This is a genomic window from Cupriavidus sp. 05T42 (assembly GCF_056396345.1).
Window position 1 is genome coordinate 173015 of record NZ_JBFTLH010000009.1, and the last position, 56827, is coordinate 229841.

At 66.5% G+C, this 56827-nt stretch carries 57 protein-coding genes and 1 pseudogene (2 of these 58 cut by a window edge); 33 read left to right on the plus strand and 25 right to left on the minus strand.

The window, feature by feature from the left end; genetic code table 11:
- The 3 genes from AC1EJR_RS14860 to purL all read left to right on the plus strand — a co-directional run.
- Positions 1 to 96, plus strand: partial view of a copper resistance protein B gene (locus AC1EJR_RS14860; RefSeq protein WP_477113009.1) — the end only. It extends 741 nt beyond the left edge of the window; 96 of the gene's 837 nt are visible here — the last part of the coding sequence; its start codon lies off the left edge, out of view; it ends in the stop codon at positions 94 to 96.
- A 98-nt stretch (positions 97 to 194) separates the two neighbouring features.
- Entirely contained in the window at positions 195 to 782 is a 588-nt protein-coding gene (locus tag AC1EJR_RS14865) for a winged helix DNA-binding protein (RefSeq protein WP_092293110.1), read from the plus strand.
- A gap of 228 nt (positions 783 to 1010) precedes the next feature.
- A complete protein-coding gene (gene purL, locus AC1EJR_RS14870) occupies positions 1011 to 5057 on the plus strand; it encodes a phosphoribosylformylglycinamidine synthase (protein WP_477147280.1) in 4047 nt (1348 codons plus the stop codon).
- A gap of 65 nt (positions 5058 to 5122) precedes the next feature.
- Here purL and AC1EJR_RS14875 read toward each other — a convergent pair.
- From AC1EJR_RS14875 to AC1EJR_RS14905, 7 genes and pseudogenes are all read right to left on the minus strand, one after another.
- Positions 5123 to 5380: pseudogene (locus AC1EJR_RS14875) on the minus strand (aspartate/glutamate racemase family protein); the annotation flags it as partial.
- Positions 5381 to 5451: 71 nt separating this feature from the next.
- Entirely contained in the window at positions 5452 to 5772 is a 321-nt protein-coding gene (locus AC1EJR_RS14880; RefSeq protein WP_092293114.1) for a hypothetical protein, read from the minus strand.
- Between the two features lie 186 nt (positions 5773 to 5958).
- Entirely contained in the window at positions 5959 to 6753 is a 795-nt protein-coding gene (locus AC1EJR_RS14885) for a peptidylprolyl isomerase (RefSeq protein WP_092293117.1), read from the minus strand.
- A 4-nt stretch (positions 6754 to 6757) separates the two neighbouring features.
- On the minus strand, positions 6758 to 7072 hold the full coding sequence (locus AC1EJR_RS14890; RefSeq protein ID WP_092293119.1) for a BolA family protein: 315 nt from the start codon (positions 7070 to 7072) through the stop codon (positions 6758 to 6760).
- Between the two features lie 28 nt (positions 7073 to 7100).
- Positions 7101 to 7640 carry a septation protein A gene (locus AC1EJR_RS14895; protein ID WP_477147281.1) on the minus strand — a complete coding sequence of 180 codons (540 nt, stop codon included), beginning with the start codon at positions 7638 to 7640 and terminating at the stop codon, positions 7101 to 7103.
- A 115-nt stretch (positions 7641 to 7755) separates the two neighbouring features.
- On the minus strand, positions 7756 to 8163 hold the full coding sequence (msrB, locus tag AC1EJR_RS14900) for a peptide-methionine (R)-S-oxide reductase MsrB (protein ID WP_092293123.1): 408 nt from the start codon (positions 8161 to 8163) through the stop codon (positions 7756 to 7758).
- Between the two features lie 101 nt (positions 8164 to 8264).
- On the minus strand, positions 8265 to 9821 hold the full coding sequence (locus AC1EJR_RS14905; protein ID WP_477147282.1) for a protein adenylyltransferase SelO: 1557 nt from the start codon (positions 9819 to 9821) through the stop codon (positions 8265 to 8267).
- A gap of 293 nt (positions 9822 to 10114) precedes the next feature.
- Between AC1EJR_RS14905 and AC1EJR_RS14910 the strand changes: the two genes are divergently transcribed.
- The 6 genes from AC1EJR_RS14910 (at position 10115) to AC1EJR_RS14935 (ending at position 17002) form a co-directional block, all read left to right on the plus strand.
- Complete coding sequence (locus tag AC1EJR_RS14910) at positions 10115 to 11740, plus strand: 3-(methylthio)propionyl-CoA ligase (RefSeq protein ID WP_477147283.1); 1626 nt, start codon at positions 10115 to 10117, stop codon at positions 11738 to 11740.
- 123 nt (positions 11741 to 11863) lie between these two features.
- Positions 11864 to 13114, plus strand: coding sequence for a branched-chain amino acid ABC transporter substrate-binding protein (locus tag AC1EJR_RS14915; RefSeq protein WP_092293129.1), 1251 nt, complete (start codon positions 11864 to 11866; stop codon positions 13112 to 13114).
- Between the two features lie 116 nt (positions 13115 to 13230).
- A complete protein-coding gene (locus tag AC1EJR_RS14920) occupies positions 13231 to 14178 on the plus strand; it encodes a branched-chain amino acid ABC transporter permease (RefSeq protein WP_477147284.1) in 948 nt (315 codons plus the stop codon).
- A 3-nt stretch (positions 14179 to 14181) separates the two neighbouring features.
- Positions 14182 to 15495 (plus strand): branched-chain amino acid ABC transporter permease, encoded by a 1314-nt coding sequence (locus AC1EJR_RS14925; RefSeq protein WP_441591046.1) that lies wholly within the window; start codon positions 14182 to 14184, stop codon positions 15493 to 15495.
- Positions 15492 to 16289, plus strand: a complete 798-nt coding sequence (locus AC1EJR_RS14930) for an ABC transporter ATP-binding protein (protein ID WP_477147285.1) — start codon at positions 15492 to 15494, stop codon at positions 16287 to 16289. The genes AC1EJR_RS14925 and AC1EJR_RS14930 overlap by 4 nt, the downstream gene beginning before the upstream one ends.
- Positions 16289 to 17002, plus strand: coding sequence for an ABC transporter ATP-binding protein (locus AC1EJR_RS14935; protein WP_092293134.1), 714 nt, complete (start codon positions 16289 to 16291; stop codon positions 17000 to 17002). Before AC1EJR_RS14930 ends, AC1EJR_RS14935 begins: the two co-directional genes overlap by 1 nt.
- Before the next feature lie 3 nt (positions 17003 to 17005).
- On the opposite strand, the gene AC1EJR_RS14940 is transcribed toward AC1EJR_RS14935, so the two are convergent.
- Positions 17006 to 17245, minus strand: coding sequence for a hypothetical protein (locus AC1EJR_RS14940; protein ID WP_092293136.1), 240 nt, complete (start codon positions 17243 to 17245; stop codon positions 17006 to 17008).
- 252 nt (positions 17246 to 17497) lie between these two features.
- Between AC1EJR_RS14940 and AC1EJR_RS14945 the strand changes: the two genes are divergently transcribed.
- Positions 17498 to 17944, plus strand: coding sequence for a DUF3597 domain-containing protein (locus tag AC1EJR_RS14945; protein WP_477112936.1), 447 nt, complete (start codon positions 17498 to 17500; stop codon positions 17942 to 17944).
- A gap of 75 nt (positions 17945 to 18019) precedes the next feature.
- Here AC1EJR_RS14945 and AC1EJR_RS14950 read toward each other — a convergent pair whose 3' ends face one another.
- From AC1EJR_RS14950 to AC1EJR_RS14965, 4 genes are all read right to left on the minus strand, one after another.
- Positions 18020 to 18358 carry a hypothetical protein gene (locus AC1EJR_RS14950; RefSeq protein WP_092293140.1) on the minus strand — a complete coding sequence of 113 codons (339 nt, stop codon included), beginning with the start codon at positions 18356 to 18358 and terminating at the stop codon, positions 18020 to 18022.
- A gap of 1 nt (position 18359) precedes the next feature.
- The gene (locus tag AC1EJR_RS14955) at positions 18360 to 18677 is read right to left on the minus strand and encodes a hypothetical protein (protein WP_477147286.1); all 318 of its coding nucleotides are present in this window, start codon (positions 18675 to 18677) and stop codon (positions 18360 to 18362) included.
- Complete coding sequence (locus AC1EJR_RS14960) at positions 18658 to 19290, minus strand: hypothetical protein (protein ID WP_441591042.1); 633 nt, start codon at positions 19288 to 19290, stop codon at positions 18658 to 18660. Before AC1EJR_RS14960 ends, AC1EJR_RS14955 begins: the two co-directional genes overlap by 20 nt.
- 101 nt (positions 19291 to 19391) lie before the next feature.
- Positions 19392 to 20891, minus strand: coding sequence for an amino acid permease (locus tag AC1EJR_RS14965; RefSeq protein ID WP_477147287.1), 1500 nt, complete (start codon positions 20889 to 20891; stop codon positions 19392 to 19394).
- Positions 20892 to 21393: 502 nt separating this feature from the next.
- Between AC1EJR_RS14965 and AC1EJR_RS14970 the strand changes: the two genes are divergently transcribed.
- From AC1EJR_RS14970 to AC1EJR_RS15020, 11 genes are all read left to right on the plus strand, one after another.
- The gene (locus AC1EJR_RS14970) at positions 21394 to 23475 is read left to right on the plus strand and encodes a 3-hydroxyacyl-CoA dehydrogenase NAD-binding domain-containing protein (RefSeq protein ID WP_092293149.1); all 2082 of its coding nucleotides are present in this window, start codon (positions 21394 to 21396) and stop codon (positions 23473 to 23475) included.
- Between the two features lie 48 nt (positions 23476 to 23523).
- Positions 23524 to 24174 carry a bifunctional nicotinamidase/pyrazinamidase gene (gene pncA, locus AC1EJR_RS14975; RefSeq protein WP_441591041.1) on the plus strand — a complete coding sequence of 217 codons (651 nt, stop codon included), beginning with the start codon at positions 23524 to 23526 and terminating at the stop codon, positions 24172 to 24174.
- 48 nt (positions 24175 to 24222) lie between these two features.
- A complete protein-coding gene (locus AC1EJR_RS14980) occupies positions 24223 to 25401 on the plus strand; it encodes an acetyl-CoA C-acyltransferase (RefSeq protein WP_092293153.1) in 1179 nt (392 codons plus the stop codon).
- A 180-nt stretch (positions 25402 to 25581) separates the two neighbouring features.
- A complete protein-coding gene (locus AC1EJR_RS14985) occupies positions 25582 to 27441 on the plus strand; it encodes an acyl-CoA dehydrogenase (protein ID WP_477147288.1) in 1860 nt (619 codons plus the stop codon).
- A 42-nt stretch (positions 27442 to 27483) separates the two neighbouring features.
- On the plus strand, positions 27484 to 28266 hold the full coding sequence (locus tag AC1EJR_RS14990; RefSeq protein ID WP_092293158.1) for an SDR family oxidoreductase: 783 nt from the start codon (positions 27484 to 27486) through the stop codon (positions 28264 to 28266).
- Between the two features lie 25 nt (positions 28267 to 28291).
- A complete protein-coding gene (locus tag AC1EJR_RS14995) occupies positions 28292 to 28732 on the plus strand; it encodes a PaaI family thioesterase (RefSeq protein ID WP_092293161.1) in 441 nt (146 codons plus the stop codon).
- Positions 28733 to 28796: 64 nt separating this feature from the next.
- Positions 28797 to 29810 (plus strand): NADP-dependent oxidoreductase, encoded by a 1014-nt coding sequence (locus AC1EJR_RS15000; RefSeq protein WP_477112932.1) that lies wholly within the window; start codon positions 28797 to 28799, stop codon positions 29808 to 29810.
- Between the two features lie 33 nt (positions 29811 to 29843).
- Positions 29844 to 30686, plus strand: a complete 843-nt coding sequence (locus AC1EJR_RS15005; RefSeq protein ID WP_092293167.1) for a class II aldolase/adducin family protein — start codon at positions 29844 to 29846, stop codon at positions 30684 to 30686.
- A gap of 42 nt (positions 30687 to 30728) precedes the next feature.
- Positions 30729 to 31664: a glutathione S-transferase family protein gene (locus tag AC1EJR_RS15010; protein WP_092293169.1), complete on the plus strand. Its 936-nt coding sequence runs from the start codon at positions 30729 to 30731 to the stop codon at positions 31662 to 31664.
- Between the two features lie 38 nt (positions 31665 to 31702).
- Positions 31703 to 32605, plus strand: coding sequence for an SDR family oxidoreductase (locus AC1EJR_RS15015; protein WP_092293172.1), 903 nt, complete (start codon positions 31703 to 31705; stop codon positions 32603 to 32605).
- Positions 32606 to 32635: 30 nt separating this feature from the next.
- Positions 32636 to 33568 carry an alpha/beta fold hydrolase gene (locus tag AC1EJR_RS15020; protein ID WP_454757031.1) on the plus strand — a complete coding sequence of 311 codons (933 nt, stop codon included), beginning with the start codon at positions 32636 to 32638 and terminating at the stop codon, positions 33566 to 33568.
- A 27-nt stretch (positions 33569 to 33595) separates the two neighbouring features.
- Here the strand turns inward: AC1EJR_RS15020 and AC1EJR_RS15025 are convergent, their stop codons facing one another.
- Positions 33596 to 34117, minus strand: coding sequence for an O-acetyl-ADP-ribose deacetylase (locus AC1EJR_RS15025; protein WP_092293176.1), 522 nt, complete (start codon positions 34115 to 34117; stop codon positions 33596 to 33598).
- A gap of 196 nt (positions 34118 to 34313) precedes the next feature.
- On the opposite strand from AC1EJR_RS15025, the gene AC1EJR_RS15030 reads away from it, so the two are divergent.
- The 3 genes from AC1EJR_RS15030 to AC1EJR_RS15040 all read left to right on the plus strand — a co-directional run bounded on the left by AC1EJR_RS15030 (position 34314) and on the right by AC1EJR_RS15040 (position 36865).
- Positions 34314 to 35330, plus strand: a complete 1017-nt coding sequence (locus AC1EJR_RS15030) for an alpha/beta hydrolase (RefSeq protein WP_092293178.1) — start codon at positions 34314 to 34316, stop codon at positions 35328 to 35330.
- Positions 35331 to 35376: 46 nt separating this feature from the next.
- The gene (locus tag AC1EJR_RS15035) at positions 35377 to 36360 is read left to right on the plus strand and encodes a tripartite tricarboxylate transporter substrate binding protein (protein WP_441644188.1); all 984 of its coding nucleotides are present in this window, start codon (positions 35377 to 35379) and stop codon (positions 36358 to 36360) included.
- A 67-nt stretch (positions 36361 to 36427) separates the two neighbouring features.
- Complete coding sequence (locus tag AC1EJR_RS15040) at positions 36428 to 36865, plus strand: YbgC/FadM family acyl-CoA thioesterase (RefSeq protein ID WP_144195519.1); 438 nt, start codon at positions 36428 to 36430, stop codon at positions 36863 to 36865.
- Positions 36866 to 36918: 53 nt separating this feature from the next.
- On the opposite strand, the gene denD is transcribed toward AC1EJR_RS15040, so the two are convergent.
- From denD to AC1EJR_RS15075, 7 genes are all read right to left on the minus strand, one after another.
- Positions 36919 to 37890, minus strand: coding sequence for a D-erythronate dehydrogenase (gene denD, locus AC1EJR_RS15045; RefSeq protein ID WP_092293184.1), 972 nt, complete (start codon positions 37888 to 37890; stop codon positions 36919 to 36921).
- A 30-nt stretch (positions 37891 to 37920) separates the two neighbouring features.
- Positions 37921 to 38703 carry a 2-oxo-tetronate isomerase gene (otnI, locus tag AC1EJR_RS15050; protein WP_477112931.1) on the minus strand — a complete coding sequence of 261 codons (783 nt, stop codon included), beginning with the start codon at positions 38701 to 38703 and terminating at the stop codon, positions 37921 to 37923.
- Between the two features lie 24 nt (positions 38704 to 38727).
- Positions 38728 to 40092, minus strand: coding sequence for an MFS transporter (locus AC1EJR_RS15055; protein WP_092293187.1), 1365 nt, complete (start codon positions 40090 to 40092; stop codon positions 38728 to 38730).
- A 161-nt stretch (positions 40093 to 40253) separates the two neighbouring features.
- Positions 40254 to 40913 carry a 3-oxo-tetronate 4-phosphate decarboxylase gene (gene otnC, locus AC1EJR_RS15060; RefSeq protein ID WP_441591035.1) on the minus strand — a complete coding sequence of 220 codons (660 nt, stop codon included), beginning with the start codon at positions 40911 to 40913 and terminating at the stop codon, positions 40254 to 40256.
- Complete coding sequence (gene otnK, locus AC1EJR_RS15065) at positions 40910 to 42214, minus strand: 3-oxo-tetronate kinase (protein WP_441644219.1); 1305 nt, start codon at positions 42212 to 42214, stop codon at positions 40910 to 40912. The genes otnC and otnK overlap by 4 nt, the downstream gene beginning before the upstream one ends.
- A gap of 12 nt (positions 42215 to 42226) precedes the next feature.
- Positions 42227 to 43123, minus strand: coding sequence for an L-threonate dehydrogenase (ltnD, locus tag AC1EJR_RS15070; RefSeq protein WP_477147289.1), 897 nt, complete (start codon positions 43121 to 43123; stop codon positions 42227 to 42229).
- Positions 43124 to 43146: 23 nt separating this feature from the next.
- Entirely contained in the window at positions 43147 to 43890 is a 744-nt protein-coding gene (locus AC1EJR_RS15075) for a FadR/GntR family transcriptional regulator (protein ID WP_477147290.1), read from the minus strand.
- Between the two features lie 161 nt (positions 43891 to 44051).
- Here AC1EJR_RS15075 and AC1EJR_RS15080 point away from each other — a divergent pair, with 161 nt between their 5' ends.
- On the plus strand, positions 44052 to 44474 hold the full coding sequence (locus AC1EJR_RS15080) for a GNAT family N-acetyltransferase (RefSeq protein ID WP_477112930.1): 423 nt from the start codon (positions 44052 to 44054) through the stop codon (positions 44472 to 44474).
- Positions 44475 to 44480: 6 nt separating this feature from the next.
- Here the strand turns inward: AC1EJR_RS15080 and AC1EJR_RS15085 are convergent, their stop codons facing one another.
- Genes AC1EJR_RS15085 through ygfZ form a run of 3 tightly spaced genes read right to left on the minus strand, consistent with a single transcriptional unit; the run spans position 44481 to position 46716 of the window.
- Entirely contained in the window at positions 44481 to 45341 is an 861-nt protein-coding gene (locus AC1EJR_RS15085; protein ID WP_092293195.1) for an NRDE family protein, read from the minus strand.
- A gap of 57 nt (positions 45342 to 45398) precedes the next feature.
- Positions 45399 to 45689 carry a DUF4936 family protein gene (locus AC1EJR_RS15090; RefSeq protein WP_092293197.1) on the minus strand — a complete coding sequence of 97 codons (291 nt, stop codon included), beginning with the start codon at positions 45687 to 45689 and terminating at the stop codon, positions 45399 to 45401.
- 19 nt (positions 45690 to 45708) lie between these two features.
- Entirely contained in the window at positions 45709 to 46716 is a 1008-nt protein-coding gene (gene ygfZ, locus AC1EJR_RS15095; protein ID WP_441644191.1) for a CAF17-like 4Fe-4S cluster assembly/insertion protein YgfZ, read from the minus strand.
- Between the two features lie 254 nt (positions 46717 to 46970).
- On the opposite strand from ygfZ, the gene mltG reads away from it, so the two are divergent.
- From mltG to AC1EJR_RS15130, 7 genes are all read left to right on the plus strand, one after another.
- Positions 46971 to 47966, plus strand: a complete 996-nt coding sequence (mltG, locus tag AC1EJR_RS15100) for an endolytic transglycosylase MltG (protein ID WP_092293201.1) — start codon at positions 46971 to 46973, stop codon at positions 47964 to 47966.
- A 7-nt stretch (positions 47967 to 47973) separates the two neighbouring features.
- On the plus strand, positions 47974 to 48585 hold the full coding sequence (gene tmk / locus AC1EJR_RS15105; RefSeq protein WP_092293203.1) for a dTMP kinase: 612 nt from the start codon (positions 47974 to 47976) through the stop codon (positions 48583 to 48585).
- Between the two features lie 86 nt (positions 48586 to 48671).
- Entirely contained in the window at positions 48672 to 49700 is a 1029-nt protein-coding gene (locus AC1EJR_RS15110) for a DNA polymerase III subunit delta' (protein ID WP_092293205.1), read from the plus strand.
- A 114-nt stretch (positions 49701 to 49814) separates the two neighbouring features.
- The gene (locus AC1EJR_RS15115; protein WP_441644195.1) at positions 49815 to 50252 is read left to right on the plus strand and encodes a PilZ domain-containing protein; all 438 of its coding nucleotides are present in this window, start codon (positions 49815 to 49817) and stop codon (positions 50250 to 50252) included.
- A 47-nt stretch (positions 50253 to 50299) separates the two neighbouring features.
- Positions 50300 to 50809 (plus strand): GNAT family N-acetyltransferase, encoded by a 510-nt coding sequence (locus AC1EJR_RS15120; protein ID WP_441591030.1) that lies wholly within the window; start codon positions 50300 to 50302, stop codon positions 50807 to 50809.
- 20 nt (positions 50810 to 50829) lie between these two features.
- Positions 50830 to 51624, plus strand: a complete 795-nt coding sequence (locus AC1EJR_RS15125) for a TatD family hydrolase (RefSeq protein WP_092293211.1) — start codon at positions 50830 to 50832, stop codon at positions 51622 to 51624.
- On the plus strand, positions 51617 to 52363 hold the full coding sequence (locus AC1EJR_RS15130) for an ankyrin repeat domain-containing protein (RefSeq protein ID WP_454757036.1): 747 nt from the start codon (positions 51617 to 51619) through the stop codon (positions 52361 to 52363). Before AC1EJR_RS15125 ends, AC1EJR_RS15130 begins: the two co-directional genes overlap by 8 nt.
- A 38-nt stretch (positions 52364 to 52401) precedes the next feature.
- On the opposite strand, the gene AC1EJR_RS15135 is transcribed toward AC1EJR_RS15130, so the two are convergent.
- Together AC1EJR_RS15135 and pdxR are read right to left on the minus strand one after the other, a co-directional pair.
- A complete protein-coding gene (locus AC1EJR_RS15135) occupies positions 52402 to 53496 on the minus strand; it encodes a J domain-containing protein (protein WP_477147300.1) in 1095 nt (364 codons plus the stop codon).
- A 60-nt stretch (positions 53497 to 53556) separates the two neighbouring features.
- Positions 53557 to 55065: a MocR-like pyridoxine biosynthesis transcription factor PdxR gene (pdxR, locus tag AC1EJR_RS15140; protein ID WP_477147291.1), complete on the minus strand. Its 1509-nt coding sequence runs from the start codon at positions 55063 to 55065 to the stop codon at positions 53557 to 53559.
- Between the two features lie 323 nt (positions 55066 to 55388).
- Here pdxR and AC1EJR_RS15145 point away from each other — a divergent pair, with 323 nt between their 5' ends.
- On the plus strand, positions 55389 to 56827 hold the 5' portion of the coding sequence (locus AC1EJR_RS15145) for a cbb3-type cytochrome c oxidase subunit I (protein ID WP_092293345.1). It continues 178 nt past the right edge of the window; only the first 1439 of its 1617 coding nucleotides appear in the window; its start codon is at positions 55389 to 55391; its stop codon lies beyond the right edge, outside the window.

Genomic DNA, 56827 nt, shown 5'->3' on the forward strand with positions numbered 1-56827 from the left:
TACCAGTCGTTCGGCAATACCGCCGACATGGTCCGCACGGCCGGTGGCCGCAGTGGCGAGACCCGCTTCGTGGCCGGCGTTCGCGCCTGGTTCTGAGCCGGTTTTTTGACTCAGGCCGACTTCACCTCGATAATTCGTCAACAATCTGTCGTGATTCGACGAATTTTATTCATCTTCGAAGGGAGACCTGCTTCATGGCACGCAAGCCAGTCCAGGCCAGCGCGTCCGACGACGCGCCATCGGCCGCCGTCCGGCCTCCCGCCACGCTGGGCCGCGCCGCCGGCGTCAACATCGTCTCATCGTCGCACCTCGTCTCGGTGCGGAGCCCGGAATTGTCCGAGTTCGAGTTCGGCCTGAACACGGCCTACAACGCCTACAGCCGCTGGGTGGTGCGCTGCATGGGCGCGGCTGGCGTGCGCGACCTGACCTTCCTGGACGTGCTGGTGCTCCACCACGTCAATCACCGGGGCCGGGCCAAGCGGCTGGCCGATATCTGCTTCGTGCTGAATGTGGAAGACACCCATCTTGTCACCTACGCGCTGAAGAAGCTGGCAGGCCTGGGGCTGGTCGCCGGCGAGCGGGTGGGCAAAGAGGCCACCTACGCCACCACGCAGGCCGGCGCCGAGGCCTGCGCCCGCTATCGCGAGATCCGCGAGCAGTGCCTGACCAGCAATTTCACCGAAGGTAGCGAGGAAAACATCGAGATTGGCGAACTTGCGCGCCTTTTGCGGGTGTTGACCGGCTTGTACGAGCAGGCGGCACGCTCGGCGACGTCGCTCTAAGCATCGGCTATCAATCAAGTGATTCATGGCGCACTAAAACGGTGCGTCCGCTGCACTTGCCGGTGTCGCAGCCGATTTGGACGTCCATGTCCGCCTCCGTCCCATTGCGCAATGCAAAAAGCGGGCCCCGGCAAGGTACAATAGCGGTTTCCCGCCAGCCGGTTCCCCACTCAGCGGTGCCGGCGGCCGCCAGCCCCGACCTCCCTACGCCTCCCGACCGCTACGATCATGGCGCATTTCTCGTGCTTCCCCGGCGCTTTGGCGCTTTCCGCCTTCCGCCAGCAACGCCTGCTTGCCACGCTCAAACAGATCGATGCCGATATTGAATCGGTACATGGCCAGTTTCTGCATTTCGTCGATACCGACACCCCGCTTTCCGCCGAAGACCAGTCGCGCATTGCCGCGCTGTTGACCTACGGCACGCCGTTCACGGCCCAGACCGAGGGCGACCGCTTCGTGGTGATTCCGCGGTTCGGCACGATCTCGCCATGGGCCAGCAAGGCCACGGACATCGCGCATAACTGCGGGCTGTCCCACGTGCACCGCATCGAGCGTGGCGTGGAGATCACCGTGATCTGCAAGAAGGGCCTGCTGCGTGGCCGCAAGACGCTGGACGCCGACGTGCGTGCCGCCGTGGCCGCGCATCTGTTCGACCGCATGACCGAAACCGTGACCGCCTCGCGCGAGGACGCCGCTGGGCTGTTCCAGGAACTGCCGGCCAAGCCGCTGCGCTTCGTGGACATCGCCACCGGCCGCGCCGCGCTGGAGGAGGCCAACACGGCGATGGGTCTCGCGCTGTCCGAGGACGAGATCGACTATCTGCTCGACGCCTACGCCAAGCTCGGCCGCAACCCGACCGACGTGGAACTGATGATGTTCGCGCAGGCGAACAGCGAGCACTGCCGCCACAAGATCTTCAACGCCACGTGGACGATCGACGGCGTGAGCCAGGACAAGTCGCTGTTCGCGATGATCCGCAATACGCACCAGCTGAATCCGCAGGGCTCGATCGTCGCGTATTCGGACAACTCGGCCGTGATGGAAGGCGATATGGCCGAGCGCTGGTTCCCGCGCGGCGCGGACCAGCAGTACGGCCGCCACGAGGCGCTGACCCACACGCTGATGAAGGTGGAGACCCATAACCACCCGACCGCGATCTCGCCGTTCCCGGGTGCCTCCACCGGCGCCGGCGGTGAAATCCGCGACGAGGGCGCCACGGGCCGGGGCGCCAAGCCCAAGGCGGGCCTGACCGGCTTCACGGTGTCGAACCTGATGCTGCCGGACGCCATCGAGGCCTGGGAAAACGCCCGCGATGCCGCCCAGCCGGTGGCCCATCGCAATCCGGACGACAAGGCTGGCGTGACCGGCAAGCCGGACCGCATCGCCTCGCCGCTCCAGATCATGATCGAGGGCCCGCTCGGCGGCGCCGCGTTCAACAACGAATTCGGCCGCGCCAACCTGGGCGGCTACTTCCGCGTCTACGAGCAGAACGTGGCCGGCACGGTGCGCGGCTATCACAAGCCGATCATGATTGCCGGCGGCATCGGCAATATCGACGCGGGCCATACCCACAAGGACCCGCTGCCGGCCGGCACGCTGCTGATTCAGCTCGGCGGCCCGGGCATGCGCATCGGCATGGGCGGCGGCGCCGCCAGCTCGATGGCCACCGGTACCAACACGGCCGACCTCGATTTCGACTCGGTGCAGCGTGGCAACCCCGAGATGGAACGCCGCGCGCAGGAAGTCATCAACGCCTGCTGGCAGCTTGGCGACGACAACCCGATCCTGTCGATCCACGATGTGGGCGCGGGCGGTATCTCGAACGCCTTCCCGGAGCTCGTGGACGGCGCTGGCCGTGGCGCGCGCTTCGACCTGCGTCAGGTGCACCTGGAGGAGTCGGGCCTGTCGCCGGCGGAAATCTGGTGCAATGAATCGCAGGAGCGCTATGTCATGGCGATTGCGCCGGACAGCTTCCCGCGTTTCCAGGCCATGTGCGAGCGTGAGCGCGCCCCGTTTGCCGTCGTCGGCGTGGCCACCGAGGAGCAGCAGCTTCAACTGGTGGACGCCCACGTGGACGCCGCGCTCAAGGAGCACTTCACGGTAGACATGCCGATGGACGTGCTGCTGGGCAAGCCTCCGCGCATGCACCGCGACGTGACCCGCGTGACCAAGGAACTGCCGCCGGTGGACGTGACCGGCATCGCGCTGGAGCAGGCGGTGCGCGACGTGCTGCGCCACCCCACCGTGGCCAGCAAGTCGTTCCTGATCACCATCGGTGACCGTACCGTGGGCGGCATGAACGCGCGCGACCAGATGGTCGGCCCGTGGCAGGTGCCGGTGGCCGATGTGGCCGTGACCACGCTCGACTACAAGGGCCGCGCTGGCGAGGCGATGACCATGGGCGAGCGCACGCCGCTGGCCGTGATCGACGCACCGGCCTCCGGCCGCATGGCGATTGGCGAGGCGCTGACGAACCTGGCGGCCGCACCGGTCAAGGACCTCGGCAAGGTGAAGCTGTCGGCCAACTGGATGGCCGCCTGCGGCGTGGCGGGCGAGGATGCCAAGCTGTACGACACCGTGCATGCCGTTGGCATGGAACTGTGCCCGGCGCTGGGCATCAGCATTCCGGTCGGCAAGGATTCGCTGTCCATGCGCACCAAGTGGCAGGACGCCGACGGCGACAAGGAAGTCGTGGCACCCGTGTCGCTGATCATCTCGGCGTTTGCCGCCGTGGATGACGTCGACAATACCCTGACGCCGCAGCTTCGCACGGACCAGGGTGACAGCGTACTGATCGCCATCGACCTGGGCCGCGGCAAGAACCGCATGGGCGGCAGCATCCTGGCGCAGGTGACGCAGCAGGTGGGCGACCGCGCGCCGGACGTCGACAACGCCGACGACCTGAAGAACTTCTTCAACGTGATCCAGCGCCTGAACCGTGAAGGCAAGCTGCTGGCCTACCACGACCGCTCGGACGGTGGCTTCATGGCTGCCGTGGCGGAAATGGCGTTCGCGGGTCACTGCGGCGTGTCCCTGAACGTGGACATGCTCGCGCTCGACCCGACGCAGGAACAGGACTATGGCGATGCCAAGAACTGGGCCCAGCAGGTGGCGGAGCGCCGCAACGAGCAGACGCTGCGCGCGCTGTTCTCCGAGGAACTGGGCGCCGTGATCCAGGTGCGACTCGACGAGCGCGACGCGGTGTTCGGCGTGCTCCGCGAAGCCGGCCTGTCGGCCTGCAGCCACGTGATCGGCAAGCCGAATGCGACCGATCAGCTCGAGGTGTACCGCGACGCCAAGAAGGTGTTCGGCGCTGCCCGTGCCGAACTCCAGCGCAACTGGTCGGAAGTCAGCTGGCGCATCGCGCGCCTGCGCGACAACCCGGCCTGCGCGGACAGCGAGTACCAGCTGCTCCAGGACGATACGGACCCTGGCATCAGCCCGGTGCTGACGTTCGACCCGGCCGAGGACATCGCCGCGCCGTTCATCGCCACCGGCAGCCGTCCGCGCGTGGCCATCCTGCGTGAGCAGGGCGTCAACTCGCACCTCGAAATGGCATACAGCATGGACCGCGCCGGTTTCGATACGCACGACGTCCATATGAGTGACCTGATCGCCGGCCGGGCAAGCCTGGCCGACTTCAAGGGCTTCGTGGCGTGCGGCGGCTTCAGCTATGGCGACGTGCTGGGTGCCGGCGAAGGCTGGGCCAAGACCATCCTGTTCAACGCGCAGATGGCCGAGCAGTTCGCGGCCTTCTTCAACCGCCAGGACACCTTCGCGCTCGGCGTTTGCAACGGTTGCCAGATGCTGAGCAACCTCGCCCCGATCATCCCGGGCGCCAATGCCTGGCCGAAGTTCACGCGTAACCAGTCGGAACAGTACGAAGCGCGCTTCGTGACCGTGCAGGTCGAGCAGTCCTCGTCGATCTTCTTMGCCGGCATGGAAGGCAGCCGCATTCCGATCGTCGTGGCACACGGCGAAGGGTTTGCCGACTTCTCGCAGCAGGGTGATATCCAAGCCGCCAAGGTGGCGCTGCGCTTCGTCGACAACAAGGGCGCGGTGACGCAGGCCTATCCGCTGAACCCGAACGGCTCGCCGGACGGTATCACCTCGGTCACGACCGTGGACGGCCGCTTTACGGCCCTGATGCCCCACCCGGAGCGCGTGTTCCGTGCAGCCACCATGAGCTGGGCCCCGGACGCCTGGAAGCAGGCCACGGACGGCGGCAGCCCGTGGATGCGCATGTTCCGCAACGCACGGAAGTGGGTCGGTTGATCGCTGCAAGGCGCTAGCCGGCCGGAAATCCCAGAAAAGCCCGCGCAAGCGGGCTTTTCTTTTGCTCATTTGCCATGCGCAAGCCCCCAGTCTCCGCGCTTGCTGGTGGAGAGCCGCAGCGAGACAAGCGCCTCGGCCATCTTGACGGCGCAGGACACGCCGTCGATGACCGGCGCGCCAATCGCGTCGGAGATCTCGTCGCACAGGTCGGTCATGCCCGCGCAGCCCAGGACGATGCAGTCGCTCTGGTCCTCGGCCAGCGCCTCGCGGCAGGCTTCAGTGATGATGTGGCGCGCATCCGAGCCCGGCCGCTCCAGTTCCAGCCTGGCCGAGAAATCGTCGGGTCAGGGGTGATGCCAGAGATACTTGAAGCCGAGGTCGGGGGGAAGCGAGGTCAGGCCCTCGCGGGGTTCAAGGTGGGGTCGATGGGCGCCGTGTCTGCCTGGAGCCGGGCGCTCCAGGGCAGGTAGCGCGAGTACAGCAGGCGCATGCGGTCGGCGTCGGGCGGCACGGGCAGCTCGCCGTGCATCTCCATATAGGCGATCGTGGCCTGGAGCAGCTTGGTCTGTGCGTAGCGGTCGCGCTCGGGCAGGTGGGGGTGGAGATGGCGCCAGCGCATGCCCGTGCAATCGATATGGGGCATGCCCAGCGCGCAATAGACGATGCCGCGCGAGTAGAGGTGCCACAGGTGCCAGTAGCCGCTTGTCACGCCCATGCTTGCGATGCGCTCCCAGGATGCCGGATGCCGGTCCGGAACAGCCCGGCGGCCCGTGGGAAACATCTTACCGAGCGCACTGTGCCGGGGGAATGTCGAAATCTCCCCAAAGTGTGCGCCAGCGCGCCCGGAAAACAAAAACCGGCGCCTGGGCGCCGGTTTCGGTATCGGGAAACGCCGGGATCCTTACTGGATCTTGGCCTTTTCCTTGATCGACTTCATCATCGCCTGGAACTGCTCGCGCTGCCAGGCCTGGTCGCCCATCAGCATCTGTTGCAGCTGCGGCTTCACTTCCTCGAACGACGGGATCTTGGCGTCGCGCGTGTCCACCAGTTCGATGATGTGCCAGCCAAACTGGGTCTTGACCGGCGTTTCGGTCATCTGGCCCTTCTTCAGGCCGGTCATCGCGGCCGAGAACTCGGGCACGTAGCTGGTGCTGTTGGCCCAGTCCAGGTCGCCGCCGTTGACAGCCGAGCCGGTGTCCTTCGACGAAGCCTTGGCCACGTCCTCGAACTTGGCGCCGCCCTTGATCTTGGCGATGATCGCCTTGGCGTCGGCTTCCTTCTCCACCAGGATGTGGCGGGCGTGGTATTCCTTGCCGTTGCCGAACTGCGCCTTGATCTTGTCGTACTGCTTGCGCAGTTCGTCGTCGTTGGCGCCGTTGGTGCGCACGTAGTCCTCGAACACCGCGCCGGCCAGCACGTTGAGCTTGGCCTGCTCGAGTTGCTCCTGCACGTCGTCGCGCTGGGTGATGCCGCGCTTGTTGGCTTCCTGCAGCAGCAGTTCCCGGTCGATCAGCATGGTGCGGGCCCGGTCGCGCAGCTCGGGGCTGGCGGGCTGGCCGGTGCCGGCGATCAGCTTGTCCAGCTTGGCCGAGGGGATGGGCTTGCCATTCACAACGGCGGCGTTCTGGGCGATTGCGGGCAGGCTGCCAGCAGCAAGCACAGCCGCCAGGCTGAACGAGAGGACGGTGGTCTTCATGGAATCAGGTCTGAGAGTTGCGGGTAGCGTCGCGTGAAGCTTCGCGGGATTGATATTCTTGGTCGGTGTAGGCGCTGACGGCCAGCGCATGAATCTGCGCCGGGAACAGGGCGCGCAGCGCATCATACACCATGCGATGGCGGGCAACCCGCGAGTGGCCCGCAAACAACTCGCTGACGATCAGCACATCGTAATGGCCTCCGCCCGAGGCTGCGCCGGCATGGCCGGCATGGGCCGCGCTGTCGTCGCGCACGGTCAGGCGGGAGGGGTCGAGGGCCGCACGCAGCAGCGTCTCGATGGTGGCGGGGTCTGCAGCCATCCGGGTTCCTTGTAGCGTGGCGTCCGGCTTACTCGGACGGGGTTTCCTGGATATGGCGCGACATCCAGATGCTCTGCAGCACGATGAACACCAGCATCAGCCCMATGCTGCCGAACAGCTTGAAGTTGACCCAGGTATCCGTGGAGAACGTGTATGCCACGTAGAGGTTCAGCAGGCCCATGGCGGCGAAGAAGCCCGCCCAGGCGGCATTCAGGCGGCCCCACATCGCGTCCGGCAGGGTGACCTGCTTTTCCATCATGGCCCGCACCAGGTTCTTGCGCCAGCCGATGACAGAGCCCACCAGCGTCACCGCGAACAGCCAGTAGAGCACCGTCGGCTTCCACTTGATGAAGGTCTCGTTGTGCAACAGGATCGTTGCACCGCCAAACACGCCAATGATCAGCAGGCTGACCCATTGCATCGGCTCCACCTTTCCATGGCGGATGCGCACCCAGGCAATCTGGAGCACCGTGGCAATCATCGCGACGGCCGTGGCCGGATAGATGCCGAACAGCTTGAAGGCGATGAAGAACAGGATGACCGGAAACAGGTCGAAAAGAAATTTCATGCGGACGATTGTTGATTGGCGGGCTTGCCGAGCGCAGAGGCCCGCGGCCGCGCCATTGTACTTGGGGAATGGCGCGCGGCGGGCATCCGAAGCAACGATTACATCACTCGATGAATCACCCGCGATCGGAAGGATCCCGATCGTCGAATTTTAGCGCAGCCGAGTTGATGCAATAGCGCAGGCCGGTGGGGGCCGGGCCGTCCTCGAACACGTGGCCCAGGTGGCTGCCGCATTCCTTGCAGCGCACTTCCACGCGGGTCATGCCGTGGGTGTGGTCCGTGTGCTCGTCGATTACCTCGCCGTTGATTGGCTTGAAATAGCTGGGCCAGCCGCAGCCGGCGTCGAACTTCGTGGCCGATTCGAACAGCGGCGTGCCGCACCCCACGCAGTGGTAGATGCCCTGGTTCCAGTGGTCCCAGTAGCGGCCCGTGAACGGGCGCTCGGTGGCGGCTTCGCGCGCGACGCGGTACTCGATGTCGGAAAGTTGCTCACGCCATTCGGCGTCGGTTTTCTTGGTGGTCATCTTGCGTCCTTCTCATTAGGCGGTGGCGCGGGGCCCCAGTCTTGCTTGGTCGGACTCGCGCGGCAATCCTTACAGATTCAGAAATTCACGTTATGTCGATGTCACGACGAGCAACTGACTTCGAGCCCGGACGCCCAGTCCGGCGGCAGGGCGGCATAGGCTTCCGACTCGGGTTGCTCGTCGAATGGCCGGGACAGCACGGCCAGCAGCCGGTCTACCTCGGAGAAATCCTTGTCGCGCGCGGCGCGGATCGCGGTTTCTGCGAGGTGGTTGCGCAGGATGTACTTCGGGTTCACGGCGAGCATGCCGGCGGCGCGCGTAGCGTCGTCGGACTGCTCGGCCTGCAGCCGGGCGCGGTATTCGGCCGCCCAGGCGTCCCAGGCGGCGCGGTCCAGGAACAGGTCGCGCACCGGGGCGTCGGCGTTCGCATCCTTCCCCGAGATGCGGGCGAGGTTGCGCCAGAACAAGGTGTAGTCCACGCGGTTGGCGTGCAGTACCCGGAACAGGTTGGTCAGCAGCGCCTCGTCCTCGTTTTCCTGCCCGCCCAGCGGGCGCAGGCCCAGCTTGGCGCGATAGTGGCGGAAGAAGGCGGCGGCGTAGCGGTCGCGGAACGGGTCGAGCGCCTCGCGCGCGGCGGCCACTGCAGCTTCCTTCGCTGCTTCCTTGGCGGCCTCGGGATCGGCTGCATCGGCCGCATCGGTATCGCGCCAGAGCGGGAGCAGCGCCTGCGCCAGGCAATGCAGGTTCCAGAACGCCACCTGGGGCTGCTGGCTGTAGGCGTAGCGGCCCTGCTGGTCGGAATGGTTGCAAATATGGTTGGCGTCGAAGGCGTCCAGGAAGCCGAACGGACCGTAGTCGATGGTCAGGCCCAGGATCGACATATTGTCCGTGTTCATCACCCCGTGGCAGAAGCCGACGGCCTGCCAGTGCGCCACCATGTCCGCAGTGCGCAGCGAGACCTCGCGCAGCAGCGCCTGGTAGGGGTTGCCGCCGGCGTCGCGGCAGGCGGGGTAGAAGCGGTCGATGACGAAATCGGCCAGCTCGCGCAGCGCGGCATGGTCCTCGCGCGCGGCGAAGTGTTCGAAATGGCCGAAGCGGATAAAGCTCGGCGCCAGGCGCGTGACCACGGCGGCGGTCTCGATGGTCTCGCGGCGCACCGGAGCGTCCGAGCCGACGATGGCCAGCGCCCGCGTCGTCGGCACGCCCAGCGCGTACATGGCCTCGGAGCACAGGTATTCGCGGATCGACGAGCGCAGCACCGCGCGGCCATCGGCCATGCGCGAGTAGGGCGTCAGGCCGCCCCCCTTGAGCTGGATTTCCCACGGGCCGTCGTCGCGCTCGGCCTCGGCGAGGCGGATGGCACGGCCATCGCCCAGTTGCCCGGCCCAGACGCCGAACTGGTGGCCCGAGTAGACCGTGGCCAGCGGGTCGGCCCAGTCAGGCACGCAGTTGCCGATAAAGGTGTCGAGGAAGTCCGGCTGGCTGGCTTCGGCGCCGATCGTCTGCGGGTTCCAGCCCAGCAGCGCGGCGGCAGCCGGGGCCACGCTGACCAGGTAGGGCKAGGGCAGCGGCGTGGGCTGCAGGCGCGTGAAGAAGCGCTCGCCCAGCGCGGCAAAGCCGGGCGCGGTGCGGAACGGTACGGGGGACTCAGGGGGCATCGACGTCCTGCTTTGCGATCTGCGGAGGTGAATAGGGGGTGCCGAAGTGCGCTTGCAGGCTAGGGGAAAACGACATATTGAGACGCATCAGGGCACGCAGTATTGTACTTGCACCGGTTTTCCCCTGTCGGCCGAGGGGGTGTCCACCGGGGCGCCATGCCTTATCGATAGCGGACATCAATCTCGTGCATGACGTGGACGCGCATGCGGCGAGGAGCACGGGAACATTCCGCCAAAAATAAGCACGGTTGTTCGTTTTTCTCTGCCGACCACGACAAGACTGGAGACATTCCATGGCATTGATGGGTCAAATGATGAGCGCGCCGCTGCTCATTTCCTCCATCATCAAGCACGCTGCGCGGTATTACGCCAGCACAGAAATCGTCTCGCGGCGGACCGAGGGCGACCTCCATCGCTACACCTACCGCGATTGCGAACTGCGGGCCCGCAAGGTGGCCCAGGCCCTTGGCGCGCTCGGCGTGCAGCAGGGCGAGCGGGTCGGCACGCTGGCGTGGAACGRCTATCGCCACCTGGAGATCTACTACGGCGTCTCCGGCATGGGCGCCGTCTGCCACACCATCAATCCCCGGCTGTTCCCGGAACAGATCGCCTATATCGTCAATCACGCCGAAGACCGCTACGTGTTCTTCGACGCCACCTTCCTGCCGTTGGTGGAAGGCGTGGCGCCGCACTGCCCGAACGTGAAKGGCTGGGTGATGATGACCGACCGCGCCCACATGCCGGCCGACGCCAAGGTGCCGCTGCTCTGCTACGAGGACCTGATCGACGCGCAGGATGGCGACTACACCTGGCCGGAATTCGACGAAAACCTGGCCTCCAGCCTCTGCTACACCTCGGGCACCACCGGCAATCCGAAGGGCGCGCTGTATTCGCACCGGTCCACGGTGCTGCACTCGTATGCGTCCGCGCTGCCCGATGCGCTCGGCTGCTCCGCGCGGGACGTGATCCTGCCCGTCGTGCCGATGTTCCACGTCAACGCCTGGGGCCTGCCGTACTCGGTGCCGCTGGTCGGCGCCAAGCTGGTGCTGCCGGGGGCCAAGCTGGACGGCCCCTCGCTCTACGAACTGTTCGAACAGGAAAAGGTGACCTTTTCCGCTGGCGTGCCGACGGTCTGGCTCGGTTTGCTCCAGCATGTCAATGCGAACAATCTGAAATTCTCGACGTTCCGTCGCACCGTGATCGGCGGTTCGGCGGCGCCGCCGGCCATGATCCGCGCGCTCGAGGCGCTGGACGTGGAGGTGATCCACGCCTGGGGCATGACCGAGATGTCGCCGCTGGGCACCTCGTGCAAGCTGCTGGCCCGCCATGAGGACCTCCCCGAGGACGCGCGCCACAAGATCCTGGAGAAGCAGGGCCGGGTGATCTATGGCGTCGACATGAAGATCGTCGATGGCGAAGGCGCCGAGCTGCCGTGGGACGGCAAGGCCTTCGGCGACCTGTATGTGCGCGGCCCGTGGGTGATTTCCACCTACTTCCGCAACGACAACACGCCGCTGGTCGATGGCTGGTTCCCCACCGGGGACGTGGCGACCATCGACGAAGAGGGCTACATGCAGATCACGGACCGCAGCAAGGACGTGATCAAGTCCGGCGGCGAGTGGATTTCGTCCATCGACGTCGAGAACGTGGCTGCCGCCCACCCGGCGGTGCATATGGCCGCGTGCATCTCCGCCTATCACCCCAAGTGGGACGAGCGCCCGCTGCTGGTGGTGGTCAGGCGGCCCGGCATGGACATCACGCGCGAAGCGCTGCTGGCCTTCTTCGAGGGCAAGGTCGCCAAGTGGTGGATCCCGGACGACGTGGCGTTCGTCACCGAGATGCCGCTGACGGCCACCGGCAAGATGCAGAAGCTCAAGCTGCGCGAGCAGTTCAAGGATTACAAGCTGCCAACCGCCTGAGTCAACCGGCGTAGACCGGGGCCGGGTGCAATTCCCATCCATAACAGGCAGCAACAGGCAGGCGGCAACCCCGCCCGCGGCGGTGCCAATCGCCATTCGATAACGAGAGTGAAGGAGACAGGTATGACGAAGATGCGTCCGCTGGTGGCTGGTGTGGCGGTATTTGCGGCACTGGGTTCCACGCTGGTGTCGGGCATGGCGGGGGCGGAGACGGTGAAGATTGCCTTCATMGATCCGCTGTCGGGGCTGATGGCCCCGGTGGGACAGAACCAGCTCAAGAGCTGGCAATACGTGGCCGAGGTGGCCAACCAGAAGAACTGGGCCGGCGCGCACAAGTTCGAGGTGGTGGGGTTTGACAACAAGCTGTCGCCGCAGGAAAGCCTGACCATCCTCAAGCAGGCCGTGGACCAGAACATCCGCTATATCGTGCAGGGCAACGGCTCCTCGGTGGGGCTGGCGCTCGAAGACGCGGTGGCCAAGCACAACGAGCGCAATCCGGGCAAGGAAATCGTCTACCTGAACTACGCGGCGGTTGACCCGGACATGACCAACAGTAAGTGCAACTACTGGCACTTCCGGCTGGACGCCAACTCGGACATGAAGATGGAGGCGCTGACCACCTTCCTGGCCAAGGACCAGAACGTCAAGAAGGTCTACCTGATCAACCAGAACTACTCGTTCGGCCACCAGGTGACGCGCGCCGCCAAGGACTACCTGAAGCGCAAACGTCCGGACATCCAGATCGTGGGCGAGGATCTGCACCCGCTGGCGCAGGTCAAGGACTTCGCGCCGTATGCGGCCAAGATCAAGGCGTCKGGCGCCGACACGGTCATCACCGGCAACTGGGGCAGCGACCTGGCCCTGCTGATCAAGGCCGGCAAGGACGCCGGGCTGACCACGAACTACTACACCTACTATGCCGGCACCACGGGCGTGGCAACGGCCATGGGCGCTGCCGGCGCCGAGCGGGTCAAGTACGTGGGCTACTACAACCCGAACAACAAGGGGTTCAAGGGCTCGGACATCATCGAGGGGTTCAAGAAGAAGTACAACGACGATTTCTACGTGATGGCGTCGTACACGGGCATCGCCATGCTGAGCCAGGCCATGAAGAAGGCCAACTCCACCGATCCGGTGAAGGTGGCCCACGCGCTGGAGGGGCTCAAGGTGGAGAGCATGAACGGCACCGTGGAAATGCGTAACACCGACCACCAGGCGCAGCAGCCGCTCGTGGTGGCCACGTGGACCAAGGTGGACGGCAAGGAAGTCAAGTACGACGCCGAGAACACCGGCTACGGCTGGAAGACGAACGCGGAGCTCGACCAGTTCGTGGCCGCCCAGCCCACGTCCTGCCAGATGAAGCGCCCGGGCTGATCCGGCGCGCGACCGGCATCTGAGCGATCCGGGGCCGGACGGGTTTCCGTCTGCCCCGGATCGGCGGACAATCACGCTTTTGCCCTGGGCGCCACACGTCCACCGAAGGACCCGCCGTGGAATTTTTCGTCATTTCGCTATTGAACGGCATCAGCTACGGGCTGCTGCTGTTCATGCTGTCATCGGGGCTCACGCTCATCTTCAGCATGATGGGCGTGCTCAATTTCGCGCATGCCAGCTTCTATATGCTGGGCGCCTACTTTGCCTACACCATCGCCAGCAAGATCGGCTTCTKGCCGGCGCTGATCCTGGCCCCGCTGCTGGTGGCCGGAGCCGGCGCGCTGGTCGAGCGCTTCGGGCTGCGCACCGTGCACAAGTTCGGTCACGTCGCCGAATTGCTATTCACCTTCGGCCTGGCCTACCTGATCGAGGAAGGCGTGAAGCTGGTCTGGGGACTGGCCGCGGTGCCGTACCGGATTCCGCCGGAACTGGACGGGCCGCTGTTCACGGTGTTCACCTCGTCCTTCCCCACCTACCGGGCGTTCATGATGCTGGTGTCGCTGGGCATGCTGGTGGCGATCTACCTCGTGCTGACCCGCACCCGCATCGGGCTGGTGATCCAGGCCGCGCTGACGCACCCGGAAATGGTCGAGGCCCTCGGCCACAACGTGCCGCGCGTGTTCATGATGGTCTTCGGCGGCGGCGCCGCGCTGGCGGGGCTGGCGGGGGTGATCGGCGGCAATGCCTTCGTGACCGAGCCGTCGATGGCGGCGGCGGTGGGCTCCATCGTCTTCGTGGTGGCTGTGGTGGGCGGCATGGGGTCGCTGGTGGGGGCGTTCATCGCCTCGATCCTGATTGGCGTGCTGCAAACCTTCGCGGTGACGATCGACGCCTCGCTGGCGGGCCTGTTCGGCAGCCTGGGGCTCAACGTCAGCGACGCCACGCCACTGAGTTCGGTCTGGAAGCTCACGGTGGCCCAGGTGGCGCCCGTGATGCCGTACCTGCTGCTCGTGGTGATGCTGATTTTCCGCCCGCGCGGGCTCATGGGCACCCGGGAGAGTTGAGCGATGGAGACCACGACCATGCAACAGACTCCCAACGCGGTGGTCACCGGCCGCACCATGCGCTACCGCCCGCTCAACCTCGCCCGCTGGATCATCTGGGGCGCCACGGCGCTGCTGATGCTGGTGATGCCGATGATCTTCACGGGCGGCTTCGCCGTGACGCTGATGTCCCAGATGGGCATCATGATTATCTTCGCGCTGTCGTACAACATGCTGCTCGGGCAGACCGGCATGCTGTCCTTCGGCCATGCGGTCTACGCGGGCCTCGGCGCGTTCATCGCCGTGCATGTGCTGAACATGATCGGTGCCGGCAAGGTCTGGCTGCCGGTGTCGATGCTGCCGCTGGTGGGCGGGCTGGCCGGCGCGTTCTTCGGCGTGCTGTTCGGCTACGTGACGACCAAGAAGTCCGGCACGACCTTTGCCATGATCACCATGGGCATCGGTGAGATGGTGTTCGCCAGCTCCCTGATGTTCCCGGACTTCTTCGGCGGCGAGGGCGGCATTTCCACGAACCGGGTGGTCGGCGATCCCTTCCTGGGCATCACCTTTGGCCCGGGCCGGCAGGTCTATTACCTGATTGCCCTCTGGTGCCTGGCGTCCATGGTGGCGATGTACGCCTGGACCCAGACGCCGCTCGGCCGCATCGCCAACGCCGTGCGCGACAACCCGGAGCGCGTGGAATTCATCGGCTACAACACCCAGCGCGTCCGCTTCCTCGTAGTGATTCTTTCGGCATTTTTCGCGGGTATCGCCGGGGCCTTGTCGGCGATCAACTTCGAGATCGTCTCCGCCGAGAACGTCAGCGCGGTGCGCTCGGGCGGCGTGCTGCTGGCGGCCTTCATCGGCGGTGCGGGGGTGTTCTTCGGTCCGGTGATCGGCGCCGTGGTCTTCGTACTGTTCGCGGTGGCGCTGTCGGACCTGACCAAGGCCTGGCTGCTCTATCTCGGCCTGTTCTTCGTGATGATGGTGATGTTCGTGCCGGGCGGCATCGCCAGCCTGCTGCTGATGCAGATGCCGCTGCTGGCGAAGAAGCGCTTCGGGCGGATGCTGCCCAGCTACGGCCAGGCGGCCGTGGCCGGCCTGGTGCTGCTGGCGGCGCTGATCCTGACCGTGGAGCTGGTCTACAAGGTGCAGGTGGATAGCGCCAACGGCACGGCGATGCGGCTGTTCGGCGTGGCGTTCGACGCCGGCACGGTGGCCCCGTGGATCGTCGCGGCGGCGCTCTGGGCCGTGGGCTACGTGGCGTGGCGCTGGGCGGGGGGCCGCGTGCGCGCCGAACTCGACAAGATCCAGGCGGAATTCGGAGGTCAGGCATGACGGCGGCCATGGCAGGCGGGGGCACGCCCGCGCTGGAACTCATCGATGTGCGCAAGAAGTTCGGCCAGACCGAGATCATCCGTGGCGTGACGCTGGCCATCGGCAAGGGAGAGCGCCACGCGATGATCGGGCCGAACGGGGYGGGCAAGTCCACCACGTTCAACCTGATCTCGGGGCGGTTTGCGCCTAGCTCGGGCACGGTCAGGCTGAACGGCCAGCCCATCAGCGGGCTGCGGCCGTTCGAGATCAACCGGATGGGGCTCTCACGCAGCTTCCAGATCACCAATATCTTTCACCGGCTGTCCGTGTTCGAGAACCTGCGCTGCGCGGTGCTGTGGTCGCTCGGCTACAAGTATTCGTTCTGGCACCGGCTGTCCGAACTGCGCGACGCGCGCGAGCGGGCCGAGGAGGTGCTGGAGCTGATCGGCATGCAGCATCGGCGCAATTCGCAGGCCGGGCTGCTGACCTATGCCGAGCAGCGCGCGCTGGAGATCGGCATCACCATCGCGGGCGGCGCCGAGGTGATCCTGCTGGACGAGCCCACGGCCGGCATGAGCCGGTCGGAATCGGACCACGCGGTCGAACTGATCCGCAAGGTCACGGTCGGCAAGACGCTGGTGATGGTGGAGCACGACATGAGCGTGGTCTTCGGCCTGGCGGACCGGATCTCGGTGCTGGTCTACGGCGAGGTCATCGCCACGGACACCCCCGAGGCCATCCGCAACAACCGCAAGGTCAAGGAAGCCTACCTGGGCACGAGCCTCGACGAACCCGTGCCGGAAGGAGCGCACTGATGGGCAAGCGGATGCTGGACGTTACCGGGCTGCACGCCTATTACGGCAAGAGCCACATCCTGCACGGCGTGGACGCCCATATCGACGAGGGCGAGATCGTGGCGCTGCTGGGCCGCAACGGGGTGGGACGCTCGACCATGGCCAAGGCGATCCTCGGCATGGTCAAGGCCGAGGGGTCCGTGCGCTTCCGCGACGAGGAAATCCTGGGCCGCCGCACGTTCGAGATCGCCCATGCGGGCATCGGCTATGTGCCGGAGAACCGCGACATCTTCCCAAGCCTGACCGTGCGCCAGAACCTGCTGCTGGGCGAGAAGCGCAACCCGCGCCAGTCATCGCCGCGCTGGTCGGTGGACGATATGTATCAAATGTTCCCAAGACTGAAGGAGCGCGAGAACACGTCAGCCGGCGTGCTCTCGGGCGGCGAACAGCAGATGCTGACGCTGTGCCGCACCCTGATGGGCGACCCCGACCTGATCCTGATCGACGAACCCACCGAAGGCCTCGCGCCCATGATCGTGGCGCTGGTCGGCGATTTCCTGAAGACGCTGAAGGAGCGCGGCGTGTCGGTGCTGCTGATCGAACAGAAACTGGCGATCGCGCTCGATATCTCCCAACGGGTGTACGTCATGGGCCACGGCCACATCGTGTTCGAGGGCACGCCGACCGAACTGAAGGCGAATGGACAGGTGCGGAAGGAGTGGCTGGAGGTTTGAGGGTTACTTCCGCCGCCCCGCGCCCGGGCGGCTCTTTGGCTTGGCACGCTTCTTAGTAGGCGCAGCCGGGGTGAGGGCGGCCAGCCAGGCATCAGTCGTGGTTTTCATCATGCTGGACGTTGCCAACGCGGCCTGGCGTTTGGCTTCGGCGCTCGCGCGGCCTCGGGCGGCGCCCGCTACGGCGTTGGCGCCGCTCAGCCACATGCTCAGCATGGGGTTTTTCTTCAGCCAGGGGTTCTTCATCGTCGGTTCCTTGGAGTTCGTCGATCGTTCGTCGATCAATAAGGAACCGGGGCGCACGATGCGTGCCAGTGCGGGACGCCGCCGGGCGTGGCGAGGGATAGGGTGGCGTTGCAGAATCGCCCGACCGTTCCGCTCGCGCGTTGTAACGATGGCGGCAGTTGGCGGCTCAAGCGCCGTGCGTGGCGTGGTGCGACGATGGGAACGGAACTTGCGGGACGGGTTCGCTACAACGAACGTTGCGCAGGAGGCGCCATGAGCATCTTCAAGGACATTCTGAACAAGCTGCTGCACCGGTCCCAGCCGGCCCAGCCACAGGCGGGCACGGCAAGCGCGGCCCCCGGCACGGGCACCACTGCGCCGGCGGCCAGCCCCAGTCCGGCCACGCCCGGCGCGGCGCCGGCCGGTGCGGGTACCCCGGGTGGCGCTGCAAAGCCGCTGTCGGCCGTCGATGTGGAAGCGGTCATGGACAAGGCCGTCACCGAGTCGGGGCAACAACTGAACTGGCGGACGTCGATTGTCGACGCCATGAAGGCGCTCGGCATCGACAGCAGCCTGGAACACCGCAAGGAACTGGCGAAGGAGCTGAACTACACCGGTGACATGAACGACTCCGCCGCCATGAACATCTGGCTGCACAAGAAGGTCATGACGGAGCTGGCCGCGAACGGCGGCAAGCTGCCGCCGAACCTGGCGTCGTAAGTCAACGAAAGGGCGGGGGCGCGCCGGTGTGGACGTCTCTCGATCACCAATCCAGTGATCAGTGATCGAGGGGCACTATACCGGCCAACCTCCGGTGAACAGTCCGATCAGCGTCGTTACGAGCCAGGGCAGCGACCATGCCCAGTTCAGCCATATTGACCGCTGGCGGATCCAGAGCCCAGCGAGGGCGAACAGCCAGTAGCAGGCAGTCAGTCCCTGACGGTAAAGATGGGCGAGCGGGTCCTGAAACCCCTCCGACTCCCAGATCGGCCCATACACGGGATAGGTGGCCTGCGGGCCTTCGAGGACATTGGCTGCCGCCAACAGGCATTGGAGCGCAAGGGCCAGGAGGTGGCACATCAACATCCCCGACCAGACCATCCGCAACCCGCGTTCGATATTGGACCAGGGCATGTCAGGGATAGATATAGGCGTGCAGGACGATGCCGAACAGCAGTGGCATCGACCATGCCCAGTTTAGCCAGCGGCGGCGTTGCCGGACCCACAGCCCAGCCAATGCGAACAGAAGCAGGAAGATCTGTTCCCCGCTCGATTCGAAGTATGCGCGAAGGTTGGGGAATCCCTGGATCCGCCAGAGGGGCGGGCCGTTGTMGTCAGCAGGGTGCGGAATGCCGGCGACCGTCGCGAGGTCCGCGCACACGCTTAGGAAAAGAACGACCAGCAGCACGGACCAGAGGATGCGACAACCACGTTCAATAGCGAACCACGACATCCATGTCCTTTCCATACTTTAGAAATGCATCAACGAATGAAGGCATGTCGGAGGTCAGGTCTATACAGCCTGCCGAGCCGGCGACCCAGCCACCATGGATCGAGAAATCGCTGCGTCCATGTGTCCGGGTGCCCGGGAGTGGGTCCAGCCATACCCGGCGCTTGCCCCAGGACATGACGCAGCCCGGCCAGGTTCCACTTCCCTTCACGATGCCGAAGGCGCGGATGATGCACCGTCGTCGATCGGACCAGGAGTAGTTTTCCCACCGCTGCAGGCGGTCTTGCCTTGCACTGTAGTGGCCTTCGGGAATGGGCCCCAGATGCCGGGTTGCCTGATGTTCCTTGTCTGTATGTCCGGGCGCGCCCGAGACAGCATGCCACGACTGGTGCGCGCCATTCTCAACCCAAATGAGACGTGTGCCGTTGAAGTGCAACGTCGCTCGACGGGACTCCATGCGACGTATGGTCTCGGCAAGTCCGAGCATGCGAACGATCGATTCAGTATCGTTGCCAGCGGCGGCGGCAATCCCCAAGCGGCGGCCCGCCAGTTCGCGGAGCTCGGTTGCCAGATCCTGGCTCGCGTCGACTTCCCTGGCGATGTCTCTGGCGTCCATATGGGCCTCCACTCAAAGGTGAACGCCCAGCCTACCTATCCGACCGCTGCCCGCCTTGCGCGGGATCAATTGCCCGCATACTGTCTCAAACCTCAACACCCTTACCGCTTCGTTGCCTTCGGCAGGTCGAACGGMATGTCCTCATAGTCGATCAGCCGGGTCTTTTTGACGATCCGGTAGCCGATCCACAGGGCCAGGAACATCGGCACGCCGATATAGGTCGCCAGGATCTCTGGCCAGCGGTTGGCAATATCGGCGAATGCCTGGTAGTTCTGGCCGGCCACGATGACCACACACAGCACGCCGGCGAAGATCGGGCCGAAGGGGTAGAGGGGGGACCGGTATGCGAGGTCGCTCACGCTGTAGCCCTGGTAGACCAGCCCGCGCCGGAAGCGGTAGTGGCTCAGGGCGATGCCGAGCCAGGCGAAGAAGCCGGTCATGGCCGAGGTATTGAGCAGCCACAGGTACACCGCCTTGTCGCCAAACAGTGAACTGAAGAAGCACAGCGCGCCGATGCCGGTGGTGATCAGCAGCGCGTTGAACGGCACGCCGCTCGGCGTCAGCCGGGCGAACATGCGCGGGGCGCGGCCGCTGACGGCCAGGCCGTACAGGATGCGGGTGGAGACATACATGCTCGAGGTGCCCGCCGACAGCAGCGCCGTCAGCACCACCGCGTTCATCAGCCCCGCCGCGAAGGCCAGCCCGGCGTGGCGGAAGACCAGCGCGAACGGGCTCACGCCCACGTCGGTCACGTCGTTGCGGAGCAGGCTCTGGTCGGTGTAGGGAATCAGCACGCCGATGATCAGGATCGCCAGCACATAGAACAGCAGGATGCGCCAGAACGTCTGCCGGATGGCGCGCGGCAGCGTGCGGGCCGGGTCGGTGGCTTCGCCGGCGGCCACGCCCACGGTCTCGGTGCCCTGGAACGAGAACCCGGCGATCATCGCCACCGCGAACATCCCCGGCAGCMCGCCGACGAACGGCGCCTCGCCCATGGTGAAGTTGTGCCAGCCCGACTGCGGCCCGCCGTGCATGATGCCGACAATCATCAGCACGCCCACACCGAGAAACACCACCACCGTGACCACCTTGATCAGCGCGAACCAGTATTCGGCCTCGCCGAAGCCGCGCACCGAGAACGCGTTGAGCGCGAACATCAGTGCCAGGAAGCTGGCGCTCCAGGCCACGCCCGGCACGTCCGGGAACCAGTACTGCATGACGAGCTGGGCGGCGGTCAGTTCCACCGCAATCGTCACGGCCAGGCTGAACCAGTAGTTCCAGCCCAGCGCGAAGCCGAAGCCTTCCTCGACATAGACCGCGCTATAGGTGACAAACGAGCCGGCCACGGGCATGTGCACGGCCAGTTCGCCGAGGCTGGTCATCAGGCAATAGACCATCAGGCCGATCAGGCAGTAGGCGAGCAGGGCGCCGCCGGGGCCGGACTGGGCGATCGAGGCGCCGGAGGCCACGAACAGCCCCGTGCCGATGGCCCCGCCGAGGGCGATCATGGTCAGGTGGCGTGCCTTGAGCTGGCGGCGCAGGTCGTCGTGCTCGACGACGGGATGTTGATGCGGATGGGGATGCGAGTGAGTGGAAGACATCAGGTAGACACAGGGTCGCTGCAACGTCAGGGAATACCGGCGGCCTCGTAAGCCGGCCGGGGCGCGCGGGGACGCCATACCCATAAAAACGAAAAGGCGCGAGTCTAACCTGTCCTTTTTAGTGGATTGGAGGGCGGCGTCAAATAAAGTCGAACCCGGGCCGCAGGGTGGTTGAAAAGTGCCTCCGCCGCCATGACGGGCATCAAGCGGGCCGATTCCCTACGGGTTCCCCCTGAGGGTTTCGGCCCGCTTCGAGGCTCACCATGAACGCCGGATGGAGCGGCCATGAAGCCCGCGCATGACAGGGAATCCATCGCAGAAAATTGAAATTGAACGACCGTGCTATTTTGTGTATGCTTGATCCGCTTTCGGGCCCGACAGCCCGTGGAGCAAGGGATTGCGGGGTGAGGAGACATTTCACGACACCGCCGCGCAAGGCCCCGGCCGTAACAAAAATTCGAGAATTCGAATCCCGAGACAACCAAAGACCAAAGGAACCAGCATGACAGCGCAGTATCAGGTTCAGGACGGCGTTGCCGTCATCACGCTCGACAATCCCCCCGTCAACGGCCTGGGTCACAGCACCCGGCTGGGCATCGTCGAAGGCTTGACCCGTGCGCTGGACGATGCGGCCGTCAAGGCCGTCGTCATCACCGGCGCCGGCAAGGCTTTCTCGGGCGGCGCCGACATCCGCGAATTCAACACGCCGAAGGCCACGCAGGAGCCGACGCTGCATTCGGTGATCCGCGCCGTGGAAGCCTCCGCCAAGCCGGTTGTGGCCGCGATCCACTCGGTCGCCATGGGCGGCGGGCTGGAACTGGCGCTGGGCTGTAACTACCGCGTGGCCGCCAAGGGCGCGCAGATCGCGCTGCCGGAAGTGAAGCTGGGCCTGCTGCCCGGCGCCGGTGGCACGCAGCGCCTGCCACGCGTGATCGGCCTGGAGCATGCGCTGAACATGATCGTCTCGGGCACGGCCATCCCGTCCGAGAAGTTTGCGGGTTCGAAGCTGTTCGATGAAATCGTCGACGGTGACGTGCTGCCCGCCGCCATCAAGTTCGCCCAGAACGTTGGCGCGGCCCCCGGCCCGTACCCGAAGGTGCGCGACCTGAAGGTGCGTCACGAGAACGCCGAGGGCTTCCTGGCCTTCGCCAAGACCACCGTGGCCGCCGTAGCCAAGAACTTCCCGGCGCCGCTGAAGTGCGTGGAGGCCGTGGCCGCCTCGCTCAAGCCGTTCGAGCAGGGCCTGAAGGCCGAGCGCGAAGGCTTCATGTACCTGGTCGGCACGCCGGAATCGCGCGCGCTGCGCCATGCCTTCTTCGGCGAGCGCGCCGCCAGCAAGATTCCCGATGTGTCCAGCGACACGCCGGTGCGCAAGGTCGAGCGCGTGGCCGTGATCGGCGCCGGCACCATGGGCGGCGGCATCACCATGAACTTCCTGAACGCAGGCATTCCGGTGACCATGCTGGAAACCAAGCAGGAAGCGCTGGACCGTGGCGTGACCACGATCCGCAAGAACTACGAGAACAGCGCCAAGAAGGGCAAGCTCACGCAGGAGAAGGTCGAGCAGCGCATGGGCCTGCTGAACACCACGCTGTCCTATGACGACATCAAGGACGCCGACATGGTCATCGAGGCCGTGTTCGAGGAAATGGGCGTCAAGGAAATCGTGTTCAAGAAGCTGGACGAAGTGATGAAGCCCGGCGCGATCCTGGCCTCCAACACCTCCACGCTCGATGTGAACAAGATCGCCTCGTTCACCAAGCGTCCGCAGGACGTAGTCGGCATGCACTTCTTCAGCCCGGCCAACGTCATGAAGCTGCTGGAAGTGGTGCGTGGCGCGGAAACCGGCAAGGACGTGCTCGCCACGGTGATGCAGATCGCCAAGAAGATCAAGAAGACTGCCGTGGTGTCCGGCGTCTGCGACGGCTTCATCGGCAACCGCATGATCGAGCAGTACAGCCGCCAGGCTGGCTATCTGCTGGACGAAGGCGCGCTGCCCGAGCAGGTGGACAAGGCCATCGAGAAGTTCGGTTTCGCCATGGGCCCGTTCCGCATGGGCGACCTGGCCGGCAACGACATCGGCTGGGCCATCCGCAAGCGCCGTGCCGTGGACAAGCCGGACATTCAGTACTCGAAGACCGCCGACAAGCTCTGCGAGCTGGGCCGCTTCGGCCAGAAGACCGGCGCCGGCTGGTACGACTACAAGCCGGGCGACCGCAAGCCGTACCCGAACCAGCAGGTCAACGACATGATCGTCGAGCACTCGAAGGCGCTCGGACTCACGCGCCGCAAGATTTCCGACGAGGAGATCGTGGAGCGCCTGGTGTTCGCGCTGGTCAACGAGGGCGCCAAGATCCTGGACGAAGGCATTGCCTCGAAGGCGTCCGACATCGACATGGTCTACCTGACTGGCTACGGCTTCCCGCTGTTCCGCGGCGGCCCGATGCTGTACGCGGACCAGGTTGGCCTGTTCAACGTGGTCCAGGCCATGCAGCGCTACGCCAAGGGTTATCACGGCGAAGCCTGGAAGCCGGCCGCACTGCTGACGAAGCTGGCCGACGAGGGCAAGGGCTTCAACGGCTGACCCGCCACCGATATAGATAGTAGATAGCGTGAGGAAGCGGATTCGACCATGACCTACGGCGCGCAGGACTGCCTGCTGGTGATCGACGTGCAGAACGACTTCATGCCCGATGGCGCGCTGGCCGTGCCCCGTGGCGATGAAGTGGTGCCCGTCATCAACCGGCTGGCGCGGGCGTTCGGCCATGTGGTGATGACGCAGGACTGGCATCCCGCCGGGCATGCGTCGTTCGCCACCAGCCACGCCGGCCGCGCGCCGTTCCAGACCACCACGCTGGCCTATGGCGAGCAGGTGCTCTGGCCGGACCATTGCGTGCAGGAGACCCCGGGCGCCGCGCTGCATGCGGACCTGTGTATCCCGCACGCAAGGCTGGTGCTGCGCAAGGGCCATCATGCGGACGTGGACAGCTATTCCGCGTTCCTGGAGGCCGACCGCACCACCCGCACCGGGCTGGCCGGCTACCTGCGGGAGCATGGCGTCACCCGCGTCTTCTGCGCCGGGCTGGCCACKGACTACTGCGTGGCCTGGAGCGCGCTCGATGCGCGCGCCGCCGGCTTCGAGGTCGTGGTGATCGAGGACGCCTGCCGCGCCATCGACCTGAACGGCTCGCTGGAACAGGCCTGGGCGGACATGACCGCCGCCGGCGTGGTCCGGGCGACGTCGGCCCAGGTCCTGGAAGGCCATCCCGCCGCCCCACGCTGAACACACTGAATAACTCGCAAGAGACACCAAGATACCGAGGAGCAAGACATGAACGAGGCAGTCATCGTATCCACGGCCCGCACCGGGCTGGCCAAGAGCTGGAAGGGCGCATTCAACATGACCCACGGCGCGACCCTGGGCGGTCACGCGGTCCAGCACGCCATCGCGCGCGCCAAGATCGAGGCGGGTGAAGTGGAAGACGTGCTGATGGGCTGTGCCAACCCGGAAGGCGCCACCGGTGCCAACATCGCGCGCCAGATCGCTCTGCGCGCCGGCTGCCCGGTGACCGTGCCCGGCGCCACCGTGAACCGCTTCTGCTCGTCCGGCCTGCAAACCATCGCCATGGCCGCACAGCGCGTGATTGCCGATGAAGGCGACATCTTCGTGGCCGGCGGCGTGGAGTCCATCTCGTGCGTACAGCAGGAGATGAACCGCCACATGATCCAGGAAAGCTGGCTCAACAAGAACAAGCCGGAAATCTACTGGAGCATGCTCCAGACCGCCGAGAACGTGGCCAAGCGCTACAACATCTCGAAGGAGCGCCAGGACGAATACGGCGTGCGCAGCCAGCAACGTGCCGCCGCCGCGCTGGAAGCCGGCAAGTTCAAGGACGAGATCGTGCCGATGACGGTCCTCGCAGGCGTGGCCGACAAGGCTACCGGCCAGCTGATGACCAAGGAAGTGACGATCGACGCCGACGAGGGCATCCGCGCCGACACCACGCTGGAAGGCGTGTCGAAGATCCGCACCGCCATGCCCGGCGGCGTGGTCACGGCCGGCAATGCCTCGCAGTTCTCCGACGGCGCCTCGGCAGTGGTGGTGATGAACGCGAGCGTGGCGGCCGCCCGCGGCCTGCAGCCGCTGGGCGTGTTCCGCGGCTTTGCCGTGGCCGGCTGCGAGCCTGACGAAATGGGCATCGGCCCGGTGTTCGCGGTGCCCAAGCTGCTGAAGAAGGCCGGCTTGAAGGTGGACGACATCGGCCTGTGGGAGCTGAACGAGGCCTTCGCGGTGCAGGTGCTCTACTGCGCCGACACCCTCGGCATTCCGATGGACCGCCTGAACGTGAACGGCGGCGCCATCGCCGTGGGCCACCCGTACGGCGTCTCCGGCGCCCGCCTGGTCGGCCATGCGCTGATCGAAGGCAAGCGCCGTGGCGTGAAGTACGTGGTCGTGACGATGTGCATCGGCGGCGGCCAGGGCGCTGCCGGGCTKTTCGAAGTGCTGTAAGTCTTCTCCCGCTTGATGGTTGTCTCCCCTCTCCCTCTGGGAGAGKGGCGGGGGAGAGGGCAGGCGGTTCAACATGCGCTATCGCATCGAGACATTCCCGCCCTCTCCCCCAACCCCTCTCCCGCAAGCGGGAGAGGGGAGCAACATCCCTCATCCCCTCAGCCCGGAGCCTCGCATTCCATGTCGCTGATTCTTTCCCGCCGTGACCTMAATTTTGTGCTCTATGAGTGGCTCAAGGCGGAGGACCTCACCCAGATTCCCCGTTACGCCGACCACTCGCGCGAGACCTTCGACGCCGCGCTGGACACCTGCGAGAAGATCGCCACGGACCTGTTCGCGCCGCACAACAAGAAGAGCGATGCCAACGAGCCGTACTTCGATGGCGAGACGGTCACCATCATTCCCGAAGTCAGCACCGCGCTGCGCGCCTTCTGCGACGCCGGCCTGATGGCCGCCGGGCAGGACTACGAGTACGGCGGCATGCAGCTGCCGGTCACGCTCGAGAAGGCCGCGTTCGCGTACTTCAAGGCGGCCAACGTCGGCACGAGTTCGTATCCGTTCCTGACCATCGGCAACGCCAACCTGCTGCTCACCCACGGCACGGCGGCGCAGATCGACACTTTTGTTCGCCCCGAACTCGAAGGCCGCTTCTTCGGCACGATGTGCCTGTCGGAGCCGCAGGCGGGCTCGTCGCTGTCGGACATCACCACGCGGGCCGACTACGAAGGCGAATCGCCGCTCGGCCAGCAATACCGGCTGCGCGGGAACAAGATGTGGATCTCGGCCGGCGAGCACGAGTTGTCGGACAACATCGTCCACCTCGTGCTGGCCAAGATTCCCGGCCCGGACGGCAAGCTGATCCCGGGCGTCAAGGGCATCTCGCTGTTCATCGTGCCGAAGTTCCTCGTCAATGGCGACGGCTCGCTCGGCGAGCATAACGACGTGGTGCTGGCCGGCCTGAACCACAAGATGGGCTATCGCGGCACCACCAACTGCCTGCTGAACTTCGGCGAAGGCATGAAATATCGCCCGGACGGCAAGGCTGGCGCCATCGGCTACCTCGTGGGCGAGCCCCACAAGGGCCTGGCCTGCATGTTCCACATGATGAACGAGGCCCGCATCGGCGTGGGTCTGGGCGCGGTGACGCTGGGCTACACCGGCTACCTCCATGCGCTGGACTACGCGCGCAACCGTCCGCAGGGCCGGCCGGTCGGCCCGGGCGGCAAGGACCCGGCGAGCCCGCAGGTGAAGCTGGTCGAGCATGCCGACATCCGCCGCATGCTGCTGGCGCAGAAGAGCTATGTCGAAGGCGGCCTGGCGCTGAACCTGTACTGCGCGCGGCTGGTGGACGAGGAACACGCGGCCAAGGCTGCCGGCGAGGCCGAGCGGCACCGTGAACTGTCCCTGCTGCTCGACATCCTGACCCCGATCGCCAAGAGCTGGCCGTCGCAATGGTGTCTGGAGGCGAACAACCTCGCCATCCAGGTGCATGGCGGCTACGGCTACACGCGCGAGTACAACGTCGAACAGTTCTATCGCGATAACCGCCTGAACCCGATTCACGAAGGCACCCACGGCATTCAGGGGCTGGACCTGCTGGGCCGCAAGGTMGTGATGCAGGACGGCGCCGCGCTCCGGCTGGTGGGTGAGCGCCTGCGCGCCACGTGCGAGCGTGCGGTCGCCACGGGCKACAAGACGCTGGCGGCGCAGGCCGCCGCGCTCGGGAAGGCGTCGCAGCGGCTGGCGGAAGTTACCGCCACGCTGTGGTCGGCTGGGGATTCCAACGTCACGCTCGCCAATGCCTCGGTCTATCTGGAGGCGTTCGGCCACGTGGTGGTGGCGTGGATCTGGCTGGAGCAGGCGCTGGTGGCACAAGCCGCGCTGCCGCAGGCACAAGGCGAAGACGCCGATTTCTATCGCGGCAAGCTGGCGGCGGCGGCGTTCTTCTTCCGCTTCGAGCTGCCGAAGGTGTACCCGCAGCTCGACCTGCTGGCCACGCTGGACCGTACGACGCTGGACATGCAGGACGCCTGGTTCTGACCCCCGGCGCGCCCGCATCCACAAGAAAACAAGGAGACAAGCATGCACACCATCCAGCAACTGTTCGACCTCAAGGGCCAGACCGCGCTGATCACCGGCGGCTCGCGCGGGCTCGGGCTGCAGATTGCCGAGGCGCTGGGCGAGCAGGGCGCGCGCATCGTGCTGTCCGCCCGCAAGGCCGACGAGCTGCAGGCCGCGCAGGCGCATTTGCAGTCGCGCGGCATCGAGGCCGACTGGATCGCCGCCGATGGCGCGCGTGATGACGAAATCGCCCGGCTGGCCGATGAGTCGCTGGCCCGGCTCGGCCACATCGACATCCTGGTCAACAACGCCGGCGCCACCTGGGGCGCCCCGGCCGAAGACCACCCCGTGGAAGCGTGGGACAAGGTGATGAACCTGAACATCCGCGGCCTGTTCCTGCTGACGCAGCGCGTGGGCAAGCTGTCGATGATCCCGCGCCGCCATGGCCGCGTCATCAACGTGGCGTCCATTGCCGGGCTGGCTGGCAACCCGCCGGGCAGCATGGAGACGATTGCCTACAACACTTCCAAGGGCGCCGTGGTCAACTTCACGCGCACGCTGGCGGCCGAGTGGGGCGAGCACAACATCACCGTCAACGCGCTGGCGCCGGGCTTCTTCCCGTCGAAGATGACCAAGGGCTCGCTGGAGCGGCTGGGCGTGGAGGCGATGTGCGCCGGCGTGCCGCTGCACCGCCTGGGCGACGACGAAGACCTCAAGGGCGCCGCGCTGCTGTTCGCCACGGCGGCGGGCAAGCACATCACCGGCCAGATCCTGGCCGTCGACGGTGGCGTGAGCGCGGTCTGAGCGCAACCTGAGCCCCATCTGAGCCATGACACAAGACAACGGCTTCAACCTCAAGATCCCGTTCCTGGCCGACCTCGGCGTGCGCTGCAACTTCATGGAGGGCGGGCGCAGCGAGATCGAACTCGACCTGCGCGAACGCCACCAGAACAGCTGGGACATGGCCCACGGCGGCGTGCTGATGACGCTGCTGGACGTGGCGATGGCCGTCGCCGGCCGTTCGATGGACACCGATGGCCGGGGCGTGGTCACCATCGAGATGAAAACCAGCTTTATGGCGCCGGGGCGCGGCAAGCTGCGCGCGCGCGGACTGGCCGTGCATCGCACCTCGACCATGGTGTTCTGCGAGGGCGAGATCGTCGATGAGGCCGGCGCCATCGTCTCCAAGGCCTCCGGCACCTTCAAGTACATCAAGCGCAAGCCGCCCCAGCGCAAGCCCGGCTCGCCTGACTCCGGCGCGGACGGCTGAGTGCCGCGCCGCGTTTTCTCGTATTTTTCCGAACGTATCTCCTGACCGAGCGAAGGAACCCATCATGTCGAAGCAAACCTATCAGCGCATCGTCCTGGCATCGCGCCCCGAGGCCGCCGTCACGCCCGACAACTTCCGGCTGGAGCAGGCGCCCGTGCCGGAACTGGCCGATGGCCAGGTGCTCGTGCGCAACCACTATTTGTCGCTGGACCCGTACATGCGCGGCCGCATGAGCGAGGGCAAGTCGTACGCCAACCCGCAGCCGCTGGGCGAGGTGATGATCGGCGGCACCGTGGGCGAGGTGGCGGCGAGCAAGAATCCGAAGTGGAACGTGGGCGACAAGGTCGTCGGCATGTTCGGCTGGCAGGAATACGGCGTGACCGATGGCGGCGGCATCCAGAAGGTCGACACCACGCATATCCCGCTGTCGGCCTACCTCGGCTCGGTGGGCATGCCCGGCGTGACCGCCTGGTACGGCCTGAACAAGATCATCGCGCCGAAGGCGGGCGAGACCATCGTGGTCAGCGCCGCGTCCGGCGCGGTGGGCAGCGTGGTGGGCCAGTTGGCCAAGCTGGCCGGCTGCCGCGTGATCGGCGTGGCCGGTGGCAAGGACAAGTGCGACTACGTGGTCAAGGAACTCGGCTTCGACGCCTGCGTGGACTACAAGGCCGCCAAGGACGCCAAGGAACTCTATGCGATGGTCAAGGAAGTCACCCCGGACGGCATCGACGGTTACTTCGAGAACGTGGGCGGCGACATCCTCGACGTGGTGCTGGCCCGCCTGAACGCCTTCGCGCGCGTGGCGGTGTGCGGCCTGATCGCCGGCTACGACGGCCAGGACATGCCGATCCGCAATCCACGGGCGATCCTTGTATCGCGTGCACGCATCGAGGGCTTTATCGTCTCCGAGCACATGGACGTCTGGCCGCAGGCGCTCAAGGAACTGGGCACCTACGTCGCCCAAGGCAAGATCAAGTTCCGCGAGAGCATTGCCGAAGGGCTGGCCAGCGCGCCGGAAGCCTTTATCGGCCTGCTGAAGGGCAAGAACTTCGGCAAGCAGCTCGTGAAGCTGATCTGACGCTAAACGTATACATATAGAGGGAGACACCCCATGAACGCCCCGCAATCCGCACCCCGCCCCGACGACATGGCCGAGGGCCTGTCCGAGGAGGTCAAGGCCCGCTACCGCAACCTGCCGCGCCCGCCCAAGTTCGACACCCCGGCGCAGGAGCGGCTGCACCGCAAGCAGCGGCTGGCGGCGGCGTTCCGGCTGTTCTCGAAATTCGGATTCGATGAAGGCGTGGCTGGCCATATCACCGCGCGCGACCCCGAGTTCGAGGACACCTTCTGGGTCAACCCGTTCGGCGTCCATTTCAGCCAGGTGACGGTGTCGAACCTGATCCGCTGCGACCACCACGGCAACGTGGTGGAGGGCGACTACCCGGTCAACGCGGCGGCGTTCGCCATCCACTCGCGCGTGCACGGGACCCGGCCGGACGCCGTGGCGGCGGCGCACTCGCACAGCACCCATGGCCGCGCGTGGTCCACGCTGGGCCGCAAGCTCGATCCGCTCACCCAGGACGTCTGCGCCTTCTACGACGACCACGCGCTGTATGACGACTTCGGCGGCGTGGTGGTGGAACTCGACGAAGGCCAGCGCATTGCCAACGCGCTGGGCGACAACAAGGCCGCCATCCTCCAGAACCACGGCCTGCTGACCGTCGGCAAGACCGTGGACGAGGCCGCGTGGTGGTTCATCACGATGGAGCGTTCGTGCCAGGTGCAGCTCCTGGCGGAGGCTGCGTCGGCGCGCACCAACGCCCCGCTCAAGATGATTGGCGAGGCAGCGGCGCGGCAGGCATACTCCATCGTCGGTACCGCACAGGCGGGCTGGTTCCAGTTCCAGCCGCTGTACGCGCGCATCGTGCGCGAGCAGCCCGACCTCCTGGAATAAGCCCCCAATCGATCCAACCCGACCTGACCGGACCCGCATCGCATGCCTGACATCATCCTGCATCAGTACGCCACCTCGCCGTTTTCCGAGAAGATTCGTCTCGTGCTCGGCGCCAAGGGCTTGACCTGGAACGCGGTGGAGATCCCGCCCATCCTGCCCAAGCCCGATCTGCTGGCGCTGACCGGCGGCTACCGCCGCACCCCGGTGATGCAGATTGGCGCGGACATCTATTGCGATACGGCGCTGATCTGCGACGTGCTGGACCGGCTGGCCCCCCAGCCGCCGCTCTATCCGGCCATCCAGGCTGCCTCGGCGCGGTTGGCGGCGGCGTGGATCGACAGCGCGCTGTTCACGGCCTCGGTCACCTACACGATGCAGCCAGCCGGCGTGCAGGCGATGCTGGCGCACCTGACGCCGGGCCAGGTGCAGGCGTTCATCGCCGACCGCAAGGCCATGCGCGGCGATACCAACGCGCTGCGCATGCCGCTGCCCGAGGCCGCCGCGATGCTCCACGACACGCTGGGCCGCCTGCAGGAGCAGTTCGCAGCCGGCGTGCCGCATGTGGCCGGCCCGGAATTGTCGATTGCCGATTTCTCGCTGTTCCACAACCTCTGGTTCATCCGCCGCGCCACGCCGCTGGCGGCGATCCTCGACGGCTACCCGCTGGTCAAGACCTGGTTCGCGCGCATGCAGGCGTACGGCCACGGCAAGCTGCGCGTGGTGCCGCCCGAGACCGCCATCGCCGACGCGCTGAACCACGACCCGCTGCCGCACGACACCACCATCCTGCCCGGCAGCGGCCTGGCGGCGGGCGACCCGGTCACGGTCACGCCCACCGATTATGCGAAGGATCCCGTCGCCGGCGTGCTGCTGACGCTGACCGGCCACGTGGTCACCATCCGCCGGCAGGACCCGCGTGCCGGCGCCGTCAACGTCCATTTCCCGCGGCAGGGCTACCACGTGCAGTCCGCCGCCTGACATCCCTATATAAGAAGGCATCTGCCGGAGGAGACGATATGAAGCAGTTCGAGAGCAAGGTGGCGGTGATCACCGGCGGCGCGTCCGGTTTCGGCAAGGAATTCGCCCGGATCGGTGCCTCGCTGGGCATGAAGCTGGTGCTGGCCGATGTGCAGGAGGATGCACTMGACACAACCGTCGCCGAATTCAAGGCGCAGGGCGTGCAAGTCATCGGCCTGCGCACCGATGTGTCGCGCGCCGAAGACATGCAGGCGCTGGCTGACGCGGCGATGACCGCGTTCGGCGAAGTCCACCTGCTGTTCAACAACGCCGGCGTCGGCGCGGGCGGGCTGCTCTGGGAAAACACCCAGAAGGACTGGGACTGGGTGCTCGGCGTGAACCTCTACGGCGTGATCCACGGCGTGCGGATCTTCACCCCGCTGATGCTGGCCGCTGCGACGAAGGATCCGGGCTACCAGGGCCATATCGTCAATACGGCATCGATGGCGGGGCTGCTGAACCCGCCGGCGATGGGGGTCTACAACGTCTCCAAGCACGCGGTGGTGTCGCTATCGGAATCGCTCTACCAGGATCTGAGCCTGGTCACGGAGCAGGTGCATTGCTCGGTGTTGTGCCCGTACTTCGTGCCGACCGGCATCAGCCAGTCGCAGCGCAACCGGCCGGCCGGGCTGGCCAATGAGGCACCGCCCACGCGCTCGCAACTGGTGTCGCAGGCGTTGTCGGACAAGGCCGTGCATTCGGGCAAGGTGACGGCGGCCGATGTGGCGCAGCTCACTTTCGACGCCATCCGCGACGAAAGCTTCTATATTTACTCCCACCCGCAGGCGCTGGAGACGGTGCGGCAACGCATGGAGGACATCGTCGGCCAGCGCAATCCGGGCGATCCGTTCGGCGACAAGAAAGAAGTGCGCGCCGGCCTGATCGCCGCGCTGCGCGGCTGAACCGAGCCACCCTAACATAAAGGAGTGGCGATGGAGACCGCGATGACCGCACCCGCTGTGATTCAGCACCTGCAGTTTGCCAACCTGCCCAACGGCACCCGCCTCCATTACGCGAGCGCCGGGGAGCAGGGCAGGCCGCTGATCCTGTTCGTGCATGGCTTTCCCGAGTTCTGGTACGCCTGGGAGCACCAGTTGGCGCAGTTCGGCCAGACCCATTTCGCCGTGGCGCCGGACCTGCGTGGGTTCAACCTGTCCAGCAAGCCGGCCGAGCCGGACGCCTACAAACCGAAGCATCTGGTCGAGGATCTCGTGCAGTTCGTGCGCGCGCTGGGCTACCAGCGCTGCGTGGTGGTGGCGCACGACTGGGGCGGGGCGATCTGCTGGAACCTCGCCATCCAGCATCCGGATCTGGTCGAGCAGTTGATCATCATCAACTCGCCCCATCCCTATGTGTTTGCGCGCGCGCTGTCGGCCGATGCGGCGCAGCAAAAGGCATCGGGCTATATGAACTGGCTGCGCAAGCCGGGGTCCGAGCAGGCGCTGGCCGCTGACGAATTCGCGCTGCTGGAGAAGATGCTGACGGGCGATGCCGACCGGCTGCCCGCCTGGTTCAACGGCGAGACGCGCACGCGGTACCACGCGGCGTGGTCGCAGCCGGGCGATGCCGGGAGCCATCCGCTTACGGGGGGTGTGAACTACTACCGCGCCTCGCCGATGCACCCGCCCGGGCCGGGCGAAGCCGCGCCGGACATCTCGCGGCTCGATCCGTCGGCCTTCGTCGTACGCGTGCCCACGCTGGTGATCTGGGGCGAGAACGACCGCGCGCTACCGAAGACGCTCGCGGACGGGCTGGAGGACTTCGTCCCCGACCTGCGCCTGGAGCGGATTCCGGAAGGCACGCACTGGATCATCCACGAGCAGCCCGAGCGGATCAATCTGCTGATCCGCAGCGCGCTGCCGTGATCGATCGTGGAGGGTGGTGAAGGGTGACTAGGTGAGCCGCTCGCGATACAGGCGGTAGTTCTCGTCATCGAAGCAGACGAAGGTCACCTGCTCCAGGCTCGGCGCCTTGGGCAGGGCGTCCCGCACGGCGCGGATGGCGATGTCCACGGCGCGCTCGCGCGGAAAGCCGTAGATGCCGGTGCTGATGTTCGGGAAGGCGAGGGTGCGCAGGCCCTGCTCGCCGGCCAGCCGCACGCTGTTGCGGTAGGCGTTGGCCAGCAGCGCGTCCTCGTTCTGGCTCCCGCCTTTCCAGACCGGCCCCACCGCATGGATGACATAGGGCGCCGGCAGCAGGCCGCCCGTGGTGATGACCGCTTCGCCGGTCGGGCAGCCGCCCTGTGCATCGCGGATCGCCCGGCACGCGTTCATGATGGCCGGCCCGCCCGCGCCGTGGATGGCGCCGTCCACACCCCCGCCGCCCAACAAGCCGTTGTTCGCGGCATTGACGATGGCATCGACCTCCAGCCGCGTAATATCCCCGTGTACAACCTGCAAGTGCTCGCCTGTCATGGTGTCTCCCGATGGAATACGCTCTCAGCATAGCCGCTGATGTGGTCGATGATCGCGCAAAAGCGTCGCCAAAACACATCGCCGGAATGATTTCGTCATGCTGCAACCGCAAAACGCTGGCATGATACGGAAAACGAACGATCGTTCACTATTCGAACCTCGACAATATTCAGAGACAGCTTCCTCGGGTCAGTCCATGTCCGCCAAGCCTTTGCCGACCGATTCCGCGTCCGGTGTTCCTCCTGGCAAGTCCTCCCAGCCGCTCGACCCGCAAGTTGCGCAGTTGCTGGACCTGATCGCGCGCGCCAAGCGCCCGCCGATCCACGCGCTGGACGTGGCGGACGCCAAGATTGCGTACGAGAAAAGCGCCCCGATCCTCGATATTTCGCCGCCGCCCGTCCATGACGTGGAGAACTTCGCCATCCCGGCGCGCGACGGCCATCAGATTCCGGTGCGGCTCTATGCACCGCGCGAGGCAAGCTGGGCCGATCCGCTGCCCTTGCTGGTGTATTTCCACGGCGGCGGGTTTACAGTGGGGAGTGTCAATTCGCACGATGCGCTGTGCCGCACGTTCTGCATGGGCGCGGAATGCCTGGTGTTGTCGGTGGACTACCGGCTCGGGCCGGACTGGAAATTCCCGACGGCCGCCAACGATGCGTTCGACGCGCTGCACTGGGTCGTCGCCGAAGCCGAGCGGCTGGGCGCCGACCCGGCCCGGATCGCGCTCGGCGGCGACAGCGCCGGCGGCACGCTGGCCGCAGCCAGCGCCGTGGCGGCCCGCAACGCCGGCCTGGCGCCGGTGCTGCAACTGCTGATCTATCCAGGCACGAGCGCGCGGCAGGACACACCCTCGCACCGCGCACTGGCCGAGGGCTACCTGCTCACTGGCGACATGATCCAGTGGTTCTTTTCGCACTATCTGGGCCAGGACGCCGACCGTGACGACTGGCGCTTCGCGCCGCTGGACGGGGGCGGTACCGGCGCCGATGTGCGCGGGGTATGCCCGGCCTGGATCGCCGTGGCCGGCTACGACCCCTTGCATGACGAGGGCGTGGCCTACGCCGCCAAGCTCCAGGCGGCGGGCGTGCCGGCCACGCTGGTCGACTATCCGTCGATGATTCACGATTTTTTCAAGCTCGGCCGCTTCGTGCCGGCTGTACTACAGGCGCACGCCGACGCCAACGGCGCGCTCCGTCAAGCATTCAAGACCTGAAGTCGCAATATTGCAGAACTGCAGCAGAAGAAGGAGACATTGACTTATGCAACGCCGCCATTTCATCGCCCGTGCGGGCATGCTCGCCGCCACGGCCGCGATCGGTTTCGCAGCCCTGCCGGCCCACGCGCAGGCGGAAAAATTCCCAACCCGGCCGATCCGCCTGATCATCGGCTACACGGCGGGCGGTTCCACCGACATCCCGTTCCGTGTGCTGGCCGACAACGCCTCGAAGATCCTCGGCCAGCCCGTGATCGTCGAGAACAAGCCGGGTGCCGGCGGCGTGCTGCCGGCCCAGTTGATGCAATCCACGGCGCCTGACGGCTACACGCTGGCCCAGGTCGCCATGCCGGTCTACCGCCTGCCGTACACCACCAAGATCAACTGGGATCCGGTGAAGGATCTGTCGTACGTCATCAACCTGGCCGGGTATTCGTTCGGTCTGGTGGTGCCGGCCGATTCGCCGATCAAGACGATGCAGGAGTACGTGGCCTACGCCAAGGCCAATCCGGGCAAGCTGACCTACGGCTCGCCAGGCTCGATGACCACGCTGCACCTGACCATGGAAGAACTGGCCATGCGCCAGGGCGTGCAGTTCTCGCATATTCCTTACAAAGGCAACTCGGAATCGATGCAGGCCCTGCTGGGCGGCCACGTGATGTCGGTGGCGGACACGCCGGCGTGGGCGCAGTATGTGGAGCAGGGCAAGCTGCGCCTGCTGTCCACCTGGGGCGAGAAGCGCTCGGCGCGCTTCCCGAACGTGCCGACGCTAAAGGAACTCGGCATGGGCATCGTCCAGACGTCGCCGTTCGGGCTGGTGGTGCCGAAGGGCACGGACCCGAAGATCGTGCAGAAACTGCATGACGCGTTCAAGAAGGCGATGGAAATGCCGAACTACCGCGAGTCGCTCGCCAAGTTCGACATGGAGCCGTACTACATGAGCAGCGAGCAGTACGCGGCTTTCGCCGCCGAGACGGTCAAGAAGGAAAAGGCCATCATCGAGAAGCTGGGCCTGGCCAAGGCACAGTAATTCGCTGAATGACGATGACATGCGGGCGCCCCTCGAGGCGCCCGTATTGGCTTGGGGAATACGAAACATGGCGAAAGAGGATTTCCGCCACAGCGTGCCGCTGCGCGTGCGCTGGGCCGAGGTGGACCCGCAGTCCATCGTCTTCAACGCGCACTACCTGACGTATTGCGATATCTGCGTGACCGAGTACTGGCGCGCGGTGGGCATCCGCTATCCCGAAGACGTCCTCCACGCGCACGGCGTGGACATCTTCGTGGTGAAGTCGACCCTGGAATACCACGCCTCGGCGCGGTTCGACGACATGCTGGAGATCCGCGGCCGCATGGCCCGCCTGGGCCGCTCGAGCATGCTGTTCCGCGTGGAAATGTATCGCGGCGACGAACACCTGATCACCGGGGAGGTGATCTACGTCTGCGCTGACCCGGCCACGCAGAAATCGGCCCCGATCCCCGGGCAGGTCAGGGAGACGATCGAGGCGTACGAGGTGGTGAAGCCGGAGCGGTAGGGCGGAGGCTTTCGGGGACGAAAACCTCCGCAATCGAACCGCAGTCGGACGGTTTAGCCCCCGATTCCCGCATCCTCCATATAGCCGCGGATCACGTCATCGAAGCTCGCGTCGCTCTGGAAGCCCAGTTCGACGGCGCGGGTGGCGTCCCATGCCGCCGGCCAAGTGCCGACGATGTTCTCGATGCGTTCTTCGCGCTGCCAGGTGACGCGGTCGGCCACGGTGTCGCCGGCCACGCGCCGGAGCGCCTCGACCATTTGCTTGGCGGTTACCGACAGGCCCGGCAGGTTCACCACGCGGCGGTTGCCGAAGCGCGCGCCGTCCAGTTCCAGGCCGTTGACCAGCGCCGTGATGGCGCCGCGCGGCGAGAGCAGCCACAGCGACGTCTCGGGGGCCACCGGGCAGTTGGCGGCCTCGCCGGCCAGCGGTTCGCGGATGATGCCGCTGGCGAACGACGACGCCGCCGCGTTGGGCTTGCCCGGGCGGACGCTGATGGTCGGCAGGCGCAGTACGCGGCCATCGACGAAGCCGCGTCGGCTGTAGTCGGACAGCAGCAGTTCGCCGATGGCCTTCTGCGCGCCGTACGACGACTGCGGGTTCAGCGCGGTGTCGTCCTGCACCACGGCCGGCAGCTTGCCGCCATAGACGGCCACCGAACTCGTGAACACCACGCGCGGGCGGTGGCCCAGCTGGCGGCAGGTTTCGAGCAGCGCGCGCGAGGCATCGAGATTCACGCGCATGCCAAGGTCGAAATCGGCCTCGGCTTGCCCGCTGACCACGGCGGCCAGGTGGAACACGGCGCCGGTATCGGCATCCATCGCGCGGGCCAGCACGGCCGGGTCGGAGAGGTCGCCGGTGACCACKCGCACGCGCGCATCGTCGATCTGCGGCGCCACGACGTCCAGCAGCGTCAGGCGGTCGATCGTGACGGCCTTGCCGTCGAGGTTCAGGCTGCCGCGCTTGAGCAGCAGGCGGGCCAGTTGCAGGCCGAGGAAGCCGGCGCCGCCGGTAATCAGTACATTCATGGTTGCAGCTCAGTCGTGTAGACGTTCAGTTCAGCGATTGATGTACGGCTTCAGCCAGCCGAGACCCGCCGAGGTGCCCGCGCGCGGGCGGTACTCGCAGCCGATCCAGCCGTCGTAGCCGAGTTCGTCGATCACGTTGAACAGGTAGGGATAGTTCAGTTCGCCCAGATCCGGCTCGTGGCGGTCCGGCACGCCGGCGATCTGGATATGGCCGATGCCCGCGAAGTCGCGCTTGAGCTTGACCGCGAGGTCGCCCTCGACGATCTGGCAGTGGTAGCAGTCGAACTGCACCTTCAGGTTGGCGGCGCCCACCTGCTGGCAGATGGCCTGGCCGTCGTCCTGGCGCTTCAGGAAGTAGCCCGGCATGTCGCGCGTGTTGATCGGCTCGATCAGCACCGTCACGCCCTGCGCGGCGGCCGAGGCGGCGGCATAGGCCAGGTTCTCGAGATACGTGGCACGCGCCTTCGCGCGGTCCGCATCGGCCGGCACCAGGCCGGCCATCACGTGGACGCGGTCGTTGCCGATCACGCCGGCGTACTCGAGCGCCCGCGCGAACGCGGTGCGGAACTCGGTTTCGCGGCCGGGCAGGGCGGCGATGCCGCGCTCGCCCGCGCCCCAGTCGCCCGGCGGCGCATTGAACAGTGCCTGGGTCAGCCCGTTGTCATCGAGCCGCTTGCGGATCTCGGCGGCCGGATGATCGTACGGGAACAGGTATTCCACCGCCTGGAAACCGTCCGCCGCCGCGGCGGCGAACCGGTCCAGAAAATCGTGCTCGGTGTACATCATCGAGAGGTTCGCGGCAAAGCGCGGCATGGCGGTCTCCTAGGAGGAATGGAATCAGCGGTTGACCATCTTAGCGGGCGTCAGCCACACCAGCAGCGCGCCCACCACCAGGATGCCGGACAGCACATACATCGGCAGCTGCGTGCTGTGGGTCAGATCCTTCAGCGTGCCCACCATGTACGGCGAGACAAAGCCGGCGAGGTTGCCCACCGAGTTGACCACGGCGATGCCCGATGCGGCGGCGATGCCCGACAGGAACGCGGTCGGCAGCGACCAGAACAGCGGTGCGCAGGTCAGCACCCCGGCGGCCGCCAGGGACAGCGCGGCGATGGCTACCACGGTATTGTCGGTGAACGAGGCCGCGATGGCAAAGCCCACGGCGCCCATCAGGGCCGGCACGATCAGGTGCCAGCGGCGTTCGCGACGGGCGTCGGCGCTGTGGCCGAGGATGTTCATGACGACGATGGCGCAGACGAACGGAATCGCCGAGAGCAGGCCGATCTTCAGGTTGCCGCTTACGCCGCTGGCCTTGACCAGGGTCGGCATCCAGAACGTCAGCGCGTACTGGCCGGTCACGAAGCAGAAGTAGATCAGGCACATCCACCACACGCGGCGGTCGCTGAACACGGCGCCCAGCGAATGCACGCCGCGCTGGCCGTTGGCCGTGGCGGCGGCGCTGGCGTTGCGCTCGTCTTCCTCGATATTGCGCTTGAGCACGCGCTTTTCATCGGCGTCGAGCCACGGGGCCTTGTCGATGCCGTCGCGCAGCACGAAGACCGTGACGACACCGATCAGGAATGCCGGCAGGGCCTCGATGAAGAACATCCACTGCCAGCCGGCCCAGCCGTGCGTGTCGTGGAAGGCGTCCATGATCCAGCCCGAGAGCGGGTTGCCGAACATGCCGGCCACCGGAATGCCCGACATGAACAGCGCGATCATCTTGGCGCGGCGGTCGGCCGGGAACCAGTAGGTGAGGTACAGGATCACGCCGGGATAGAAGCCCGCTTCAGCCAGACCGAGCAGGAAGCGCATGATGTAGAACGTGGTCGGCGTCTTCACGAACACGAAGAGCGCTGAGATGATGCCCCACGTGATCATGATCCGCGCGATCCAGATGCGCGCGCCGATGCGGTGCATCAGCAGGTTGCTGGGCACCTCGAACAGGAAGTAGCCGATGAAGAACAGCCCGGCGCCGAGGCCGAACACGGTTTCCGAGAATTGCAGGTCCTGGGCCATCTGCAGCTTGGCGAAGCCCACGTTCACGCGATCGAGGTAGGCGATCACGTAGCAGAGCATCAGGAACGGCATGATGCGCCAGAACACCTTCTTGTAGGCGCGTTTCTCGATGACGGCGTCGGCGTCGAGCCGGCCGCTGGCGGGAATGGCAGCCGCGCCGGCCGCCGTGTGGGAAGTATTCACGTTTGAGGTCTCCAATTTCATGGCCGTCGGATGACGGCCGGCAATCGTTGGCGCGCACGCATCCCGCGCGGGGCCGGGGGCACCACGCAGCTCGCGTCGCGAAAATCGTCGCGTTTTGTCCTAGGGGGGCGTTCTACTGATCGACGTCGGGCCTGCCCGGGCTACCAGCGCGCCTTGAAGGCGTCGCGCAGTTCGGTCAACGCAGCCTCATCGAGGCTGGCGCGGTCGGCAAAGCCGGCCTGGTCCTTGAGCATCATCCATAACTTGGCGGTCTCCTCCAGTTCTTCCAGCGCGTACGCCGCGCGCGAGACACTGTCTTCCCACACCACCGGCCCGAGGCGCGCCAGCAGCACGCCGCGCACGTCGTTGGCCAGCGTGGCCACGCGCGCGGCCACGGCTGGGTCGCCGGGACGGTGGTAGGGAATCAGCGGTATATGACCCACCTTCATCACGTGGTACGGCGTGAGAGGGGGCAGGACATCGTCGGGCTGCCAGACGCCAGCCAGCGTCAGCGCCACCAGGTGCGTGGAGTGGGTATGGACCACGCCATGCACGTTCGGATTGTTGTCGTAGACGGCGCGGTGCAGCGTCAGCGTCTTGGACGGCTTGTCGCCGGACACCCAACTGCCGTCCAGGCCGACCTTGGCCACGGCGGCCGGGTCGAGCGTGCCGAGGCAGGCGTCGGTCGGCGTGATCAGCCAGCCGTCATCGAGCCGGGCGCTGATATTGCCCGCCGTGCCGACCGTGTAGCCGCGCTGGTAGAGGCTGACGCCGACGCGGCAGATCTCCTCGCGCAGCGCGGATTCCGTCTTGCCGCTCATTGCGCCGCTCCCAGCGCGCGCAGCGCCTCGTCGAAGAAATTCTCGCCGCCGAAGTTGCCCGATTTCAGGGCCAGCGCGAGTGGCGTGGCGTCCAGCGTGACCGTGGCGGGCACGCCCGGCGCGATCTGCGTGCCGATACGCAGCGCCTGCACGGCGAGCGACTGGACCACGGCGCCGGAGGTCTCGCCGCCGGCCACCACGAAGCGGCGCGTGCCCGAGGCCTTGAGCGCGGCGGCGATGCCAGCCAGCGCGGCCTCCACCAGATGGCCGGCGCGCTCCACGCCCAGTTCGGCCTGCACGGCCTTGACCTGATCCGGGGTGGCGGTGGCGTAGATCAGCACGGGTTCAGCGCGATCGGCGGCAAAGGCCAGCGCCTCGTCCACCACCGGCTCGCCACGGGCCAGCCGGAGGGGGTCGATGCGCAGGGCGGGGCGCTTCTGGGCGATCCAGTGCGCTACCTGCCCATTGGTGGCGCGCGACGCGCTGCCAGCCAGCACCACACCGTGGCCATCGACGGACGGCACCTCGGCGGCATCCACGCGTTGCGGCAGCAGGCCGGCACGGCGGAAGTTCTCGGGCAAGCCCAGGGCGATACCGGAGCCGCCGGTGATCAGCGGCAGGTCGGCGCAGGCCTGGCCGAGCGTGAACAGGTCGGCGTCGGAGATCGCATCGGCAATCGCCAGCCGCGCGCCTTCGGCACGCAGGGCGCCGATGCGCGTGCGGGTCTCGTCGGCACCGCGCGCCACGCTGTCGTAGCGCAGCAGGCCGACCTTGCTCTGGCTCTGGCGTTGCAGCACGCGCACCAGGTTGGCGTCGGTCATCGGCGTGAGCGGATGGTGTTCCATGCCGGACTCGCTCAGCAGCGTATCGGCCACGAACAGGTGACCGCGGAAGATGGTGCGGCCGTTCTCGGGGAAGGCCGGGCAGGCGATGGTGAAGTCGCTGCCCAGCGCCTCGAGCAGCGCCTCGGCCACGGGGCCGATGTTGCCGGCGTCCGTCGAATCGAAGGTTGAGCAGTACTTGAACACGAACTGGCGGCAGCCCTGGGCGCGCAGCCAGGCCAGCGCGGCCAGCGATTGCGCGACGGCGTCGGCGGCCGGGATGGTGCGGGACTTCAGCGCCACGACGATGGCGTCCGCCTGCACGGCGTCATCGGCCGTGCCGGCTGCTGGCACGCCAATCGTCTGCACGGTGCGCATGCCATTGCGAACCAGCGTGTTGGCGAGGTCGGTGGCGCCGGTGAAGTCGTCAGCAATGCAGCCGAGCAGGGGCGTGTGGGTCGATGGGGTCGATGCAGTCATCATCGCGCCCCCTTACTTGGCCTTGGCCGCCGGCAGTTCGATGCCGGGGAAGATCTTGATCACGGCCGAGTCGTCCTCGCCGCCGTGGCCGGCGGTGGAGGCCATCATGAACATCTGGTGTGCGGCGGCGGACAGCGGCAGCGGGAATTTGCTGGTGCGCGCGGTGTCGAGCACCATCCCCAGATCCTTGACGAAGATGTCAACGGCGGACAGCGGGGTGTAGTCGCCGGAGAGGATGTKCGGCACGCGGTTCTCGAACATCCACGAGTTGCCGGCGCTGTGCGTGATGACGTCGTAGAGCGCGTCCGGGTCCACGCCCTCGCGCAGGCCCAGCGCCATGGCCTCGGCGGCGGCAGCGATATGCACGCCGGCCAGCAGCTGGTTGATGATCTTGACCTTGGAGCCGGCACCGTGCGCGTCGCCCAGGCGGTAGACCTTGCCCGCCATCGCGGCCAGCACGTCCTCGGCCAGCGCGTAGGCCTCGGCGGGGCCGGAGGTCATCATGGTCATTTCGCCGCTGGCGGCGCGGGCTGCGCCACCGGAGACCGGTGCGTCCAGCAGCAGCAGGCCGCGCTCGGCCAGCCGCTTGCCCAGCGTCTCGGCGAAGACGGGCGGCACGGTGGCGCTGGCGATGACCAGCTTGCCGGCGGACATGGCCGGCACGGCCCCGTTGTCACCGAACAGCACCGCTTCCGTTTGCGCGGCGTTCACCACCAGCGTGATGACCACGTCGCAACGTTCGCCGAGTTCGGCCGGATTGGCGCACGGCACACCGCCGGCATCGGCAAAGCGTTGCAGCACCTCGGGGCGCAGGTCGCAGGCGTGGACCTTGAAACCGGCACGCAGCAGCGACTGCGCGACACCATTGCCCATTGCGCCCAAACCGATGACGCCGACATTGCGGGACATATTGAATCTCCTACGGAAGTGTTTCAGTGCGAGCGGAGGCCGTCGCGTTCGGCCGGCGTGTCCTCGCCCAGTTGGGCGAGGCGGCGCGCGGCGTTGTACATGTGGGTCTGCGCGGCGTTGCGCGCGGCATCGGCATCGCCGGCGCGGATGGCCGCGACGATGGTCTGGTGTTCCTCGCGCACCTGGCGCGAGAAGTCCTCGCGGCGGGCTTCGTTGGTGCGGGTCACCCGCGTGGCGGTTTCGAGGTACTGGCTCAGGAAGGCCAGCGTCTTGAGGAAATAGGGGTTGCCGGTGGCTTCGGCAATGGCACGGTGGAAGGCCACGTCCGCCTGCACGCCATCGCCGCCTTCGGCCACGGTGGCATCGAGGTGCGCCAGCGCGGCGTCGATATTGGTCATGGCCGTATCGGTGCGGCGGCGCGCGGCCTGCGCGGCTACCTCGGCTTYGATCGAACGGCGCAGTTCCACGATCTGGAGCACCGATTCGAGCGTGCCGGTATCGGTGTAGTCGATGCGCAGCGGCCGGATGCCCGCCTGATCGGTGACGAATACGCCGCTTCCCTGGCGCGATTCCACCAGCCCCTCGTACTTCAGCCGGGCAATCGCCTCGCGGACCACGGTGCGGCTGACGCCGAATTCCTCGGACAGCACGGCCTCTGTCGGCAACTTGGCGCCGCGCGGGAAGGCGCCACCTTCGATCTTCTCGAGCAGTTGTTCGGCAACGCTGTCGGTCAGGGCGCGGGCGGGAATTTTCTGGAAGACGGGCACGGCGAGGGAGGGTAGTGATCAGGTAGTCAGGTCATCATACAAATTTTCGGCGCGCCTGCCGACCGGGGAAACCCTAGGATGTTTGGTGCATTGCGTTACGATTCGCCCGTTGCGCAGCGTATCATTGCGCCTTTCTACAKACTTCCAAGCTGGATCGAATCATGTCCGAGACCGTCATCGTTTGCGCCTGGGTCGAAGCCCTCGAGCGCGCCCGCGCCATCCGCTACAGCGTTTTTGTCGAGGAGCAGGGTGTGCCGGTGGAACTGGAATGGGACGACATGGACGAGCCGAGCTGGCACGCGCTGGCATTCGCCGCCGATGGCACGCCCGTGGCCACGGGCCGGCTGCTGCCGGACGGCCACATCGGCCGGATGGCCGTGCTGAAGGTGGCGCGCGGCACCGGCATGGGTGCGAAGGTGCTGGACGCGCTGATGTCCAAGGCCGCTGAACTCGGTTATCCCGAACTGATCCTCAACGCGCAGACCCACGCGGCGCCGTTCTACGCGCGCGTGGGGTTCGAGCAGGTGGGTGAGGAATTCGAGGAAGCCGGCATCCCGCACGTGGAGATGCGGAAGCAGATTTAACAGTGATTACCGGGGCGCCGGCACGGTGCCCGGGTCGCGCGCCACGTTGAGCCGGCCGCGATACATCACCTCGCCGGTCGGACCATTCGCATCGAAGCTGCGCTCGCTGAAGTCGAAACGGCCATCGTGCCGCACGCGGAGCAGCGTGCTGGCGCGCGTGCCGTAGCTCGGCGAGCGGATGAACGACGACGACAGCAGCTTTTCCCATTCCGGCGCCACGCCCGTGCGCGGCAGTTCCCAGTCGGGCGCCTGACGGTCGTCAGCCAGCAGTTGCAGGTACGGTTCCGCGCTGGCGGTAGGCTGGCCGCTATCCGCTGCCAACACTTCGCACATCGCGCCCACGCGGCTGCGCACCTTGGGCCACGGCGTATCGAGCAGCGCGTTGGACAAGCCGTAGAGCCCCGGCTTGAGCCGTTGCGGCTGGCGCGACGGCGAACGGTTGCTGTACCACCAGAGGTCGTGCAGATCGCTCGCGAGCAGGTTGAAGCCGTTGTAGGCGCCGTGGTCGCCGGCCAGCGCATGCAGGTATTCGTCGGCGCTCTGGTTGCCGCGCAAAAACTGCGACACCAGTTCGCCGCGCGAGCGCGCATCGGTGCGCTTCTCGGACGGCGCGCGGTAATTGGTCAGCGCGGCAAAGCGCGCGCCCGGGTGGGCGTGGCCGGCATGCTGGGCGTCAGCGCCCGCAATGCCCATCCACGTACCGGGTTCGCCAATCACTTCCGCGAGGTCGCGACCGCCCAGCACGTGGGGGGCATCCTGCCACCAGTGCGCGGCCGCCGCCGGGCGGGCATAGAACTCGTCGCGGTTGCCGGCAACCACCAGGGCATAGTCCGGGTGCGATTGCCAGGCCACCAGAATCAGGCACATAGCACTTCCTTTACAACTTGATCAGTCGATGTCTTCATGCGGCACACTGCAAGACAACTACAAGACATCGAGATCCACGAACCGTTCCGCCATCCGCTCGCCGCTGACCCATTGCGACAACCCGCTCTGGTGCCACAGGCCCGTGAGCGTGGCGTCGAAGGCGGGCGGCACATCGGCATAGCATTCCATCCAGGTTTGCAGGCCGGCGCGGGTCTCGGGCCTGCGCATGAGCGTACCACCAATCCCGGTGGCTTCKGCCACCGTTTCCATCCAGCGGTGCCAGTGGGGCAGGGCCTCGACGGCCCGCTCGTCCGGTACATTGAAATAGACGTACAGATGATCGCTCATGTCGGCGCTCCGGGGAGATTCAGCCGGCCGCTTCGGCCGCATTCGGCAGCGGCACTTCGTACGGCAGCGCACGCGTGGCCACGGCCGGGCCGTCAGCAGCGCCGAGCCGCAGCGCGCCCGTGGCCGCCTCGATCTTCAGTTCCGCCAGCGCATCCCAGCCGCCCTCAGGCGACGGCGCCGCGTTGACGATCATCCCGCACGGCTGTTCCGGGTCTTCCGGGCGGAAGATCTCGGCGGCGGCGGCCGGTACCTCGCCATCGCCATGCAGGCGCCACATGCGCCGCTTGAGCGTGCCACGATACTGGCTGCGCGCCACGACTTCCTGGCCCGGATAGCAGCCCTTGCGGAAGTTCACGCCGCCAATCAGCTCGAAATTGATCATCTGCGGCACGAACTGCTCCTGCGTCGGCGTGCTGATGCGCGGCACGCCGGAGAGCACGTCGAGCCAGTCCCAGAAGGCCGGCGCGGCGGCGTCGAGGTTGCCGGACAGCGTCTGCTGCAGGGCGGCGATGCGCTCCGCCGGGGCCACGATCTGCCAGCGGGGGGCGCCATCGGCATCGGTCAGACGAATCACGGTGACGCCTTCGGCACTCGCTGCCTGGAGCGGACCCTGCGGCGCGGGCAGGCCCGCCACGGCGAGCGCGCCGGCGGCAGCCGGKCCGGCCACGCCGAGCACGCCATGCGTGGCGGAAAGATCGGACAGCTTGGCCTTGGCACGCAGCACGAACATGCTCAGGCGCTTCTGGATGGCCGGCTGGATGTCGGCCGAGATCTGCAGGACGATGCCGTCGGCATCGCGCCACATCAGGAAGCTGGCTTGCAGGCGACCCTTGGGCGAGCAGTAGCCGGCCAGCCGCGCCGTGTCCGGGGACAGATCCTCGACGGCGTTGGTCAGTTGGGTGTGCAGGAACGCGGCGGCGTCGTCGCCGGCCACGCGGATCAGCCCGACGCCAGCAGGCGTGGCGATTACGCCGGTGCGGCGCAGCGATTCAAGGCTCGAAGCCAGGGTGGGAGTTGCGTTGGACATGCAATCAGGCCKGTTGGCGAACAGGTGACGGGAGGCGGCGGCACGCCGAATGGGGTKCCGCCGCCTCCTCTATATAGGGACGCTTGCCGCCAGGGCAAATCGGCAACGTGACGATGCGGGCTCGTGGCGGCGCGGGGCTCCCGGTATTATATGGGGCTGTCGCCATTCCGGCCCGCCGCCCTGCCGATCCCGACCCGCCGTTGGGGGCATGGCGTTGGCATCACCCTGGCGTCGCCAAAATTCACCAATCCTCCATGAAACGTATTGTTCTGCGTCTGATCGGGGTCCTGCTGGTCTTTGCCCTGGCAGCCGCCGGCGGCTTCGCTTGGTGGGCGCACCAGCCGGTCGGCCTGTCCGCCTCGCCCGTCGAGGTCATCATCAAGCCCAGTTCGGGCGTTGCCAGCGTCGGCCGCCAGATCCAGCGCGGCGGCGTGTCGATGGACCCGCGCCTGTTCCAGTTGCTGGCCCGCATCACCGGCCACGGCGCCGACCTCAAGGCCGGCGGCTACCAGTTCGAGACCGGTATCACGCCGCTCGACATCATCGAGAAGATGGTGAAGGGCGAGGTCACGCACTATGTAGTTACCGTGATCGAAGGCTGGGAATTTCGCAAGATGCGGGCGGCGGTCGATGCCAACCCGGCACTCAAGCACGACACGGCGGGCATGTCCGATGCAGACCTGATGAAGGCCATCGGTGCGACGGAACCGTCACCCGAGGGGCTGTTTTTCCCCGATACCTACCTGTTCGCGCGCGGCAGCAGCGATGTCGAGCTGTATCGCCACGCTTACCGCGCCATGCAGAAGCGCCTGAACGAAGCCTGGAACGCCCGCGCGCCGGACCTCCCGTACAAGACGCCGTACGAGGCGCTGGTCATGGCCTCCATCGTGGAGAAGGAGACCGGGCAGGCCGTGGAGCGGCCGATGATTGCCGCCGTGTTCATCAACCGGCTGCGGAAGAACATGATGCTGCAGACCGATCCGACCGTGATCTATGGCGTGGGCGAGTCGTTCGACGGCAACCTGCGCAAGAAGGACCTGCAGACGGACACCCCGTACAATACGTACACCCGCACCGGCCTGCCGCCCACGCCGATCGCGCTGCCGGGCATCGCCTCGCTGGCCGCGGCCACGACGCCGGCGCCGTCCGATGCGCTGTACTTCGTGGCGCGCGGCGACGGCAGCAGCCATTTCTCCAATTCGCTTCCCGAACACAATCGCGCGGTAGATAAATACCAGCGCGGCAAATAAGCCTTTCATGCGCGGAAAATTCATTACCTTCGAAGGCATCGACGGCGCCGGCAAGAGCACCCATATCGACTGGGTGGCCGAACGCCTGCGCGCACGTGCCGATACGGGCAGCGTGGTGACCACGCGCGAGCCGGGCGGCACGCCGCTGGGCGAGGACCTGCGCCAGCTGCTGCTGCACCGGCCGATGCACCTGGAAACCGAGGCGCTGCTGATGTTCGCGGCGCGCCGCGAGCACATCGCCGAAGTCATCGAGCCAGCCCTGTCTCGAGGCGACTGGGTGATCTCGGACCGATTCACCGACGCCACGTTCGCCTATCAGGGCGGCGGGCGAGGCCTGCCCACTGGGCGGCTGGAAGTGCTCGAAACCTGGGTGCAGGGCGGCCTGCAACCCGACCTGACCCTGTTGTTCGACGTCCCGCTGGAGACCGCCAGTGCGCGGCTGGCCGGCGCGCGTTCCCCGGACAAGTTCGAGGCCGAATCGCGCGCCTTCTTCCAGCGCACGCGTGACGAGTACCTGCGCCGTGCGGCGGCAGCCCCGGCGCGCTTCCGGGTCATTGACGCCACGCGCTCGATCGACGAGATTCGCGTAACGCTCGAGGAAATCATCGCAAGCCTTTGATCTGGATGGCCTATATGGCGGCGATGATGTCCGCTGGCCACCCTCCGACAATACATGAGCGATCCCTGCTAACTGACTGAATCGGCATGCTTTATCCCTGGCAACGAGAAGACTGGCAACGACTGGCTGCGCTGCGCCCCCGGCTGCCGCACGCGATGCTGCTGCATGGCCAGCAAGGCATTGGCAAGCGGGACCTGGCGCTGCATTTCGCCCAGGGCCTGCTGTGCGAGTCGGCTCTTGCCGATGGCCAGCCGTGCAATACCTGCGGGGCCTGCCACTGGTTCAGCCAGGGCAACCATCCCGATTTCACGGTGGTCCGCCCCGAGGCGCTCGATGCGAGCGGCGAGGCGGATGGCGAGGCCGAGGGCGGCGCCAAGAAGAAGGCGCCAAGCAAGATCATCCGCATGGAGCAGGTGCGCGCGCTGATCGAGGCCGTGGGCGTGGGCACGCACCGCGCCGGGCTGCGCGTGGTGGTGGTCTATCCGCTCGATGCCCTGCAGACCGAAGGCGCGAACGCGCTGCTGAAGACGCTTGAAGAGCCGCCGCCGTCCACGGTTTTCCTGCTGGTGACCGACCGGCTGGACCGCGTGCTGCCGACCATCCTGTCCCGCTGCCGCCAGTTTTCCGTGGAGCGCCCCACGGCCGCCGCTGCGCTGGACTGGCTGCGCAGCCAGGGCGTGGCCGATGCCGAGGCGCAACTGGCGCTGGCTGGTGGATCGCCGCTGACGGCGCTCCATGCCGCCGAAGCCGAGGAGCAGCCGATGCAGCGCTGGCTGGTCTCGCAACTGGGCGCGGGCGCCGCGTTCGACGCGCTGGCCGCCGCCGAGCAGCTTCAGAAGCTGCCGGTGCCGGCCGTGCTCGGCACGCTCCAGCGCTGGACCTATGACCTGCTGGCGCTCTGCGTCGGCACCGGCGCGGTCCGCTATTTCCCGAAGGAGCAGGCGGCGCTGGCGCGTTGTGCCGGCGCCACCGATGCCCACCGCCTCCAGGCGTTCAGCGCCCGGCTGGTCGGCCATCGGCGCAACGAGAACCATCCGTTGGCGGCGCGCCTCGTCATGGAGTCCGTTTTCCTCGATTACCGGCATTTGTTCCAGGGAAGTGCCGCCGGGCGATAGGAATCGGGCGCCGCCCGTGGTAAAAGCTAACGCAGTCAAGCTGTCGATTTGTCAAACGCGCCAAATAGCGCCGCACCAAGCGGACAGGGCGCAACGCCAAACAGGGGTCAAACAATGAATGCACCAGTCACCGGCGCGCCCGTGCGTCCGGCCGCACCCGCAGCACCCGGAGCACCCACCACCGTGCCGGGCCAACCTGCCACGGCAGGCGCCGCGCAGCGGCCGAACGTGCTGTCGCTGTCGATCAAGGACCAGGCGGGGCTGTACGCGGCCTACATGCCGTTCCTGACGCGCGGCGGTATCTTCGTGCCGTCCAACCGGCCGTTCCGGATTGGCGAACAGGTGTTCCTGGTGCTGTCCTTGCTGGACCGCCCGCAGAAATACCAGGTGCAGGGCACGGTCGCGTGGATCACGCCGGCCGGTACGCCGATGAAGACCCCCGGCGTGGGCGTGCATCTGCCCGAGGACGACAATGGCCGCAACCTGCGCCGTGCCGTCGAGGAAATCCTGGGCAAGGCCATCGATTCCGGACGGCCGACCCAGACCTTGTAGCAATCTGATCATCCACGCGAAGTTAGCTTCGCAAGTATTTGTTATTCATGCGTATTTCCGATTTCACCCTGCGCCTGGCCACGCCAGCCGACCTGCCCGGCATCGTCGAGATCTATAACAGTACGGTGCCATCGCGCATGGTCACGGCGGATACGGAGCCGGTGAGCGTGGCGTCCCGCCAGGCGTGGTTCGACGCCCATCAGCCGGAGCGCCGCCCGCTGTGGGTGTGCGAGGATGCCGAGGGCCGTATGGCCGGCTGGCTCAGCTACTCGGATTTCTATGGCCGTCCGGCCTATGGCGCGACCGCCGAGCTGTCGATCTACCTACACGCGGACCGCCGTGGGCAAGGGCTGGGGCGCTACCTGCTCGAGCAGGCCATCGCCCATGCCCCGCAGGTGGGCGTGACCACGCTGCTCGGTTTCATCTTCGGCCACAACACGCCGAGCCTGGCCCTGTTCGAGCGGCACGGTTTCGCCCGCTGGGGCGACCTGCCGCGCGTGGCGGTGCTCGATGGCATCGAGCGCGATCTCGTGATCGTCGGCCGCCGGCTCGACTGACCCGCATCCAGAGACTGACGATGTTCGTTGATTCCCACTGCCATATCGATTTCCCGGAACTGTCCGAGCGGCTGCCGCAGCTGCTCGAGAACATGAAGGCCAATCAGGTCACCCACGCGCTGTGCATCTCGGTGACGCTGGAGGACTTCCCGCGCGTGCTGGCGCTGGCCGAGCAGCATCCGCACCTGTATGCGTCGGTGGGTGTGCACCCGGACTACGAGGAGGGCGAGGACCCGACGCTCGAACGCCTGCTGGCGCTGTCCGCTCACCCGCGCGTGGTGGGCACCGGCGAGACCGGGCTCGATTACTACCGGCTCAATGGCCGCAGCGTCGACGACATGGAATGGCAGCGCGAGCGCTTCCGCACCCATATCCGCGCCGCCAAACAGACCGGCAAGCCGCTGATCATCCATACCCGGTCGTCGGCGGACGACACGCTGCGCGTGATGCGCGAGGAAAATGCGCGCGAGGCCGGCGGCGTGATGCACTGCTTTACCGAAACCTGGGATGTGGCGAAACAGGCGCTCGACGAGGGCTTCCATATCTCGTTCTCGGGCATCGTCACCTTCAAGAGCGCGGCGGACCTCCAGGAAACCGCCAAGAAGGTGCCGCTGGACCGCATGCTGATCGAGACCGATTCGCCCTATCTGGCGCCGGTGCCGTATCGCGGCAAGACCAATGAGCCGGCCTGGGTGCGGCATGTGGGCGAGTTCATTGCCCAGCTGCGCGGGGTGCCGGTGGAAACCATCGCCGAACAGACGACGGATAATTTCTTCCGTCTCTTCAAGCACATAGACAGGAATGCTCATGTTTGACATGAAGACGATGCGTGGCGCGGTGGCCGCCCTGACGCTGGGCGCCGCCACGGCAGGCTGGGCCGCGCCGGCGGACGACATGCGCAAGGCCGTGGAATTCGACGATGCCAACACGGTGCAGAAACTGCTGGCGCGCGGCGTGGACCCGAACCTGACCGACGCCCGGGGCAACCCGATGCTGGTGTTGGCGCTGCGCGAGAAATCGATCAAGGCCGCCACGGTGCTGATCAAGGCGAAGAACATCGACTTCGACAAGACCAACCCGGCCGGCGAGAACGCGCTGATGATGGCCAGCCTGCAGGGCGAGCTGGACATGGTGAAGCTGATGGTCGACGGCGAAGAGGCCGAGATCAACAAGAAGGGCTGGGCGCCGCTGCACTACGCGGCCTCCAACGGCCACAACGAGGTGGTGAAGTACCTCGTCGATCACGCCGCCTATATCGATGCGGAAAGCCCCAACGGCACCACGCCGCTGATGATGGCCGCGCGCGGCGGGCATATCGACACCGTGAAGGTGCTGCTGGACGAGGGCGCGGACCTGCGCCTGAAGAACCAGCAGCGCATGACCGCGATCGACTTTGCCGAGCAGTACAACCAGAAGGAGATTGCCGACGGGCTGAAGTCCCGCTGGCAGAAACTCTATGGCGCGGTACCGGCCCCCGCGCCGAAGCCGGTGCCCTATAACCCCTCGGGCACCCAGGGCGCGCCGAACAAGCAGCCGCAGCCCAAGCCGTACTGAACGGCGACTGAGCTGTTACTGGGCCGGCGCCAGCCGGTTCAGGGAAATTCCGATTCCGTGATGGTCACGCTCTTCGACTTGCCCATCACGCTGTAGAGCGTGAGCGTGTTGTTGGCGAAGCTCGTGCCGTTGGCCTCCTGGATCTCCTTGAGGTCGAAGCGCTCGGAACGGAAGATCTCCCCGGAGTCGAGGCTCCGGTAGCGCACGTCATAACGGCCGGGCGCAATATTCTCCATCGTGAACATCGACCCGCTGCGTACGAAGCTTGTGCGCACCGGAATCGCCGCGTCACCCTCGATCGATACCAGTTTCAGGAACACATCGGACACATTGCGGGTGTTGTCCACGGTCACCGTGGACAACCCGTTGCTGTTCAGCACCGGATAGCCGGTCAGGTAGCCCGAGCGGCTCGGCCACGGCATGCCGCGCGGCGTGTTGGCCGGCCGGCTGTAGCGGGGCGGTTGCGGCGGGAAGGCTTCCTCGGCCCGGGCCGGCTTGACCAGCGCKACCGGGGTGTCGGCGGCCGAACTGGCGCTGGGCGTCCAGTCGCCAAGCAGGACCACGATGCTGGCCCCCACCGCGATATAGAGCAGGAAGGCCAGATGGGCCGGCAGCGGCTGGCCGCGCGGCGGCGGGCCATCGGGCCGGGGTTCGGGTTTGGGGCGGAAACGGGTCTTCTCGCCGCGCGAGGGGCGGGCTTCTTCGGCTTTCTGCGAGGACTTGTTGTTGGCGCCGCGCGCGGAGGCACCCTGGGCGGACGCACCGCCGGCCTTGGCCCCTCCCGCCGCCCCGGCAGCGCCGCTGGCAGCGCGTGGCTGCCGGGGCTGGGCCTGCGGACGCGCCGTCTGGGGCCGCGCCGTGCCCGGTGCAGGGCGCGGCGRCACCTCGCGGCGGCGGGCGCGGATCGCCTCCATCCGCTCCTGCTCCACGATCCACTGGTCATGCTCCGCGCGCCGCCCGGGGTCGCTCAGGACGTCATAGGCCACGTTCAGCAGCCGCATGATGCGATTGGATTCCTCGCCGTCCGCATGGCGATCGGGATGATATTTCTGGCTAAGCGACTTGTACGCGGCCCGGATTACTTCCTGGGGCGCGTCGCGGGATACCTTGAGGTTGTCGTAATGGGTATGCATCAAGCAGGAAAGACGCAATAGCGGAGGCCGACAACAATTAACGGCAGATTGCCGAATTTTTCAAGGTATAGCGGCCCGGCCCGGCCGCGTATGCTGGCTGGGCAACAGATGCACAGCCCCCGGCAACACCGCCCGGCCGTGGAGTGTGTCCAGCAGCCGCTGCATGGCCGCGTCGATCTCCTCGATGCTGAGGCCGCCGTAGCCCATCAGCACGCCGGGGCGCGGTGGCCGCCCCGCGAACATGCCGCTGACGCCGTAGAGCCCGATCGACGCCGCCCCGGCCCGGGCGATAAAGGCGGCTTCGTCAGCCTGTTTCAGGCCGACCGGACGGATTTCGGCCACGAGGTGGATGCCGGCCGACGCCGGCAGCGGGGCCAGCCAGGGCGACAGGTCGAGATCGAGCCAGCGCAGCAGCGCCGCGCGCCGCGCCGCGTACTCCTTGTGCATGCGCCGCAGGTGCTTGGCGAAATAGCCGTCGAGCATGAACTTGGCCAGCGCGGTCTGGGTGAGGGTGCAGCTATGCCAGTCGCTGGTCTGCTTGGCCCGGCACAGCGCCTGCGCCAGCGGGGCGGGCGGAATCACGTAGCCGATGCGCAGTTCCGGAAAAATAGTCTTCGAGAATGTGCCGACATAGGCGACCACGTCGTCATGGTCGAGGCTCTTGAGCGAGTCCATCGGCCGGCCCTCGAAGCGGAATTCCCCGTCGTAGTCGTCCTCCACCACCAGCGCGCCGCGCCGCTGCGCCCAGTCGAGCAGCGCCAGCCGGCGCTCCAGGCTCATCGGCATGCCGAGCGGGAACTGGTGCGAGGGGGTGACATAGATGATGCGGGCGTCCGCGGGCAGGGCGCTGACCACGATGCCATCCGCATCCACCGGTACCGGCACCACCCGGGCGCCCGCCGCCGTAAAGCTCATGCGGGCGGGCGGATAGCCGGGGTCTTCCATGGCCACCACGTCGCCGGGCCGCAGCACCACCCGCGCCAGCAGGGTCAGCGCCTGCTGGGCGCCCTGGGTCATGATCACGTCGTGCCAGTTGCTGACCACGGCGCGGCTGAAGGCCAGGTAGCGCGACACCGCCAGCCGCAGCTCCCGCTCGCCGGCCGGATCCCGGTAGCCTGCCGGCACGCGCGCCTGCACGCGTATCGCATGGCTCACGCAGCGGCGCCACTGGTCGAACGGAAACAGCCGCTTTTCGGTCACGCCGCCCATGAAGTCGTACTGCGGGGAGACGCCCTCCTGGCGGATCGGCAGCGCGTCCGGCATCGATTCCCAGAGCGCGTCGGCCGGCTGCAAGGCCGTGGCGTGCGTGGGCAGGTTGCCGCGCCGCGTCATGGCCGCCGCCACGAAGGTGCCCTCGCCGGTGCGCGAGCGCAGATAGCCCTCGGCGGTGAGCCGTTCGAAGACATCGAGTGTTGTCTTTCGGGAAACACCGAGTTGCGTGGCAAGTTCGCGCGTCGACKGGAGCCGCTCTCCAGCGGCCAGCCGGCCGTCGAGAATACCGGCGCGCAACTGGCGATAAATCTGACTGGCCAGGCCGTGGCGGCCTTCAATGCTCAAGTGGACGTTCATGATGGGGGCGGGGGCGAGTCATCGGTCGGAAAACCGCGCGCAGGCAGGCGCTGCCGCCATTCTAGTTAAGTTGCATCTTTGATGCAATTTAAGGTAATTCGACAAAAAACCACGCTGCGGGGGCGGGGACCGGCGCGGCGCTCTCCAGGGGGCGGGCTCCCATCGGTGCCTCGATTCAGTACCCGCTGCGCGCCCCCTGCGCGTATCGCGCCTGCAACCTGAGGCGGCGGTGGTCACCCAAAAAACGCAGGAAGTGGCTATGGGCGCCTATCCGCMCCGTGCGTAATCTGCGCAGGACTCATCTCATGCCTGCCGGCAATGCCATGAATACCATCGCCATTCTGCTCTCCGCGTTCCTGCTTTCCGTGATCGCGCTGGCGGCCTTTATCTGGAGCATGCAGAAGGGCCTGTTCGATACTTCGCCAGCCGCCGCGCGGGTGATCTTTGCCGACGGCGAGACCGGGCACCCCGAGGATCCTGCCTCGGCGCACCTGACGCCCGGGCTGGACGATCCCTCCCGCGATGCCGCCGATGCATCTTCCGCGCCAGTCGTGTTCCTGTTCATCTGCTGCGCCATGGTGTGGCTGGTGGTGGCGTCGATGGCCGGGCTCACCGCCTCGATCAAGCTGCACGAACCGGACCTGCTCGCCAGCGTGCCCTGGCTGTCCTTTGGCCGCATCCGCACCATCCACCTGAACGCCGTGGCCTACGGCTGGGCGCCGATGGCCGGGCTGGCCATCGCCCTGTTCCTGCTGCCCCGGCTGCTCAAGACGGCGCTGGTCGGCGCCCGTTGGGCGGTGCTGGGGGCGGCGGTGTGGAATGCGGGGCTGATTGCCGGCATCGGCAGCATCGGCGCGGGGATTTCCGATGGGCTGGAGTGGCTCGAGATTCCCTGGCAGGTGGACATCCTGTTCGTGATCGGCGGCGCCTTCGTGGGGTTGCCGCTGGTGCTGACGCTGGTCAACCGGAAGGTGGATCACCTCTACGTGTCGGTCTGGTACATGGGCTGCGCGCTGTTCTGGTTCCCGGTGCTGTTCCTGGTGGCGAACGTGCCGGGCGTGCACTTCGGCGTAGAGCAGGCCACCATGAACTGGTGGTTCGGCCACAACGTGCTGGGGCTGTTCTACACGCCGCTGGCGCTGGCTTCCATCTACTATTTCCTGCCCAAGATCATCGGCCAGCCGGTCCGGTCGTACGGGCTCTCGCTGCTGGGTTTCTGGGCGCTGGCGTTCTTCTACGGGCAGGTGGGCGGCCACCACCTCGTKGGCGGGCCGGTGCCGGGGTGGCTGATTACGCTGTCCATCGTGCAGAGCATGATGATGCTGATTCCGGTGGTCGCGTTCTCCATCAACCAGCACCAGACGCTGCGCGGCAACTTCCGCCGGCTGATCGACTCGCCGACGCTGCGTTTCATCACCTTCGGCGGGATGATGTACACGCTGAGTTCCATCCAGGGCTCGTTCGAGGCGCTGCGCACGGTGAGCCGCGTGGCCCACTTCACGCACTACACCGTGGCCCACGCCCACCTGGGGCTGTACGCGTTCGTCAGCTTCGCCTTCTTCGGCGCGCTGTACTTCATCGTGCCGCGCGTGACCGGCCGCGAATGGCCGTACCGCTGGATGATCTACATGCACTTCTGGCTCGCGGCGGGCGGCATCGGCATCTATTTCGTCTTCCTGAGCATTGGCGGCTGGCTGCAGGGGCTGGCCATGCTGGACGCGGCGCGCCCGTTCATGGACTCGGTCGCCGTGACCCTGCCGTA

Coding starts and splice junctions, on each gene's coding strand:
- AC1EJR_RS14865 (WP_092293110.1), top strand. CDS start 195: ATGGCACGCAAGCCAGTCCAGGCCAGCGCGTCCGACGACGCGCCATCG.
- AC1EJR_RS14880 (WP_092293114.1), bottom strand. CDS start 5,772: ATGGGCGTGACAAGCGGCTACTGGCACCTGTGGCACCTCTACTCGCGC.
- AC1EJR_RS14885 (WP_092293117.1), bottom strand. CDS start 6,753: ATGAAGACCACCGTCCTCTCGTTCAGCCTGGCGGCTGTGCTTGCTGCT.
- AC1EJR_RS14890 (WP_092293119.1), bottom strand. CDS start 7,072: ATGGCTGCAGACCCCGCCACCATCGAGACGCTGCTGCGTGCGGCCCTC.
- msrB (WP_092293123.1), bottom strand. CDS start 8,163: ATGACCACCAAGAAAACCGACGCCGAATGGCGTGAGCAACTTTCCGAC.
- AC1EJR_RS14925 (WP_441591046.1), top strand. CDS start 14,182: ATGGAGACCACGACCATGCAACAGACTCCCAACGCGGTGGTCACCGGC.
- AC1EJR_RS14935 (WP_092293134.1), top strand. CDS start 16,289: ATGGGCAAGCGGATGCTGGACGTTACCGGGCTGCACGCCTATTACGGC.
- AC1EJR_RS14940 (WP_092293136.1), bottom strand. CDS start 17,245: ATGAAGAACCCCTGGCTGAAGAAAAACCCCATGCTGAGCATGTGGCTG.
- AC1EJR_RS14945 (WP_477112936.1), top strand. CDS start 17,498: ATGAGCATCTTCAAGGACATTCTGAACAAGCTGCTGCACCGGTCCCAG.
- AC1EJR_RS14950 (WP_092293140.1), bottom strand. CDS start 18,358: ATGCCCTGGTCCAATATCGAACGCGGGTTGCGGATGGTCTGGTCGGGG.
- AC1EJR_RS14960 (WP_441591042.1), bottom strand. CDS start 19,290: ATGGACGCCAGAGACATCGCCAGGGAAGTCGACGCGAGCCAGGATCTG.
- AC1EJR_RS14970 (WP_092293149.1), top strand. CDS start 21,394: ATGACAGCGCAGTATCAGGTTCAGGACGGCGTTGCCGTCATCACGCTC.
- AC1EJR_RS14990 (WP_092293158.1), top strand. CDS start 27,484: ATGCACACCATCCAGCAACTGTTCGACCTCAAGGGCCAGACCGCGCTG.
- AC1EJR_RS14995 (WP_092293161.1), top strand. CDS start 28,292: ATGACACAAGACAACGGCTTCAACCTCAAGATCCCGTTCCTGGCCGAC.
- AC1EJR_RS15000 (WP_477112932.1), top strand. CDS start 28,797: ATGTCGAAGCAAACCTATCAGCGCATCGTCCTGGCATCGCGCCCCGAG.
- AC1EJR_RS15005 (WP_092293167.1), top strand. CDS start 29,844: ATGAACGCCCCGCAATCCGCACCCCGCCCCGACGACATGGCCGAGGGC.
- AC1EJR_RS15010 (WP_092293169.1), top strand. CDS start 30,729: ATGCCTGACATCATCCTGCATCAGTACGCCACCTCGCCGTTTTCCGAG.
- AC1EJR_RS15020 (WP_454757031.1), top strand. CDS start 32,636: ATGGAGACCGCGATGACCGCACCCGCTGTGATTCAGCACCTGCAGTTT.
- AC1EJR_RS15025 (WP_092293176.1), bottom strand. CDS start 34,117: ATGACAGGCGAGCACTTGCAGGTTGTACACGGGGATATTACGCGGCTG.
- AC1EJR_RS15030 (WP_092293178.1), top strand. CDS start 34,314: ATGTCCGCCAAGCCTTTGCCGACCGATTCCGCGTCCGGTGTTCCTCCT.
- AC1EJR_RS15035 (WP_441644188.1), top strand. CDS start 35,377: ATGCAACGCCGCCATTTCATCGCCCGTGCGGGCATGCTCGCCGCCACG.
- AC1EJR_RS15040 (WP_144195519.1), top strand. CDS start 36,428: ATGGCGAAAGAGGATTTCCGCCACAGCGTGCCGCTGCGCGTGCGCTGG.
- otnI (WP_477112931.1), bottom strand. CDS start 38,703: ATGCCGCGCTTTGCCGCGAACCTCTCGATGATGTACACCGAGCACGAT.
- otnC (WP_441591035.1), bottom strand. CDS start 40,913: ATGAGCGGCAAGACGGAATCCGCGCTGCGCGAGGAGATCTGCCGCGTC.
- otnK (WP_441644219.1), bottom strand. CDS start 42,214: ATGACTGCATCGACCCCATCGACCCACACGCCCCTGCTCGGCTGCATT.
- AC1EJR_RS15080 (WP_477112930.1), top strand. CDS start 44,052: ATGTCCGAGACCGTCATCGTTTGCGCCTGGGTCGAAGCCCTCGAGCGC.
- AC1EJR_RS15085 (WP_092293195.1), bottom strand. CDS start 45,341: ATGTGCCTGATTCTGGTGGCCTGGCAATCGCACCCGGACTATGCCCTG.
- mltG (WP_092293201.1), top strand. CDS start 46,971: ATGAAACGTATTGTTCTGCGTCTGATCGGGGTCCTGCTGGTCTTTGCC.
- tmk (WP_092293203.1), top strand. CDS start 47,974: ATGCGCGGAAAATTCATTACCTTCGAAGGCATCGACGGCGCCGGCAAG.
- AC1EJR_RS15110 (WP_092293205.1), top strand. CDS start 48,672: ATGCTTTATCCCTGGCAACGAGAAGACTGGCAACGACTGGCTGCGCTG.
- AC1EJR_RS15115 (WP_441644195.1), top strand. CDS start 49,815: ATGAATGCACCAGTCACCGGCGCGCCCGTGCGTCCGGCCGCACCCGCA.
- AC1EJR_RS15120 (WP_441591030.1), top strand. CDS start 50,300: ATGCGTATTTCCGATTTCACCCTGCGCCTGGCCACGCCAGCCGACCTG.
- AC1EJR_RS15125 (WP_092293211.1), top strand. CDS start 50,830: ATGTTCGTTGATTCCCACTGCCATATCGATTTCCCGGAACTGTCCGAG.
- AC1EJR_RS15130 (WP_454757036.1), top strand. CDS start 51,617: ATGTTTGACATGAAGACGATGCGTGGCGCGGTGGCCGCCCTGACGCTG.